The sequence below is a fragment of the Enterobacter sp. BIDMC93 genome (genome assembly GCF_001037805.1).
Classification (GTDB): Bacteria; Pseudomonadota; Gammaproteobacteria; order Enterobacterales; family Enterobacteriaceae; genus Enterobacter; species Enterobacter hormaechei_C.
The window spans coordinates 3,511,658-3,567,187 of the sequence record NZ_KQ089962.1; the positions used below are offsets into that span (position 1 = coordinate 3,511,658).

Genomic DNA, 55,530 nt, shown 5'->3' on the forward strand with positions numbered 1-55,530 from the left:
ACTGAGAGGTGATTTTGCGCGCCAGCTCGATAAAGGTATTGCGCAGGATCGCCACTTCATCCTGGCCGGCAGGCTCAAGCGGCTGGGCCGCCAGCTGCTTAATCGCGCTGATGCTGTCCTGCTCCAGCCCGGCCACGTCCAGCGTGAGCTCTTTAACCGGGCGCGTCACCCAGTACCAGAGCAGCAACCCCGCCAGCAGACCAAACAGCGCCACCAGCAGCATCGACCACAGCGCCGTACTCCAGAGCGCTTTGTGCCAGGCCATCTCCGCCAGCGCGTTGGACTCCTCCCCCTGCAAAATAATGTACAGATACCCCTTCAGCTCACCGTCCTGCCGCAGCGGGGTGGCGCTGAAGACTTTCTTATTCTGGCTTCGGGGATCGTCGCCAAACACCGGCATCACCGTCCCGCTGAGGAAATTCTGTATCGGCACGAGGTCAATTTTTTGCCGCTGAATGTGCCCCGGCGGGGCGGCATCGGCCAGGATATCGCCATCTGGCGAGACAACATACAGCTCGACGCTCGGATTAAAGGTCATCAGCCGGTCGAACAGCGGTTTTAAGGCGCTGCGATCCACCCTGCCCTGCGCATCCAGAATCGCTTCCCGCTGCACAATCTGCTGCGCCAGCCCACCGGAGAGCCGCTGCACCATCGCATTGCCGTACTGCATGCTACTGTAGAGCTGCACCGCACAGGCGACGGTGGCGCAGAGCAGCAGTAACGCCGTAAACAGCAGCGTCAGGCGCTGGCTCAGGCTAAAGCGACGCATCATGATTCTGCTCCGCAAATTTGTAGCCTTTGCCCCAGACGGTGCGAACGATCTCCGGCTCGGCGGCATCTTTCTCTATTTTAATGCGCAGGCGGTTAATGTGGGTATTGACGGTGTGTTCGTAGCCTTCGTGCTGATACCCCCATACCTGCTCCAGCAGTGCCAGCCGCGAAAAGACCTCTCCGGGATGGCGGGCAAAGAAATAGAGCAGTTCAAATTCGCGCGGGGTGAGATCGACGTGTTGACCGTTAAGGCGCACGGTGCGCGCCAGCGGATCGATAGTCAGTCCGTGCGCCTGAATAATGCCGTCCGTCTGCGCCTGGCCCATCGCCTGCTGACGGCGAAACAGCGCCTTAATGCGGGCAATCAGCTCCTGCACCGAGAAAGGTTTTGCCAGATAATCATCCGCCCCTGTTTCCAGGCCAGTAATACGGTCAGTTTCACTGCTGCGGGCGCTAATGATGATAATGGGCAGGTAGCGGGTCATCTGGCGGATACGGCGGCAAATCTCCAGACCATCAACATTTGGCAGCATCAGATCGAGGATCACCGCGTCCCACGGCTGTGTTTCAAGACGCTGTAAGGCGTTGCCCCCGTCGGGCTCGTGGGTAATGGCGTAGCCTTCATCTTCCAGATTAAGACGCAGGAGTGCCGCGATATCGTGGTCGTCTTCTACCAGCAGGATCTGCTTCATGGGTAAGCCTTCAATCATTTGTTATGACGTAAGCTTACCTGATTTCGAGCGGGGGAAGAGTTCACATTTTGTTGAACATTGTGCGGGGTTTATGCCGGGTGGCGGCTTCGCCTTACCCGGCCTGCGCTTTGGTTAACAACGTGAGCTGACAGGCTATTTTGCCGACCAGTTGAAAGCGCCACGCTGGCTTAAAACAGAGACGGGAGTCGCATTACTGGGTTGAGCAAACAAAGCCGGGTGGCGGCTACGCCTTACCCGGCCTACTCCGGATCGTAGGCCCGGTAAGCGCAGCGCCACCGGGCGATGTTGAGGATTAGCGCGTTTTCACCAACAACGTCAGCACTTCATAATGGGCGGTATGCGGGAACATATCGAAAAGCTGCACGCGTTCAATGCGGTAGCCCGGTAGATGAGCGATATCCTTCGCCATGGTCTGCGCGTTACAGCTGGAGTAGACAATGTACTCCGGCGCCATCTGGCTCAGGTAGTCGCAGAGCGCCTGGCCGATACCCCGGCGCGGCGGGTTCACCAGCACCAGCTCCGGCACGTTGCCCTGTCCGGTGGCGAACCGGGTCGAGTCCAGCGCCTGGAAGTGCAGATTCGTCAGCCCCAGCTCTGCGGCGGACTGCTTCGCGCAGGCAATCGCTTCGGCGGAGATCTCAATTCCGGTGAGCTGCATGTCTGGCGTGGCACAGTGCAGGCCAAAGCCGCCGACGCCGCAGAACAGATCCCACATGTGATGAACCTGTAACGCACGCACCCAGTCGCGCGCGGTGGCATACAGCGCGCTGGCGACGGTGGGGTTAGTCTGAAAGAAGCTTTGCGGACGGATCCACAGCGGCACGCCGTTAAAGCTCTCCGCCAGCGCATGCTGTTCGGTGAAGAAAATCTCTTTCTCCCCTTCCATGATCGCCATATGCACCGGCTGAATATTCGCGGTGATAACCTTGAGCTGCGGAAGCTGTTCCTGCAACCCCGGAAGCGCCGCGCGCAGCTGCTCCAGCTTGTTTTCCGAACGCAGCACAAAGCGCAGCATCATCCCGCCGTCGATCTGGCTTTCGGTCAGCAAAAGGTATTTCAGCTCGCCGCGCCTGCGGGCAACGTTATAGGGCGTTAACCCCGCCCGGGCGATAAACGGCTTCAGCGCGCTAAACACCGGCTCAAACGAGGCGGGATATAGCGGGCAGTCGGTTAAATCTTCCGGGGTGCCGTCGCGGTGCAGCATCCCCAGCAGCGGCTTTTCAACGCTGCCGCTGACCACCATTTTGGCTTTATTGCGAAAGCCCTGTTCCGGGCCACTGACGGGTGCGCACCACTCGCCCACCGCATGTGCTGTCAGCAGCTGTTGCAGGTCGGCCATTTTGGCGGTGAGTTGTTGAGATACCGGTTGTTCTATCCACTGACAGGAGCGGCAGCGTCCGGCGTCATAGAGTGCGCACTGCATATGAAAACCTTAAGAAACACGAGGGCTGCGATTATACACATTATTGCAGGCGGAAGAACCGCCGACTGGAAGCCGGGAGATAAAGCAGGCAGAGCACCAGCATATCCGGCAGTTTTTGCATCACCAGTGAATGGAAAATCTCGCGTCGCGACTCACCGGGTATGCTGAACAGCTCCGGATAGCCATAGCCCAGCGAGGCGGCCCACAGGTAGCCTGCGGCGGTGATCTGCGTAAGCAGATACACCCAGCGCGCCCAGTTACGTCCTTTCACCAGCGAGAACGCACAGTAGATCTCAATAAACACCAGCATCAGGCTGCTGAGAAACACCAGCGTCAGATTCCACGTCTGCGCGCTGCGGTGAATAAATTCCCCCATTCCGCGCGGACCCAGCGTGTTCATTATCATCAGCACATCCAGGCAGCGGATCATAATAATGGCGAGCGCCGCCACCTGCACCAGTGCAGGGACGTTCGGACGAGCGTGCGAATGACGTGTTTTTTGTAAGAATCCCAATGTTTTTACTTCCCTGAAAAACAGTGCCGCGTCATACGCGGCACATCACTGGAAATAGTAATTCCTTCAGCCGCGTCTTGCACGCTGGATATCGCGCACACGCTGTTTTTCCGCGCGCGCCATCAAATACCAGGCGATAAATCCGACAATTCCGACCACGCCAAGGATGATGGACGCCAGGGCGTTGATCTCCGGATTCACCCCCATCCGCACGCTGGAGAAGACCAGCATCGGCAGCGTCGTCGCGCCCGGCCCCGACACAAAGCTGGCGATAACCAGATCGTCGAGCGAGAGCGTGAACGCCAGCAGCCAGCCGGAGATCACTGCTGGCATAATCATCGGCAGCGTGATGATGAAAAAGACCTTCAGCGGCGTTGCGCCGAGATCCATCGCCGCCTCTTCAATGGAGCGATCCAGCTCGCGCAGCCGCGAGGAGATCACCACCGCCACATACGCCGTACAGAAGGTGACATGTGCCAGCCAGATGGTGAGCATCCCGCGATCCGCTGGCCAGCCGATGGCGTGCGCCAGCGCGACAAACAGCAGCAGCAGCGACAGGCCGGTGATGACGTCCGGCATAACCAGCGGGGCGGTGATCATAAACGCGAAACCATTCGCCCCGCGGAAACGGCCAAAGCGCACCATCACCAGCGCGGCGATAGTGCCCAGCACGCAGGCCATCGTCGCCGCCAGCGCCGCAATGGTCAGGCTCAGCCCCACCGCGCTCATCATCGCATCATCGTGGAACAGCTCGCTGTACCAGCGCGTCGACCAGCCCGCCCAGACGGTGACCAGCTTAGAGCTGTTGAACGAGTAGATCACCAGCATCAGCATTGGCGCATACAGGAAGGTAAAGCCGATAATCAGGATCGCAATTCGCCACGGGGAGCGTACTACCGGTAAGTTGTTCATCCGTGGTCTCCCATCTGTTTCTGCTGATGTTTGTGGAACCACATGATCGGCACGATCAGCAGCAGTAACATGACGATCGCCACCGCCGAGGCCACCGGCCAGTCGCGGTTATTGAAGAACTCCTGCCACAGCACGCGGCCAATCATGATGCTGTCCGGGCCGCCGAGCAGTTCCGGGATCACAAACTCCCCGACCGCCGGGATAAACACCAGCATCGATCCGGCGATGATCCCGCCTTTGGTGAGCGGCACAATGACGCTGAAAAAAGTCTTCAACGGGCGTGCGCCGAGATCCAGCGAGGCTTCCACCAGCGAGTAATCGATTCGCGTCAGCGCCGTATAGATCGGCAGCACCATAAACGGCAGATAGGCATAGACAATCCCGATATACACCGCAAGGTTGGTGTGCAGGATCGTCAGCGGCTGGTCGATGACCCCAAGCCACAGCAGGAAATTATTCAATATGCCGTTATTCTTCAGGACCCCCATCCACGCGTACACGCGGATCAGGAACGACGTCCACGACGGTAAAATGACCAACAGCAGTAAAATATTTCGCGTCGACGGCTTGCTGTGCGCCACTGCCCACGCCAGCGGGTAGCCCATCAACAAGCAGCAAATCGTAGAAATAGCCGCAACCTGTAACGACTGCAAATAGGCTTCGAAATAGAGCGGATCGTCGGTCAGTTGCAGGAAATTGCCGAGGTTTAAGGTCAGCGTCAGCTGCCCGTCGGCCCACTCCCACAGATCGGTATACGGTGGGATCGCCCGCGCCATCTCCGCCAGGCTGATCTTAAAGACGATCAGGAACGGCAGCAGAAACAGCAGGATCAGCCAGATATAGGGCATGGCGATGACCAGCTTGCGGCCATGCGCCATCTGCATGCGCGCCAGCCAGAGCGCGAAACCGCCCGGTTTTTTGACGCGGGCTGGTGGTTCAAATGTGCTCATGACCGCTCCTTATACCGTCAGGACTACGCAACTGTCCGCATCCCAGCAGAGGCTCACTTCGTCGCCCCAGGTTGGCTGTCCCTTGCGATAACGATGTTCGTTCTGTAACTGGGCGCTGAGCATCTGGCCGCTTTTCAGGCGCACATGGTAAATCGACAGATCGCCGAGATAGGCAATGTGTACCACTTCGCCCACGGCAAAGTTATAGCCATCGGTGGGCGGCTCATCGCAAAGCATGATTTTTTCCGGGCGCAGGGCAACGTAAACCGGCACGTTGTCCACCACGGAGTTATCAGAATCAACCTTCAGCGGGTGCACCAGCCCCGGCGATTCAATCACCAGACCGTCGTCCTGGCGTTCCTTCAGTAGCCCTTCGAAGACGTTCACCGAGCCGATGAACTCCGCGCTGTAGCGGGTTGTCGGGTGTTCGTAGATCTCTTCCGGCTCGCCGATCTGCACGAACTTACCGCGATTCATGATCGCAATGCGCCCGGCCATGGTCATCGCCTCTTCCTGGTCATGAGTCACCATCACGCAGGTCACCCCCACGCGCTCGAGGATATCCACCACTTCCAGCTGCATCCGGTCGCGCAGCTTTTTATCCAGCGCGCCCATCGGCTCGTCGAGCAGTAATAATTTTGGACGCTTCGCCAGACTTCTTGCCAGCGCCACGCGCTGACGCTGGCCGCCGGAAAGCTGATGCGGCTTACGCTTCGCAAACTCCTGCATATGCACCAGGCTCAGCATCTCTGCCACGCGCGCGGTGATTTCGGCTTTCGGCAGTTTGTCCTGCTTCAGGCCGAAGGCGATGTTCTGCTCAACGGTCATGTGCGGGAACAGGGCATAGGACTGGAACATCATGTTTATGGGCCGCTGGTACGGCGGCACGCTGGAGAGGTCTACCCCATCCAGCACGATCTGCCCGGCGGTAGGCTGTTCAAAGCCTGCCAGCATACGCAGCAGTGTTGATTTGCCGCAGCCCGATGCGCCGAGCAAAGCAAAAATTTCACCTTTGTAGATCGTCAGGCTGACATCGTCCACGGCATGCTGGCCGTCGAAGGATTTGGTGAGGTTACGAATTTCAAGAAGCGGGGTCAGCGCTTTACGGACTTTCGCCTGCGGGCGGGGGATCGCGTCATTCACGGGGTGCTCTCCGGCATAGATCAACACTGGTGCAAACGCACCGTCAGGGTGCGCATCGCCGGGCGGCGCTAACGCTTGCCCGGCCTACGGGATCTGTCGGCCCGGTAAGCGACAGCGCCACCGGGCAACGATATCAAACGCCGTTACTTACCGCTTTTCACCTTGGTCCACGCGCGGGTACGCACACGGTCAATTTTCGGTTCCTGCACTTTCAGGGTGAAGAGCTTGGCAAACACATCGGCTGGCGGATAGATCGCCGGATTATTGCGGATTTCTTCGCTCACCAGCGGCACGGAGGCCTTGTTACCGTTGGCGTAGTAGACATGGTCGCTGATGTGGGCAATCACCTCCGGACGCATCAGGTAGTTGAGGAATTGATACGCTTCCTCTTTATTTTTCGCATCAGCCGGCATCGCGAAGACGTCGAAGAACGCCAGCGCCCCCTCCTTCGGAATGAAGTAGGAAACATTCACGCCGTTTTTGGCCTCTTTCGCGCGGTTCGCCGCCTGCCAGACATCGCCCGCCCAGCCGATGGCCACGCAGATATCCCCGTTAGCCAGGTCGTTGATGTACTGAGAGGAGTGGAAGTAGCGAATATTCGGACGCAGCTTCAGGAGCAGGTCGGTCGCCGGACCGGTGTAGTCGTCGGCCTTGCTGCTGTTTGGATCTTTGCCGAGATAGTTAAGCACGGTGGCGAAAATCTCTTCCGGCGCATCGAGGAAAGAGACGCCGCAGCTTTTCAGCTTCTCGAGGTTTTCCGGCTTCAGCACCACGTCCCAGCTGTCCAGCTTGACGTCCGGGCCCAGCGCCGCTTTGACTTTATCCACGTTATAGCCAATACCGGTTGTCGCCCACAGGTAAGGCATCGCGTATTTATTCTCCGGATCGTGCTTCGCCACCAGCTTCAGCACGTCCGGATCGAGGTTCTTCCAGTTCGGTAATTTGCTCTTGTCCAGCGGCTGGAAGACACCGGCGGTCAGCTGACGCTCCAGGAAGCTTGCCGACGGCACCACCAGATCGAAACCGGTGCTGCCCGCCATCAGTTTGCCTTCCAGCACTTCGTTGGAATCGAATACGTCGTAGACAACCTTAATGCCGGTCTCTTTTTCAAAATTCGCGACGGTGTCCGGCGCAATATAGTCAGACCAGTTATAGACGTGCAGCGTTTTTTGTTCCGCAGCGAGCGTGCCGGCAGAGACGGCCATCAGTGCACCCGCAACCAGACCCGATAACCATTTTTTATTCAAGGCGATCATATTGTTATTCCTTCTGAAAGTTCGTTAACAAACGAACCAAAACTGTGCAGCCTGAAGATATGCAATAATCATGCATAGTTTGTCGCTCTGCCCGAAATAAAATACCCCCCTCTTCCCGGCAGGTTCCGCTCGCTTTTTTAAGCACCGCAAGAATAACTGTAGCCCGTGTCTCCGGCTATAGCCCAGACGAAAAAACGCCTTTTATCAATTTTTTATGCAGATTATGTCTACGTGATAAGCCGAAACGGCCGGAGAGGAGGTGAAAAACTCTTTAAAGAAAGGTTAAAAGCAGCAGAAAAAACGGTGTTATGCAGCCGCTCTGGCAGCGACTGCGCAAAAGTCAGACAGGCTTAGTGGAGAAAATTGGGAGATGCAACATTATTCTCGGCATCATCTTCCGCGCTATACAGCAGGTGATGTGCGTTGGCTTCCATCATTACCATGGAAATTTGCTCTTCGCTCAGGCGCATAAACCAGGCGAACTGCTTGAAGGAGAGCCCCGCGCCGGAGAATAAAGACTGGCAAACCACCAGCTTTGGCAGATTATCATCCTGTATGTCGAGAAACGCTTTCACCGTCAAAGAACTGGCGTTGATCGCTGACAGATCAGACGCCAGCGCCAGCAGCGCAGAAGGCTTTACTTCAGCCAGCGCCGAGAACAGGATCACGTCGTTAATCAGATCGATTTTGGCATCGAAAATGCCATCGAAATTTTGCATGTGAGGCAGATGCAGCGCCTGGCAGGAGTCGCATTCGAAGAAAGTAATACCGGCATCATCGAGCCATTGACGTAACGTATCCAGTGTAGGTACGACCTGTAAATCCATCGCTGTGCAGCCTCTTAAATAAAAACGTTGTCCAGATTACGCAAAAAGTGCGCGCCGATCCATTTAACCGCCCGTTTTCAGGCAAAATCCCGGCGTCGCATGGCGTTCAATCCATGCGATCATTTTACCTGCAATATCGACGCCTGTGGTTTTTTCCACCCCTTCCAGCCCCGGCGAGGCGTTGACTTCCATCACCAGCGGCCCGCGCCCGGCACGCAGCAGATCGACCCCCGCCACGTCCAGGCCCAGCGTCTGCGCCGCTTTCACCGCAATCTCGCGCTCGCGCTCGCTGATAAGGGCCACCCGCGCGATACCGCCGCGGTGCAGGTTAGAGCGGAAGTCGCCCTCTTTCGCCTGCCGCTCAATGGCGGCCACCACTTCATCGCCCACTACAAAGCAGCGGATGTCGCACCCGTTGGCCTCTTTAATATACTCCTGCACCAGAATATGGGCATTCAGACCGCGAAACGCGTCAATCACGCTTTCCGCCGCCTGACGCGTCTCCGCCAGTACCACCCCAATACCCTGCGTGCCTTCCACCAGCTTAATGACCAGCGGCGCACCGCCCACCATGTCGATTAAATCGCTGGTATCGTCCGGGGAGTGGGCAATCCCGGTGACGGGCAGATCGATCCCCTGGCGCGCCAGCAGTTGCAGCGAGCGCAGCTTATCGCGGGCGCGGGAGATCGCCACGGACTCGTTGAGCGGATAGCTTCCCAGCATTTCAAACTGGCGCAGCGCAGCCGTACCGTAATAGGTAATCTGGGAGCCAATGCGGGGGATCACCGCATCAAAATGCGGGAGTTTGCGGCCTTTGTAATGAATCGACGATGCCGCAGGGTCGATGTTCATATAGCAGGACATCGGATCGAGGATTTCAATCTGATGTCCGCGTTTCGCCGCCGCTTCTCGCAGGCGTTTACATGAATAGAGCGTTCCATCCCGGGACAATATGGCAATTTTCACCCTGCACCTCTCTAAAGACATGGTAAAAGCCTGCCTATCATACACGAGGCGCAGGAGGAATGGACTACCGCGTTGCCCAGCCCTGTTTGTGCAGGTAATCAAGAATGAACGGGCGGTTCTCCTTGATGATGGTGCGACGAATATGGTCGCTCCAGGTGTCGCGGCGGTTGTTGCTGTCGCGCGTCAGATAGTAGTTCGCCAGCTCTTCATCGTATTGATGCAGAACGTCCTGGTCGACCGGCTGGTAGTGGTTTTCATGCACCAGCATCGCAGCAGGAATGCGCGGCTTCAGATCCGGGTTATCCGCCGGCCAGCCGAGGCACAGACCAAACAGCGGCAGCACGTGTTTCGGCAGCTTCAGCAGTTCCGTCACGCTTTCGATGTTGTTACGCAGCCCGCCAATATAGACGCCGCCAAGCCCCAGCGATTCCGCCGCCGTGAACGCGTTTTGCGCCATCAGCGCCGTATCCACCACGCCCAGCAGCAGCTGTTCCGCCAGCCCCAGCTCGGCCTCGGGGCAGATTTGCAGGTGACGGTTAAAATCGGCGCAGAACACCCAGAACTCAGCCGCCTGGGCAACGTGCTTTTGTCCGCCCGTCAGCGTTACCAGCTGCTCACGCATCGCCGGATCGGTGATGCGGATAATGGAGCTGCACTGCAAAAAGCTGGAGCTGGAGGTGCCTCTTGCGCTGTCGATGATCGCTTCCCGCTGCGCCTGGGTAATCGGCTCATCGGTGAAATGGCGAATGGAACGGTGGGAACGAAGCAGGTCAATGGTTGGCGTCATTTTGTCTCTCTTTGTGTTGCGTAAAACGTATGGCAGCCAGTATAGGCAATGATCCACCTGATGTAATTGGCGAAACATAGCCTGACTGTATCAAAGTGACAGGTGAAACCTTCTTTCCATGACGGCAGGTTATCGTGCACTATAGGCGCCATTCGCCGTCAGGCTTGTTTTTTGAGGAGAGAGAAATGTTTGCAGTAATTTTTGGTCGTCCAGGATGCCCTTACTGTGTACGCGCGAAAGAGCTGGCAGAGAAACTGACTGAAGAACGTGATGATTTCAACTTCCGTTACGTGGATATCCACGCGGAAGGCATCACTAAAGCCGATCTGGAAAAAACCGTGGGTAAACCGGTTGAAACCGTGCCGCAGATCTTCCTCGATCAGAAACACATCGGCGGCTGCACCGATTTTGAGGCCTACGCCAAAGAACACCTGGGCCTGTTTGCGGCTCAGTAATGCGAAGACGCCCTCACCCTGAGGGCGTTTTTATTTACGGTGCTTCCGCTGTTGCAGCAGGCTGCGCGTAAATAAGAAACAGAGCGCGCCCAGCGCACACCAGAAAACGCCACTCAGTAGCCACGCCACTTCCTGCCAGACGCTTCTCGACGAGAGAAACAGCACGCGCATCAGAAGCAGGCAGAGCGGGGCCGCAAGCATTGCCCCAATAAGCGGCATCACCACCTCGCCTTTACGCGAGAGAAAACCGGCGACTACCCCCGGCAGGATGAAGAACAACAGGCCCAGCTCGGGATGACCGGACGCTCTGAAGGCGCCTTTCACGTTAAAAGCGAGCGACATGCAAACGACCGTAAACAGCAAAAAACAGCTGATTACGCCAGCCCAGTTTCGTTTAAAGTTCAAACTATCCTCCTGACTTATCTCTATCAAATACAAAAATCGTCCGGTGGACGCCCAGTCAGATAAAGCAATGCGGCAATCCTTGCCAAAGCACGCACAGAAGTCGTGCGATAATAGGTGGCTGTCGGTAGCTATTACGATTAAACTAACCGACTGCTAGTGTTTAGGGTATTTATCAGGAAGCAGGGAGATGCAAAGTGATTCCCTGACTCTGAAAACAGTAGCCCAAATAGTCCTTTCATTCAACAACTTACTGGTAAACAAGAAGTTAGCCTCCGTGAATATAAACGTCGCAGACTTGTTAAATGGGAATTACATCCTGTTATTATTTGTGGTACTGGCGCTGGGCCTTTGTCTGGGTAAATTACGCCTGGGTTCAGTTCAACTTGGTAATTCCATTGGCGTTTTAGTCGTCTCCCTGTTATTAGGTCAACAACATTTCAGTATTAACACGGACGCGCTTAACTTAGGTTTCATGCTGTTTATTTTTTGCGTAGGCGTGGAAGCCGGTCCGAACTTTTTTTCCATTTTCTTCCGAGACGGCAAAAATTACCTGATGCTGGCGCTGGTGATGGTCGGCAGCGCCCTGCTGATTGCGTTAGGGCTGGGCAAACTGTTTGGCTGGGACATCGGCTTAACGGCCGGTATGCTGGCAGGCTCGATGACCTCCACGCCGGTGCTTGTTGGCGCGGGGGATACGCTTCGTCATTCTGGCATGGCAGGCACGCAGCTTTCCTCCGCGCTAGACAACCTGAGTCTGGGCTATGCCCTGACCTATCTGATTGGTCTGGTGAGCCTGATTGTTGGCGCGCGCTATCTGCCAAAACTTCAGCATCAGGATCTTCAGACCAGCGCCCAGACCATCGCCCGCGAGCGCGGCCTGGACACGGACTCCAAACGTAAAGTTTACCTGCCGGTGATCCGCGCCTACCGCGTTGGGCCGGAGCTGGTTGCCTGGACCGACGGGAAAAACCTGCGCGAGCTGGGGATCTACCGTCAGACCGGCTGCTACATCGAACGTATCCGTCGTAACGGCATTCTGGCAAACCCGGACGGTGACGCGGTGCTCCAGATGGGCGATGACATCGCCCTTGTTGGCTACCCGGACGCCCACGCGCGTCTCGATCCGAGCTTCCGCAACGGGAAAGAGGTGTTTGACCGCGACCTGCTGGACATGCGTATCGTCACCGAAGAGATTGTGGTGAAAAACCACAACGCCGTGGGCCGCCGTCTGGCACAGCTGAAGCTGACCGACCACGGTTGTTTCCTCAACCGCGTGATCCGCAGCCAGATTGAAATGCCTATCGACGATAACGTGGTGCTCAATAAAGGCGATGTGTTGCAGGTCAGCGGCGATGCCCGACGGGTTAAAACCGTTGCCGACCGTATCGGCTTTATCTCGATCCACAGCCAGGTGACGGACCTGTTAGCCTTCTGCGCCTTCTTCATTGTCGGCCTGATGATCGGGATGATCACCTTCCAGTTCAGCAACTTTAGCTTCGGCATTGGTAACGCAGCCGGTCTGCTGTTCGCCGGGATCATGCTGGGCTTCCTGCGAGCGAACCATCCCACCTTCGGCTATATCCCTCAGGGGGCGCTGAACATGGTGAAAGAGTTCGGTCTGATGGTCTTTATGGCGGGTGTCGGATTAAGCGCCGGGAGCGGCATTGGCAACGGCCTGGGCGCGGTCGGCTGGCAAATGTTGGTTTCCGGACTTATCGTCAGCCTGGTACCGGTGGTGATCTGTTTCCTGTTCGGCGCCTACGTGCTGCGCATGAACCGCGCCCTGCTCTTCGGCGCGATGATGGGCGCGCGCACCTGCGCACCGGCGATGGAGATCATCAGCGACACCGCGCGCAGCAATATCCCGGCGCTGGGCTATGCAGGCACGTACGCAATCGCCAACGTGCTGCTGACGCTGGCGGGTACGCTGATCATCATTATCTGGCCAGGACTCGGATAAATCTCAAGTTTGCGTGTGGCTGAAAAAATTTTCGTTACGCGCAGAACTTTTTACGCAGGGTGCAGTCATAACTAGTGCCACTGCTTTTCTTTGATGTCCCCAATTTGTGGAGCCCATCAACCCCGCCGTTTTGGTTCAAGGTTGATGGGTTTTTTGTTGCCTGAAATTTTCCACCCATTAAATCAATTACTTATAACCACCCTTTCCCATGCATGGCGACAAAGTGGCGACAGCGCTTTTGCTATGGCGATAGCAATCAATAAAAAACCCGCCAGCAGCGGGTCAATATCAGTAAGCTAATTGTTCCTGCATTCCTTTCGGATGTGGCGGTGCAGCGCTGATTTTTTGCGGACGGCACACGGACCGCACAAAAGTTTCATGCGTCACGAACGTATGACCGCACTCAATATTGGTGCACTGGTTGTATCGTTCTTTGGTTTCGCTGGAAACCTGAAAGCTACTGCGTGTATGCGCGGCCTGGCCGCACATCGGACAATTCATCATTTCGTTCAGCCCTCACTCTTAACCAGTTCGCAATAATGATACATCATTGTTCTCAATTTGGAACTAATCATTCAATTTCGAACCCATCTATTTTCACTTCGAGATCCAGACTGGTCGTAAACCCGTTATCCGGGCTGACGGTGTGAGTCAGCGTCGTGATGGTCCACTCCGCATTATCAATGGGCTGCTTAAAGCCGCTAACCTTCACTGGCATTTCGGTGTAGAGATCGGCCCGCCCTTCAGCGAGCTGCAGGGAGAATGTTGCAACCCCGCGCTGCAGGCGCTCCCACTGCATCTTTGCAGCTCGCTCTGCGTTGCTGCGGTTTGCATAAGTTCTGTTGAGTACCAGCACGTTTTCATCCGTTCCAACCAGGTAATCGCCCTGTTTTGCTTCCGGCTCCTTTGCCGCGGTGGTTTTCTTTCGACGGCGCTTAACCTTTGCTGTCTCTTTTTTCTTTGGCTCACGGGTATGGAGCCAGCTGGCAATCACCCCCGTATAGGCATCGCGGTCGGCCAGGGTAAAACGATGACCGTCACCGGCCTGGCGGGTTATGGTAATAACCGGCAGCGGCTTGCCGCTTGCCGTTCTGCCCTGCCCCTGGCGGATAAACAACAGATTGCCGTCCTTAACTGAGGCTATCGCTCCATACTGCCGCGCCAGCTTCATCAGGAAACTCGCATCGCTCTCGTTGGTCTGGTCAAGATGATCCACAGGTTTGTCCATCAGGTCCTGGCCCAGCGCCATCTTTAATTTATGCCTGGCGGCGATTTCCTTCACGACCTCACCCACCGTTGTCTGGTGCCAGGACTTTTCACGTCGCGTGTTAAGGGTTTCACGGAAATCTGCGCTACGCGCGCGAATTGTGAGACGGTCAGGCGCGCCGCTGTGCTCAATCTCATCGACAGTAAAGGCCCCTTTCGGAAAAAGCGGCTGACCTTTCCACCCCAGCGCAAACTGAATAATGGCCCCCCGACGCGGCAGAACGATTTGCCCGTCCGAGTCGTCCAGTTCCAGATCAAGCTGGTCCGCTTCAAAGCCCCGGTTATCCGTCAGCGTCAGACTCATCAGGCGCGCATCCAGCACGGTAGTCACATCTTTACCTTCAATGATGATACTGAAACCGGGAGTTTTGCTGTTCAGGTTCAGGAGATCAGAGCTGAAATTCACTGCAGTAACCCCCCAACCGTATTTTTCATATTGCCTATCGCGGAGGTGGCGGAGTCCTGCAAATTACTGAGCTGATCGCTGAGGCTGCCAAACATATCAGACAGCGATTCATCCACCCTTTTCAGGCTCAGCGAAAATTCGATGCGCCGGGGCATACCGCTCTCAAAAAATTCTGTTTTTGTCTGGCTCAGACTCTCGATCACAAACATGCCGTAAATCGTCCCGCTCCCCTCAATCAAGGGCCAGGCTTTTCCCAGCTCCGCCATCTGCTCCAGCGCCAGCAAAGACAACCTGCCGCCGGTAATCTCCGGCAGCAGGACGCCGGACAGAGTAAGCGTATCGTTATCCGGTCCAAGAAACTGCGTTGACGGGCGCCGGTTAACCCGGCTGTTGGCTGCGTGCCGCCAGCTGCGCTGATACTGCAGCTCCTGATAGGGCACGGTGCGCAGCATGAATACGTACAACCCCAGCACCATCATCATTATTCGTACCCCCCTCGATCACTGAAATTACTGCGTGTTTTTGCCCTGGCCCTGCGCTCACGCTCATCAAACTGCCGGGCCACCTCGCGGGCGATATCCTGTGCGCTTTGCCCTGGCTGGGCGACAATATGAATTGGCGCGCTTATCTCGTACTTAATTACCTGCGGCTGTCTCTCTGCCTTTGCCGACGGCGCCGGTTGCGTCCTGACAGGTACACTGTGCGGATGAAGTGGTGCGGCTTCTGCCGGGGCAGCCGCCAGGCCCATTACGCCAGCGACCACGGAAGCGAACACCTTCTGGCGCATAGCCATCGGTTCAGCCCTGTTATCCGTGATTTCCATAATGGCCGGTGCTGGCATGACGGCTGCAGAGATATCAGCCAGCTCCGCAGCACGATCCCGACCAGGACCATTTACCGGGGCGTTAACAATCTCAGGCGGCAGTATCAACCTGCTTTCAGGCCGATGCTCCGGGCTGGCTGTTACATCACGAACGGGGCTTACCGTTGCCGCCAGTTTCACCAGTTCAGTAGTACGATTGATTACCGGAAGATTTGCCGGACCGTTCACATTAGCAGGCGGCAGAACTATCCCGCGTTCAGGATATTGTTTAGCGCTGGCCGGTTCCGTCCGGGAAGGATTGAGCGTTGCCGCCACCCTTGCCAGATCAGCAGTCCGTTTCCTGCCGGTGACATTGGCGGGCCCGTTAACTATCTCAGGGCCATTCTCACCCACGATGCCGAACTGGCCGCGCGGAATGGTACCGCCGCTGTCGTACATGCCAGCAAAACCCATCGGCGGGAATCCGCCAGGCGGCAGCACCACTTTACCGTCTGTGTTTACCGTGGCTGGTTGCTGCCGCGTGACCTGCTCAGGAAGCTTCGCTTTAGCAGCCTCCTTGCTGACAATGCCAAGTTTTTCAAGCAGCCAGGACACGCCCGATTTAAGCGAATCCAGCGGGTGCATGACCATGTTCAGCCCTGCCGCCAGCGCTTCCCCAAACTGTCGCCCCATTGACGCCGCGCTTTGCAGTTCTGCAGAGGTGGATTTAACCGGCGTCAGCAGATCAGTAAACCAGCCCCACAACGCCTGGACCTTGTCACCTATCCACTGGAAAACAGGCTGCAGTGGCTCAAACGCCGAACTTATAGGCGCAGCTGCAGCTTTGAATTCTTCAACCACTCCGCCTAAAAATGCGCTTATCGGTTGCCAGTATTTCCAGACAACCAGCGCCACGCCAGCCAGGGCTGCCACGACCAGCCCTATCGGACTAAGCAGGGCGCCCAGCAACCCAGAAATTCCGTACAGCGCGACGCGAAGGAGGGCCAGCGGGCCGGACGACAGAAAACGCACCACGCCACCGGCTGCGGATAATCCCCCGCGCAACGCGGTCAGCGGATTCATTACCATGCCGATAATGTTGCGAATACCAGACATTCCGCTGCGAAGAACAGCAAGCGGTGCACCGGCCAGCGCTTTCAGCGCATTGCCAGCCAGCCCGGCAGAACGGCGCAGGGAGTTAAGGGGAGACGCCAGCAATCCGGCGCTGCTGCCGGATGCCGCCAGGCCACGGCGCAACAGGGAAAGCGGCGCATTTGCCAACCAGGACAGCGCGCCGCCGGTGCGGGTCACTGCAGACATAACGGAGGGGAGTGTTTTTACACCCAGCACGGACAGGCCAAAACGGATCACCGCCAGCGGCCCCAGCACGGCAGCCACGGCCACCGCCAGCGTGCCGAGCACAACTGTGATCGCAGCTGTGGCTGCAGCCACTTTCATCAGCGTGCCCGCCAGCTGCGGGTTAGCCTCAACCCATCGACGCAGTGCCCCGGTAACGTTTTTGACGTACCCCATGATATCCATCAGCGGCTGGCGCAGGGTTTCACCCAGGCTACTGAAAGCGTTCTGCGCGCCCGTTTTAACAAGCAACCACTGCGCGGAAAGTGAATCCTTATTGATATCGGATTCTTTCTGCATGGAGCCGTTAGCCTCAGTGCCTGAGGTGAGTTTCAGCTGTCGCTGCAGCTCCGGCAGGTTGTTTGCAAGCTTCGCCGCATCATCGCCAAACTCCTTGCCAAATATCATCGTCATGGCGGACAGGCGCTTGTCCTGCGGCAGTTTGTTGACCTTCTCCAGCACGCGCTGAATAGTCCCCATTGCGTCCTTTGTCATATGCTTTTCAATCTCTTCTGGATTGAGTTTCAGCAGATCCATACCTTCCATGAACCGCTTGCTCTGCATGGTTGCAATCGACAGTTCGCGCACCATCGCATTTGATGCGCTGGCGGCAATTTCAGGCGCGGTGCCCAGAGACAGGAAGGTGGAACCCAGCGCGGCCGCCTTACGGAAATCAAGCCTGTCGGCCACGCCGCCCATGCGCTGCAGCACATTGATGATATCGCCGCCCTTAGACATGGCGTTATCGTCCAGGTAGTTCAGGGCATCGCCAAGCTGTTCAATATTGCGGGTCGGCACTTTATACAGCTGCGCGATTTTCCCCAGCCCTTCCGCCAGCTCATCAGCGGGCAACTCGAATGCCGTTGCGGCCTTTGCTGCAGTGGATGCAAAGGCCAGCAGGTCACGCTTCTGGTCTTCGTAAGAATCGTTCTGGTTTGTCACGCCCATGCGTGCGCCACCTTCAACCAGCGCGGCATAATCGATGGCACCATTCTCCATCGGCAGCTGCTCACTGGCGGCCTTGATGGCATCCTGCATGTCGTAAAACTGTTTTGTGCGGTTGCCGTTGTCGTCCCGCAGCCCGTTAACCTGCTTTGCCACGCCTTTCATCGCATCTTCCATGCTGGCATAGCTTTTAACGGCAGCCATCACCGGCGCCCCCATCGCCAGCCCGGCGGCAGTAGTTGTTGCTCCGGCGCCCGCGATACGATCCCGCACCTCAAGTCGCCGCGAATACTGATCGCGGACGGCGTTCATACGGGCCTGCTGCTCGCCCAGGCGTTTAAGGGATTTCTGCTGTCGGTCCAGCGCCTGCCGGGTTTCGTCGGCGTTCTGCCGCAGCTCCCGCTGCGCACTGCTCAGCTTTTTAGTGTCCAGCCCGGCCTCATTGAGCGCAAGACGCTGACGCTGCACCGACTGACGCAGGCCGTTGTATTTGCTCTGCAGCTCGTTAACGCGGTTTTTTGCCTGCTCAAGCAGACGAGCCTGTGCCGCCGTCGGGCGGTTAGTGGCCGAGAACTGCGTGGCAAGTTTCGCCGCTTCTTCGCGTGCGGCTTTCAGACTGTTGCCGGTGACGGCCAGCTGCGCGCTTGCCTTGCGGAAACCATCAATACGGCCCGCCTGGGCGTCCAGTTCTTTTAATCTTGCGCGGCTTTGCTGAATGGCGGTAGCCAGCTCTTTAGAGCTGGCCTGCGCTGATCGGAATGGGCGGGTGAGCTTATCAACCGCATTAAGAATTACCTGCAAACGCAGGTTAGTGTCACTCATCGCTGGCCCCGCTTCTCTGAATCGCTTTATGCCGCCACTCCAGCACTTCGGTCAGCGGCATAACGTCAGTGACGGACGGCGGCCAGTGAAAAATAGTGGCGATATCAGCCACCAGGTCTTCTACCGTCAGGCTGTCGGCAAACCGGCAAGCACCGATTTCTTCAACAAAAAAGTGACCACCTCAACCGACAGCGCGGTGAGATCTGCGGGGTCCATTTCAGCCATTTCCTGAGCGGTCAGCGCGGGCGTGGAGATGCGGGGAATAATCGTCATCATCGCGCCGACGTCCATATCCATGATCGCCTGCAGACGGGTGCCACGCAGCGCGCCGGACTGCGGCTTGCGCAGCACAATTTCGGCAATTTCGGTTTTACCGCGTTTGATTGGGGTGTCCAGCGGTACGGTTTTTTCAGTCTGTTGTTCGCTCATTGTCATCTCCTGTTAATAAGGTACTGGCGCGGCTGCCCGCGCCTTTAAAGTAGATCAGAGACCCAGGGCGTTGCGGTGTTCTTCCATCAGGTCCACGCCATCAACGATTTCAATCATGTTGATCACATCAACCTCATAGAGCACCTCGCCGTTAATGGTCAGCTTCGCGTAGCTGTTGGTGCTGCTGACTTTTGTGTTGTTGCTCTCGCCGGTTTTCCATTCGCCGGAATCGACTTCTTTATGTCGCCCGCGCACAACCAGCTCAACAGCCTGCACTTCGCCGGTATCATCACGCTGAATGGAGCCGGTGAAACGCAGCTGGATGCCGTCAACGGTGGCTTTACCCATCTGCTTGAATAACAGCAGTTCGGTGCCACCGATTGAAAATTCCGTGTCCAGCGCGCCATCATCAAGCCCCAGATCAACATCAGCCGAACCGGGCATACCGCCGCCGCGATACTTTTCAAACTTGCGGCCGAATTTAGGCAGGGTCAGGGACTCAACAATCCCCTGATAGTTATTCCCGTCGTTAAACAGGTTCAGGTGTTTTAACTTGCGTGGTAAAGCCATTTTGTCCCCTTACGCGCTGACCTGGCTGGAGAAATCCAGCAGATACTGATCGGTGATGCGCTGGCGTAGCATCAGGTTTTCCAGAGGCGGTACCGGCGTATAGTCGTAATCGATAGTGAGCTTCCCAGCTTTCAGGGAATCTTTATCGTTTACGGACTCATCCAGCCAGCAGTCTGCGCCGATGATGTAGCCCTGCGTTTTCAGGTTACGCAGTTTGGCGCGAATACCTTCGATGATGTCGCGAGCCAGCGACGGGTTAAGCACGCCATCCACCGCCCACATGTGCGCTTCTGCGATGGTGTCAGCCAGTACCTGCGCGGTGCGGGTGTAGTTTTCAAAGGCAAACAGAGGATCGTCACTGAGGCAGCGGGAACCCCAGAAGCGGAAACCGTCTTTGCGGATCAGCGTGGTGACATCGTTCTGGTTCAGCAGCCCTGCATCAGTTGCAGGGTCCTGCAAATCCCAGAACACATCAGCAGAAATACCGGTGACGCCGTTCACGCCCACGTTGGACAGGGATTTGTGCCAGCCGGTCTGTTCGTCAATTTTGGCACGCAAGCCAAGCGCACGGGCTGAGGCGTAAGCCGTTGCGTCAGCATTCAGCACGGTGTCAAAACTGATGAAATCAGGCCAGATCAGCATCCCCTCGCGATGGCTAAAATTAGCGCGGTAGGCAATAGCTTCCTCTACCGTTTTGCAGCCGTAGGCTGACAGATAGGCGAACCCGCGCAGACTCTGCGCCACGCTCAGCAGCTCAGTAGCTACCGCCTGCGTGTCATGCCCAGGCACGCCCAGAATGCGCGGCTTAACGCCGAGCTGGGACTGTGCAGATAACAGCGCTTTCATGCCCGTTTTTTTACCGTCAGCTGTCACGCCGCCGATAATGTTGGAGGTTGTTTCCGCTTCGGTTTCACCCTGTGCAACGCGCACAACGACGGTCACGGGTTTAGCCTGGTCGGCAATTGCATCCAGCGAGCGGGCCAGCGTGCCGGACTCGCCTGCTTTACCGCTGGCGGTCAGCACGTCGGTGAGCAGGACCGGTTTATTGAGGGGGAACACGGACGCATCTGCATCATCGCCGGTACAGACCATACCGACAATTGCCGTGCTTACTGTTGAAATGGGGCGGGTGCCATCGTTGACCTCAACGACGCGCACACCATGGTGATAATCCTGAGCCATAAGGCACTCACTCCGCTTTAGGGTTGAATGCATATGCTGCATGTAGAATTCTAAGCATGCATTTGGTATGTATTGTTGTATCGCTAATACAATGGCTTGAGAATCAAATGAAAGCTGAAGATAACGTTGTTGATAATTGGATAAAACAATCTGTCAGGAGGGAGATCCTTTACCGACTAGTTGTATGGTGTTTGATAACTGTAATAGCTTTATTTATAAGCTCAAACGCCCCAACCTTCGCACTCGACAAATATGTCACCCCCGTTATTCATAAATTAATTGAACAATTAGATTTCATTTGGGCTTTTTTATATTTCTTTATAACCATCTCATTTTTCTTTAAAGATATGGCATACATGAGAAAAGAAAGTTGGGGCAATCACAACATCCGACACAATTTCGGCATGCTATTAAGAAAATTCACGTGTGAAGCGTTGTTATGGTCTGCTGGAATCTCATCCTCTCTTGTGACAATCATAACAATAAGCTTCCCCATAATTTTATTAAAAGACGATAACTCAACCACTCAAAATTATTTTCTAAGTATATTTATAATATTTTCCACATTCACATTTAGCGCTATGATTCTTTCCCTTTACTATTTCTTGAGAGCAGATCGCCCTGCTATATACCAAATAACAAATTCGCGCCTACTGACTCAAATGATTTATCTATTTCTATTTTTAGGATGCGGAGTCATGTATTTTTGGATTGAAGTAAAATGAAAACCTTGCATTAATTGTTATAACCCCCCTCCAAATATGAGGGGGGTGAGGAATTAAATCGGTTGTTCCGGCCAGTCAATATTTGGCACCAAGAGGGGATCGACCCGATTTAATAAAACTCGATACTTCCTCCACGCATCATATAGATTGCTTTCTTCATTATCAGCAATACCCAGCTCAACTGCATCCTGCAAAGGACTGATTATTGCCCCTGCCATAATAAGTAACTCTGCCTTTTTTAACTCTGCATTCTTAACATCGGCAGCAATTTTAGCAGCTTCATTCGTCACCCATTGCACACCATCCCATGCATCGTATGGTGTTTCAGGTGCGACTGTTGTCGTCCCCGCTGGATAACCACCCGGCAGGGTTATTTCAACAGGTTCGCCAGTTTCCGTATTCCATACAGTTTCGCCACGATGATCCGCTAAATATTCCCAGCTATCGTCCGTAATCGTTCGGCATACAACAAAACCATCTTTTCCCTCAGGAGGGGCATCAGTACACGCATTTGCGGGGAGTCCCACACCAACAGGAATATACTCTGTTGTTGAAGACAGGATTTCCCGCGTCTCACTATCGTAATTGAACACCACAACATTACCTCCCGTTGTGGCAAAACCGTATTCCATTATAGCGTTTTGCATTATGCGGCCCTCACAATATAGTTAAATGCAACGTTACGCGGCCTCGTTTCACTGCCAAACATTGCAGAGCCAAGCGCGGCTTTTGCGGTATATGTCTGCAATAATGTGCCCGTGGACGGGTTCGGGTTATATTCGTTGGTTCCATCCGGGTAATAAGCCATTGCTGAATTTCCATCAATAAAGACCGCTGTCATCGCGCCATCCCCACCCGTCCCGTTTGTAGTGGGCAACCAGTGTCTATGATCGAATGACATTCCCCCCTGTGCTAATAGCAATCCGCGACCAGTATCCACACCACGACCATCGTCCCAGCCACGAATAAACTCGCCACGCAGATCAGGTAATTTCAGAGCAGGATACGCCTGAGCCAGTTTTGGATATTGCGCCGCAGTAAAAGCTGCACCGTTGCATTTGAGCCACCCCGCCGGAGCTGTAGCAAGAGGCCATGGCACTGGCACTCCAACCGGCAGGGCCGAACCAGCCCCCAGGCCGAGGTTATTCAAAAAGGCGGCAACGTCAGCAACATCCGCACCGTTTTTACTGATCTCCATCTTCCCTGCTAGTGCATTTGTCATCGTGGCGGCAAAGTTAGGATCGTTGCCCAGTGCTGCAGCCAGTTCATTCAGCGTATCCAGTGCCGCCGGTGTTGACCCTACCAGTGCTGCAATAGCCGATTTAACAAAAGCTGTATTGGCAATCTGCGTGTTGTTAGCCGTTTGCGCTGCAGTAGGTGCCGTCGGCGTTCCCGTCAGCGCCGGATTTGCCAGCGGTGCTTTCAGTCCGAGCGCGTTATTGAGTAACGACACCACGGCCTGCACAAATGCCGTGCTGGCAATCTGGGTGGTGTTCGTCCCCGCCGGTGCTGTTGGCGTTTTGGGCGTGCCCATCAGGGTCGGACTCTCTTTCGGGGCGTACTGAGAATGCGGATCGGCTGCAGCCAGGTGTTTTGCCATCAGGTCATCGACATATACCTTCAGCTCCAGCACCTTGTCATCGACATACTTGCGGGTCGCCAGCACCACAGCGGGGTCAATTTTCAGGGTGATAGTGTCGGTGCTGCTGGTAATCAGCACCATGCGCACGGTCTGGGTGCGCCCGCTCCCCTCCGCCAGCTGCGGCTTGTAGCTTTCAGGACAGTTGCCGACGGCAATCAGCGCACCGGTATCATCAAACAGACCAACCTCGCGAATCCACCACCCGCCCTCAGTTTCGGGGATCACCTGCTCCGCAATAATCTGGCTGCTGTTCTGCGGGTCGATATACAGCATATTGAGATCGGCACGGCGCTTTTCAGCAATCAGCCTGGTCTGCTGTGCGCTGGGCGTGGGGAGCAAACCGCCACCGTCGCCCACCGCCATCTGGGTAATTTTAAGCGGCACGCCGAGCGCGGCGGCGCTGGCCAGTTTCGCTGCGCCGATCTCCGTCAGCAGGGTGTAAAATTTTGCGCTCATGGATTCACTCTCACTGTGTCAATAACGTGGACCGCCCCGCCCTCGTAGGCGGTGCCGCCGGAAATAATGGTGTCGTTGATATACGGGTAAATCGTAATTTCTTCGCCGTTGTAGGTGGCCGCGCCGACGAAATACGGCCCGCTGGTCTGCAGGTTAATGGACATGCCGATCAGATGACGGCTGCAGGGTTTGGCGTCGCTGATGAGGCGCTCAAGCTCCAGATAGGTTTCTTCTGTGATGCCCTGGTCCTGCACGCCGATATCCAGGCGGAACGTACCCGGCTGTTCACCGGTCTGCCACCATTCGATAATGCGGATCAGGAAGCCGAACGGCTCCACCACCCGACGCACGGCGCTGGTCGTGCCTTTGTGCTGATGGATATAGAACGCGTCCTGCACCACCCGGCGCTTCACGCTTTCTGTCCAGCTCTCGTCCCAGCGGTCCACGGAAAACGCCCACGCCAGATACGGCAGGAAACTGACCGGACAGGTTGCCGGGTTCCAAAGATCCCGCAACGGCACTTCCAGCCCGGAAATTCCGCTGCAGCTTTGCGCCAGTCGGCGTTCAAGCGGCGATGAACCCGGCGGCAGCAGGCTATTCATCCGTGCCCCCGTTGGTCACATTCCACTGCGTGCAGGAGGCGGCCTGCGTTTTGTCCAGCACCACATCAGCCAGTGGAGAAGCCAGCTCCACGCGCTGGACACCTTCAACATGCAGCGCGGCATAAATAGCGCTACGGCGAATATCACGTCCGAGCCGCGTCTGGCTGGCGATGTAATTCTGCAGGCTGGCTTTTGCTGCCGCCATTACCGGCTCAGCCTCCGGTCCAGGATAGAGAAAGATGGTTGCATCCACGCTGTAAGAGATAATTTCGGCGCTGCGCACAGTAAGGCGGTCCGCTACCGGGCGCACGCTCTCGCTGTTCAGCGCCTTTTCAACCACGGCCAGCAGGTCACTGTCTGCCGTACCGTCACCCTCCCGACTCAGTAAAGTCAGCACCACCTCCGCCGGTAACGGACTGGTTGCGCTGGCATCCGCCACGCGCCCGTCAGCACTTCTGGCGTGAAATTCGTAGGCCGCTGTTGGTCCCGCAACGGACAGTCCTTCGAATGCTGCGGGCACACGCAGACGCAGCGCCTCGTCGCTTTCCATCACAGCTGCCACCGGCGGCACGGCGTCGTTGTCGGCAGGCGTCACTGTCAGGCGCTTCACGTTATAATTGGCGGCAAGTTGTTCCAGATCGCCGCCGAGGGCATACGCCACCATGACCGCCTGCGCGGCCTCATTGATACGCTGGCGCAGCAGAACTTCTCGGTAGGTGCTTTCCTGCAACTGTTTGGTGATGGGTTCAGATTCGAGCGCCAGCGTGCGCGCGACGGCTACCTGCTCGTCCACCGGATAGAGCGCCACAAAGGCGGCCTTGCGCTCCGCCAGCAGCGTCTCAAAATCAGGCACGTCCACGATCTGAGGCGCGGGGAGCTGGGAAAGGTCAATGACCGCCATTGTCTGCTCCTGTTGATACGGAAAGGGAAACAGGCGCGCCGTTGTTCCGCTGCCCGGTAAGGTCAACGACCATGGAGCCGTCAAAGTTGGAATTGATGGTGATAGAGTCCAGAGTCAGCCGTGGCTCCCAGCGGCTCAGGGCCATATACACCGCCGACATGATCTGCAGGCGTAGCGCCGGGTTCTGTGGCTGGTCAATCAGGACGGATAACAGGGAACCGTATTCCCGTCGGGCAATGCGGCTACCCTGCGGTGTCAGCAGAATGTCACGCACCGACTGGCGCAGATGGTCCGTGTCGGTGATGGCTTTCCCGGTGTTCTGACTCATACCGAGATAAAGCGTCATATCGGGCCTCCCGACGTGTCGCCGCCTGATTTAACTTTGTCGTGCGCATGGTCATCGACCACGATCCCGTTGGAACTCATCGGGCCGCCGCCCTGGGTGACAGCGCCGTTGATCACCACCTCGCTGTTGATGCGCGTGGTGTCAGCCTCCACCACAAACTCAGCGGTTTTGAGGGTGATATTGTCGGCCGCCTCGATCACCATGGATTTGATACCTTTAACGTGCCAGCGCCCGGTGGCGGGTTCGTACTCAAACCAGCCTCCGTCCGGGTACTGCGTCACGCAGCCGTCCACGGAATCCGACGGCGGCGCAAATTCACTGGAGTAGATGGCAGGCAGCGCAAAAGCGGTTTCGAGATTACCGCCCATACTCAGGACCACCACCTGCTCATCCGGCGACGGACACCACCATGTACGGGCACCAGCGGCGCGCAGCGTCAGCCAGTTAATCCAGTTGGTTTCGAGTTCGCCCACCTTTACCCGGCATAGCCAGTTCTCCCGGTCCACTTCGGTCACGGTGCCGGTACGGATCAGGTTGGTGATAAGGCGCATGATTTCTGTGAGTTGTGTGTTCATTTTTTTATAATGGCAGCGACAAATACTTGTAGTAAGATTCCCAAAATGTATGATTGGTGGCACAACGAATATTTAATTAGGCAAAATGAACAGCTTCCATAGGAAATCATATGTCCTTAAATGAAATTTTACGTACCTATATAAACAGTTCGCATTTCCTCACTTACAAAAGATCAGAGGAAATTTCCAAAGAAGCAGATGAACCAAGTTTTATAAGTTCATTTATTGAAAACCATCGAGTACTTCAAGATATGCTGAATGACGCACAACTTGATCGTCATTTTATTATCGATGCAATCTATACTCACCAGTCACCTAAAGTAAAACCATCGGATTGTGAAAAATCCGTTGAGATTGCCGATCTTCTCATAATCAATGTTCACCACAACACCCCCAACATTCCACCAATGGGTAATGCGATGCTATTCCAGGCAAAACGGAACTTGCATGCACGTACTGGCTCATTAGCACACGATACCGAAGCCATACAATTTTATTTATATAACAAATGGCCTACCTTTAAATTTTCAACCAGAAAGAACGAATTCGAAGCGTCTGTAACACAATGGGATTTCTCTAAAACTGATAGCAGAGAACATTCAAAATACATCCTGATCTATAAAGGCCAGGCCTTCAATAACAAAGAACTTTCGCTAACTTCAGAATTTTCCAAGTCAGGCTTCTATAATTCTTGCGCATGGAACACAGCAAAATGTGAAGATGAAGAAAGCTCTGCAACGGATGGGTTATTCTGTAATGAAGATTTTTCAATCACACTATCATCAATAATAAACACTAGTGCAGGGCGATTTTTCAACACAGGTAACAATTCACCTAATGACCATTGGTCTTTATTCATTCATGCTATGCTGAGCTTAGCTGTAAACAAGTCATATTGCTATAATTTATCGAGACAAAACAGAGTAAATTGCCCTAGAGGCGTTAAGGTTTATAACTCTTTCAGCCGAAACATTCTATCATTAGCATTTCAACATGAAGTAATGAATTGCATATCTGGAATGCACAATGAATTTAGAATAACAAATTCCTTACTACACTCTCTTAGTGGGGACACTCCACCTCCGCATAGTGATGGCGAATATGAATTCGAACTTCCACCATCGCATCCATCCATTATGATTATAAATAGTTTTAACAAAGAGAACTATTTACTAAATCATTACTAAGAAAAGCATGTCTTCATAAATTAATGATATCAGTGCGCTAGCCAGCGCATCAGAATATCAAGAGCCAGAGTGTTTACTTCGCTGTTGACGCCGAGTAACCGTCGCTCAGCATAACGTACCTCTCCCCCTTTACGGCTTACACGATCTCGTAAGCCGTAATGATGTACTCGCGCAATACGCTGCACCTTCCCTGCAAACTGCACACTGGCCGACTCCGCGCTGGCTGCAGTTTTCAGGTATTTCGCCGTGCGTAGCTTCGCAAACATCTGTCGCTTGATGCGCCCCTTTTTAGTTCTGGCCGTAACCTTTCGCGGCTCGTATCCGCTGCCGTCCGGGTTGCGCTGCAGCCGGATGTTCTGCTGCTGATTCCGGCGCAACTCCTGCGCCAGCTCCCGCATCATGCGCTGACGTGCGGCAGGTTCAAGATTCGCCAGCAGCGCGGCCAGCCAGGCGTCCACTTTATGCAGATTATCCACGTTTCACCGTCCACATTTCTTCGGGCTCGTCAGGTTCTGGCTCTGCATCAACCGTTGAGATAGCGCCGTCGGTGCTGACCAGCACGCGCTCCGTCAGCTGCAGGTTCAGGCTGATATCGCATACGTCGTTGCGCAGAATATCCACCTCAAAGGTGAACAGTTTTTCACGCAGGTCGGGGTTATTAATGGCATCTGTCTGATTCGCTTTCAGCCATAGTAGCACCGGAGCCATCAGCAGATTCTGGTCACCGCTGAAATCCTCGATCACCACGTTCAGGGTGTAGCGGTATTCCCATGACATGGACCGCGCGCCGGTTGCCACCAAAGAACCGTTGTCAACGAACAGATGCAGCTTGTCCGGGTTATCGCGCACGTAGGGCACCGCCTTATTCAGGGCGCGGCGTAAGGACTGCGGCTTGTTCACTGTTTCGCTCCTGGCACGCTACTATCGTGTCCACTTTGTCAGCACAGACCGCCCAGGCGGCCTCGGTTTCATCCAGCATCGCGTTCAGATCGCCGTTAGTGCGCGGCGCTGACGGGTTCAGGCTGCACGGCGTCACTCTCGGACAGCCATTCACGGTAAGCAGCACCTCCGGCGAGGGCCGGACGTTCCCGCAGCCGGATAATGTCAGCAGGCAAAGGAGTGTCAGCCCAGCGGCGTAAATCTTCGTTCTCACGTTTCAGTTCCTCGATCCGGTGCTGGCGGTTGCGCAGCAGCGCGGTGGTCTGTTCCGCCGCCGCATAAAGCCGCATCTGCTCCCGGCTGTTGGTTTCGGTCAGAATGGACAGACCGATCAGCTGGCTGTTTTTCTGCGCCAGTGCCTGCGCTTTAGTCGCCAGCTGTTCGCCTTGCGTTTCGATGGCGTGCCGGGCGTTGTTCAGCCGCCACGACTGCCAGGCCAGCGCTGCCAGTAGCAGCAAAAAAACCGCCAGCGTGCGCGTCATACTCCAGCCCCTTTCAGGCACCAGGCCATTTCACGCGCGCGGCGATTATCCAGCCCCTGATTAAACACGCCTTTGACGTACACCCAGCGCGGCAGTTGGCGGCAGGCATCCGCCCAGCGCTTTTGATTCAGCAGTTTCACCAGCGTGGAGCTGCAGGCGTTGCCGGTGCCAACATTAAAGGCAAACGACACCATGGCGTCATAGACCTTTTGCGGCACCGATGGCACCACGCATTTTTCCAGTGCCCGTTCGACAATCAGCACATTTCTGATTAGCCCCTGCGCCGCCTGCCGTTCGGTGATAGTTTTGCCGGGCGTCACGCCGGACGTGTTGCCGATGCCGTCGGTCCAGACGCCCGCGCTGCACTGATACGGCTGCAGGCGGCAGCCTTCGTAATCGGCAATCAATTTCAGCCCTTCGACGGAAGTATGCAGCGACTGAAAACCGGGCAGCGTGGCGGCGATAGCCAGTACTACCCCGACCAGGCAACGCTTAACGATTGAAGGATTCATACTCCCCCCGGGAGATTTTGCCGCCGCGCAGCAGTTTGAAAGACTGGTGTTTGTAGTACCAGTTGATCGCCAGCATCAGCACACCAATCAGCACGCCGCCGACCGTGGAGGCGTCCTTGAGCGACAGGTCGCCCAGCCAGGCCAGCAGCACGGCGATGCAGTAAGTGATAAAGGCGCTGACTCTCTCAAGCGTCATGATTCAGTCCCATAGCTGGACGGTCTGCACGGTGGTCGATGCCGGGAGATCCGGCAGTTCCACCTGCAGCCCGTGCGGTAAAAAGGGGCCGTGTTCAGCCAGCCCCGGATTGACCTGTAATACCTGCTCCGTGACACCCTGCGTGCGCCCGTAGTGACGCCAGCACAGCGCGTCCACCGTGTCATACTGGTGCGCACGCACTTTCATCAGATAAGCTCCACCGTGCAGTGTGGCGCATCCTGCACCCGGCTGATGGCCCAGCGCGCATCCCGCCACAGGTCCCCGCTGGCCTCCGCCAGCTCTTCCCCTCGCTTCACACCGGACGCCGTGGCGTCATAGTCCTGATAGCGCTCATTGAGCACGGCCCGCGCCCAGCAATAGACGGCGTTGTGATAGTGCTGGATACGCTCACTTTTGCCGTCGAGCACGTCCGACGGCACCTCCGCCAGCGCCTGCCAGCCGAGCATCCGCTGGCGGTTGCGGAAATCGAACAGCTCCGCGTTCACTTCTGAAATAGCGGTCAGCAGCACCTGCTTCAGACGCGGCTGCGTCACCGTGCCGTCGGTGCGCATCACGCTGCGAAACTCCGACAGGCTCACATCCGGCCAGAACGGCGTGTTTTTGATGACCTCCGCCTGTTCCGGTGCCGGTTCGGGCGCAACAAACTTCATGCGGTCTTCTCCTGAATAAGTGGGCGGTGAACGGGATTTTGATGAGGCCATGCCTGTCGCCATCCCGTGCCGCCCGTGCGCGGGGCACGTTCCGTCAGCGGTCGTTGCGCAGTCTGCGCTCCAGCCGCTCTTTGTCTTTCTTCACACCGCAGCGGGAGTCCAGCTGGAGCGCATGAGTGAGGTGATTCAGGGCCGATGCCGGGTTGCTTTCGCTTAGCACCGCGCCGATGGCTTTGTGCAGACGCGCCCGTGACTGGTCCGGCATATCCTGCCCGGTGGTCAGGTCCAGCGCCTGCAGTAGCAGGTCGGCGTCGAAAGGGGCAGCTGCGAGCATGGCACTTTGCGCCGCGTCGGCCATCTCCTCAGCCAGCACGGTCTGCACGTTGCGGTTACCGAGCGGCATCACCCAGCCATAGCGCAGGGCATGACGCCCGATCTCCAGCGCACCGGCATAATCCCCGGCATCGATACGCCACAGCATCACGTACATCAGAACGTCATCCTGCTGAGCGCCTCCGGCGGCCAGCACACCGTCCGCCCAGGCGGAATATTTCGGCAGCAGCTCCACCTTAATCGCCGCCTTTTTTACCGTGGACTGGATGCCCTTGAGACGGCGGCGATCTTCGGCCAGCTGGAGCAGCATCAGGTCATAACCCGACGCATGGCGAACACAGCCGCCCTCGCGGGCGGCCTGTTCAGCCTGAATGCGCAGGCGGTGCTGCCGTGCGGGACTCAGGCTCATGCGTTACTCCCCAGCGTCCGGTGCAGCTGGCGCGCTGAAATCACCGATTTCGATGTTTTCCACCAGGGCCGCGCAGCGGTAGTCTTCGACCACATAGGCCTCGTTCACCGATTCGAAGTTTTCGATGCGGTCACGTTTCGGGTTGTCGATAACCGAGCGGCGGCGGGTCTCTTCCTGCCAGTAGATGGACAGGTTATCCAGACGGGTGATCAGCACAGCATTCGCCGGGAAGTACGGCGCGCGCACAGCCTGCAGACCGCCCATGCGTTTCTGGCTGATGATCAGATCGGCGGCGATTTTTTCGCTGTTCTCCTGCTCCTTGTTGACCAGCGGGAAATACTTGTCGGACAGCAGCTCACGGCCACAGACCACAACCAGCTCGTCATCGTCCTGGAAAATCGGATCGATAAGCTCGTTGACTGCGTCCATCACCAGCGCGTCGAGGTTGGCGTACAGACCGCCCTTCCCGACTTTCACCGGCTCGATGGTCACGGTGCCGTCGTCTGCCGTTTTTGTGCCCAGCACGTTGTCCGGCGCATCTTCGCGGATTTTCTGCAGCCAGCCCTTGTTCACGTCCTGCAGCATGACGTTCTCGCCACGGTTAGAGGTTTTGGCGCGCTTCACGCCGTTGAAGCCGATCATGATGCGGTCCAGCGCCTGGCGTTTGACGATGGCGTTACGGATACGCACCTGGAAGTCCTGGAACTTGGCCCACAGATCCAGCTTCGCGTAGGTCAGCACCGTGTCGAAGTTGGTCTGCTCGCACTTATACTCCACGTCCGCCATCAGCGTCGGATCGGTCGGTTCGCGCTCTTTGGTGGTGGTGTCCGTCGTTCCGGCAATGGTGCTGCCGACGCCCAGGCCCAGCAGCTGGCCGGATTGTTCAGCCACGCCCATCACGTTGATCAGCGTCAGAAACGCGGCGGACTGCTGAATTTCATCTTCCAGCGTCTGGGACACCGACGGCTCCACGGTGAACTTGCTGGCAAGCTCGGTCACGGCCACACCGTTCAGGCGCGCCAGCTGCTGCAGGTAGGCGTTAAAGGCAAAGCGGGTTTTCTGTTTCATGTGTTGGTTTGCTCCTCAGCAATTGGTCACGGTGCCTGCCGGAGCGTCACCGCCCGGCGCACGCTGGCGGTAGTCCCTGCGGCTGTCTTCGCGGTTCAGCTTCTGCTCCAGCTCGGCAAAGGCGGCCTGCTGCTCCTGCAGGGAAGTTTCCAGCGCGGACAGGCGTTCGCCGTTTTCGGTCAGGGTTTTGGCGGTGCGTTCGCTCAGGTTCTGCTGCTCGGTAGCGACCAGCTCAACGGCCTGATGCACGTCAGAGAATCGCGCGTCGTCGGTCTGCTCTTTTTTGTTAAACAGCGCGGTGACGCGGGCAAACAGGGAGGGTTTGTCGTCCTGGACATCTTCCAGTTCGATAAGGGTTTCTTCAGCGGCAGAAAACAGGTTGTCCGGTTTCTGCTTACGGTTCGCCAGCGGGTTGCGGGCAGCACTGGCACTGAACGCCAGCATTTCCGTGCCGAGGCTCGCCGGATCGTCGGTTGCGGCCAGCCCAACAAGATAGGCTTTACCGGTGTCGGCAAATTTCGGGCTGACTTCCATGGAGGTGAACAGCTTCTGGCCTTTTTTGACCAGTTCCACCAGGGAGGTGGTTGGCTCCACATCGGCGTACAGCGCCATCTTGCCTGCCAGCGGACCGTCCTTGATTTCTTCGGCAACCAGCGCCGTCACCTTGCCGTAGCGGTTAAAGGCACTGTCAGGGGAGTAAGACTTGATGTGTTCAAGGTTAATCAGCGCGGTGTAAACCGTCGGGTTGTAGCTCGCCGCCATCTGTTCCAGCCATTCGCGCTGGATTTCGCGTCCGTCGGTGGTGGCACCTTCAACCCCGATGCGGAAACGCTTTGCTTTCACTGTCATGAGCCGTGCTCCGTAGAAAACTGTCTGGAGCCTTATGGTTGCGGGGATGGGGGGAGTGAGACAACGCGCGGCGCTTGTGCCTTTCGCCATACAAAACGAAGCCGAAGAAAGAGGACATTCAAGGCCGTAGGCTTGTGCCATGGATATGACACTGACCCCCGCAGACCTCGATCCCCGTAGGCAGGCTATGCTGCTGTACTTTCAGGGATACCGCGTAGCCCGCATTGCTGAAATGCTGGGCGAGAAAGTTGCAACCGTTCACAGCTGGAAGAAGCGCGACAAATGGGGCGAGTACGGACCGCTGGATCAGATGCAGCTCACCACCGCCGCGCGCTACTGCCAGCTCATTATGAAGGAGCAGAAAGAAGGGAAAGACTTCAAGGAGATTGACCTGCTGGCGCGCCAGTCCGAGCGCCACGCCCGGATCGGCAAATTCAACGACGGCGGCAACGAGGCCGACCTGAACCCCAACGTCGCCAACCGCAACAAAGGCCCCCGCAAACCGCCGGATAAGAACCTCTTTACCGACGAGCAGATCGAGAAACTGCAGGAGGTATTCCACGACTCAATGTTTGCCTACCAGCGCCACTGGTGGGAGGCAGGCAACCGGCACCGCATCCGCAACCTGCTCAAGTCGCGCCAGATTGGGGCGACCTTCTTCTTTGCCCGTGAGGCACTGATTGACGCCATCACCACCGGGCGCAACCAGATTTTTCTCTCCGCCAGCAAGGCGCAGGCGCACGTCTTCAAACAGTACATCATCGACTTTGCCAAAGAGGTCGACGTGGAGCTGAAAGGCGACCCGATGACGCTCAGCAACAGCGCGTGCCTGTACTTCCTCGGCACCAACGCCCGCACAGCGCAGAGCTACCACGGCAACCTGTACCTGGACGAATATTTCTGGATACCGAAATTCCAGGAACTGCGCAAGGTCGCCTCCGGGATGGCCATCCACAAAAAATGGCGCCAGACCTATTTCTCCACGCCGTCCAGCCTGACCCACAGTGCATATCCGTTCTGGTCCGGCGCGCTGTTCAACCGGGGCCGCACCAAAACGGACAAGGTGGATATTGACCTGACCCACGGCAGTCTGGCCCCCGGCCTGCTCTGCCCGGACGGACAGTACCGCCAGATTGTCACCGTGGAGGACGCGGTGCGCGGCGGCTGTAACCTGTTCGATATCGACCAGTTGCGCATGGAGTACAGCCCCGACGAGTACCAGAACCTGCTGATGTGCGAGTTTATCGACGATCTGGCGTCCGTGTTTCCGCTCAGCGAGCTGCAGGCGTGCATGGTGGACAGCTGGGAAGTCTGGTCAGATTTTCACGCGCTGGCGCTGCGCCCGTTTGGCTGGCGCGAAGTGTGGATTGGCTACGACCCGGCGAAAGGCACGCAGAACGGCGACAGCGCGGGCTGCGTGGTCATGGCACCGCCAGTTGTGCCGGGCGGCAAGTTCCGCATTCTGGAGCGTCACCAGTGGCGCGGGATGGACTTCCGCGCCCAGGCGGATGCCATCAAAAAGCTGACGCAGCAGTACAATGTGACCTATATCGGCATCGACTCCACCGGCGTCGGCCACGGCGTGTATGAGAACGTGAAGGCATTCTTTCCTGCCGTCCGTGAGTTTGTTTACAACCCCAACGTCAAAAACGCCCTGGTGCTCAAGGCGTACGACATTATCAGCCACCGCCGTCTGGAGTTTGACGCCGGACACACCGACATCGCGCAGTCCTTTATGGCCATCCGCCGCGCCACCACCGCCAGCGGCAACCGCCCGACCTACGAAGCCAGCCGCAGCGAAGAAGCCAGCCATGCCGATCTGGCCTGGGCGACGATGCACGCACTGTTTAACGAACCACTGCAGGGCGAATCCGCCAATACCAGCAACATTGTGGAGATTTTTTGATGGGCAAGAGGAATAAAAACCGCGCTACAGCCGCGCATAGCGTTCAGCACAGCGGCGCGACAACGGCAGAGGCATTCAGCTTTGGCGACCCTATCCCGGTACTGGACCGCCGCGAGCTACTGGATTATGTGGAGTGCGTGCAGATGGACCGCTGGTATGAGCCGCCGGTGAGTTTTGACGGCCTGGCCCGAACCTATCGCGCCGCCGTACATCACAGCTCACCGATTGCCGTGAAGCGCAACATTCTGACCAGCACGTTTATCCCGCATCCGCTGCTGAGCCAGCAGGCGTTCAGCCGGTTTGTGCAGGACTATCTGGTCTTCGGTAACGCCTATCTGGAGAAGCGCACCAACCGGCTCGGCGGTATTCTCTCGCTGGAACCTTCCCTGGCAAAATACACCCGGCGCGGCGTGGATCTGGATACCTACTGGTTTGTGCAGTACGGCATGACCACGCAGCCGTATGAGTTCACCAGGGGCAGCATTTTTCACCTGATGGAGCCGGACCTGAACCAGGAAATTTACGGCCTGCCGGAATACCTCTCCGCCATCCCTTCCGCCCTGCTGAACGAATCCGCCACGCTGTTCCGCCGCAAATATTATATCAACGGCAGTCATGCAGGCTTCATCATGTACATGACCGACGCCGCGCAGAACCAGGAGGACGTGAACAATATCCGCCAGGCGATGAAAAGCGCCAAAGGGCCGGGCAACTTCCGCAACCTGTTTATGTACTCGCCGAATGGCAAAAAGGACGGGATTCAGATCATCCCGCTGTCAGAGGTGGCGGCGAAAGATGAGTTTTTGAATATCAAGAATGTGAGCCGGGACGACATGATGGCAGCGCACCGCGTTCCGCCGCAGATGATGGGGATCATGCCGAGTAATGTTGGCGGGTTTGGGGATGTGGAGAAGGCCAGCCTTGTATTTGTTAGAAACGAATTAACACCTTTACAAAAGAAAATGATGGAGCTAAATCATTGGTTAGACGATCTAATAATTGACTTTACTCCATATAAATTCGAATGAATAGAGGATACGCCGTTAGGCGTATCCCGCTCAAAAATCTAACGATTCCCTAAGATTATTGTGTATCCTATTCAATCTGACATCGGTTATAACATGCCAGCGCCAAAAAACAGAAAATGGATAGGATGGCTTACAAATAACCTTCATTCTTTCTAAAGCCTGAGCAATTTCATTATCAGTTGACCTGAGATTAGCTAAGACCATACGTAGTTCAGTATAATAAGCAAAATCGTCTTGAATCTTTTCCATTAGATTTTCTTTTGTTATACCTCTGAACGCTGTGTTTTCTGAATTATAACATTTTTGTAATAATCTAACAGTATTTAGAGTTTCCTGAGTAGGTGCGTTAGAACTAGGTCTGACATCGATAAACCCGTTTACTGAATTGCCTGCAAGATGTATTATTTCCTCAAACACATCGACATCAGAAGACGTACAATCCAACAAATCACGGTGAGTGTGACTTTTAATACTATTGCAGCGACTACAGGAATAAAAAAGATTATCCCATCCATACAGGAGTTCATCACTCCCACCATGAGGTTTAAAATGCTCTACCTCTGGGTCTGATAAATCACCTTGTTCGCATAAATAACATTTATCATGGAAAATTTGTCTGAGTCGTCCCACAATTTCCGGACTATTATAAATTTTTCGACTTAAGTCCAGTGGCTCAGGATAATTCCTTATAACATTAAACATTATCCCTTCACTCCTCAGAGTCAAGACGTTTGCTTTTCGCAAGCGCCAATGATGCTCTTGAACGCGAATCAAGGTGCTCCACATTCTTGTCTAATAAATTTACAAGAGAATCAAATCTTATAGTGAAATTATTGTCATCTACTAATTTTAGTAATTCATCTACTAGCCGCTTCAATCTATCTGATTCCTCACTTTCTCCAAGCAAACCCTTGACAATTGAAGTATAAGAATACAGCGATAAATCTTCCATTTGTTCATAACTGCTCAAGTTAAAAATTACAGAATTTGAAACCGATTGCAAAACGAATGGTGAGTGAGTAGATATTATAAATTGTACGTTAGGGAATGAAGTTGAGAAAAATGAAAAAACTTTCTTTTGCAAAGTAACATGTAAATGAGCATCTATCTCATCAATAATTACAATACCAAGCATGTCTTTTTTTCCAACCTTATCCAATTCAGCTCGCATTATTAAATGCGCATACACACTGAGGATCGATGAAAACCCAGATGATAATTGATTCATACCAAATGGTTCTTTATTATCTTGCACAATAAATATCTTTAATTCTTCTAGGTTAAAATCCAATCTTAGGGACGAGTCTTCAAAAAGCTCACGCAAATCGTTTTGGATACTGGTAATAGTACCAAACACGCGTTCATAATCACTCACATCTCCATTGGCTTTTTTCAAAAGAGAATAATTCCAAAGCGTCACTACATATCTTTCTAGCAACTGTCCCGCATCGAAATTAGCATCTTGGATATTATTATTATATTCAGAGAGTAACGTCTCTCTACTAGTAATCCTTCCATCATTATAGATGTTTGCTGAACGCATAGCTGGGAAAAAATAAACAAAAGCATCTCGTTTTTTTATTTGAGTTTTAAATCCATAGGCATCGTTAAACTCTATATTAAAATGATTAAATTCATCTATCCGTTTTTCCATTTCAGTAATGGTAAATTTAAACTGATCATATACCCCTGCGCCAGGAGGGGTATTTAACATTGCTTCGTGATTATCTTTCAATGTTTTTTTAAAATTTTCAAGGGTGGGCATATCATATGATTGAATCAGGTTGTCAATTTTTTCCTTTATTTTTCCTAGAAACCTAGTTTTCCCTGCCCCATTATTACCAGTGATAATTAAATTCTTTCCACCAACATCAATTTTAAAACTTTTGCTATTAAAAGCATCTATCCCATTAATAGTATCGATTGTAAATTTCAATTTAGCCTCGGAAGCAAATATGAATATAAGTACATTATTAACAATATAAAAGGATTCATCAAGCATAAAGCTTCACACTTAGCGCGCGCTCGTATCCCCGCCACGCCTGCCCGCTTTGTGTAGTGGTTTTCATGCAGGTGCATGACAGGCCGGAAAGCGCGCCAGTTCTGGCGGCTCCGACCCGTTGCGATCCTATTTGGATCATGCGAATCCATGCACCATAGACATGCACAGCACCGTCGTGCCGCTGAATGCCGTACGGGAGGGAGTTTCCCACGGTGCAAAATCACTAATGCGTGCTTTCATCCTGCCTCACTCCGTATTCATTTAGCCTGGTAACTAGGTCGCTCGTCAGCTCCGACAGCCACGAAATCGCAACCTCCTTGTCGTCATCGCTACAATCTGAGCTGGCGACCAGTCGGGCCATAAGTTCTATCCGCTGCAATGCAAGTGACTCCATGAACAAATCGTTCACAACTCCCTCCCCTTATTACTGTTTATATATACAGTACAACATATGTATTTAAAGCTGAAATGGTTTTTTACTCAGCTAACCCTTTGATTAATAGATAACCTCAATCCTGACTTTTCCAGTACCACTGACGCCATTTGTCATCCTCTTGTAGGCGCTGGTTACGATAAAACAGGCGCAACCCCGCTCCAGATGGCAGGCTGCCGCCACGCAGAAGCAGATCCACTTCCGTTTCGCTGGCATCAAACCCTTTGGATCTCAGCTCAGCATCAAGCTGCAGCCGTTGGTGTTCTGAAATTTCCTGTTTGTACCCTTTCCGCCGCTTCGGTTTGACCAACCTCAGCCTCGCCGTGAGTTCTCGCAGTTCCTTTTTGCTCATGTTCTCGAAATCCGGCAGCGCTGCAGGTTCTTCGCTGCCCGGTAGTTCGCCCCCTGTCTGGTACATTTTTTCAACAGGGGGACAGTTATTGCCACGAGTCCAAGGGGCGCGAGCGCCCTGGTCGGCTGTCGCCTCCTGAACGTCAACGGCTTTACGAACCATTTTCCACTTCATCGCGTGCGTGCAGATCCGGCCCTCAACAATCGGGGACCAGATGCCATAGATTCGGATGCCGTGATCGCCATAGGTGCCCGGCTCGTCGTTAAGCTCGTATGCGGTTCGGATAAGGTGATGTTTGCGGGGAACCAGTACGCCGCCCTGCTTCATGATATAGGTGGCAAAGCAGCCCGCGTCGGCTGCAGCAAGCACGGCATCCAGACGCGCATTTTCCAGCACCGGCGCACATGCTTTTTTATCGCCGTGTGCCCTCACCGCCTGCCCGGCCAGAAGGCGCAGCTCGCGGTATGCCTGACGCCCTGGAATGCCGAAGAAACGGAATTGTTGAACCCGGTGCAGGGATGCCCAGGCACTGACGTGCTCGGCGCTGTCGCGAAGTGATTTGCCGGTTTCTTTGCTGATCTCTTTTGCCAGTCCACGCCCGTCGATGTTCTTGCTGATGTATTTGGCGATGTAGCTGGTCGGCGTGCCTTTACGCGGGTTGATGAGTTCAGACTTGAAGCGCGGGCCCGTATTGTTGCCCAGCTCGGCGCGGTCTTCACGAATAGCAAATTTACGCAGCAGAGCAGTGAGCGTGCGGCGGTCTTTTTTGCGCATGAAGCACAGCAGATGCCAGTGCACGGTGCCATCGTGATGCGGCTCAGCAACGCGCACGCCATACCAGCGCAGCCCGGCTTTGTGCATGGCTTTGCGGAATGCGGCGAACGTATCGACCAGATAATCACTACTCTGTCGAACCGTTTCGCTGGTCCACTTAGGATTCGGTCTGCCATTGTTGAGGGTGGCGTGGAAGCGCGACGGGCAGGTGATGGTATAGAACACGGCGCAGTCGCCGCGCATTTCTGCGATCAGCTCCAGGCCTTTCACGCACGCCATCATTTCATTACGACGGTGCGCCGGGTTGCTGCTGCTGGCGTTCACCACGTCTTCCATATCCAGCGTGTCACCGTCGGCATTGACCAGCTCGTGCGACTGGAAAAACTCCAGCGATTTGCGGCGCTGCTCACGTTTGTTAATCACGGCTTCATAGCTGACATAAGGAGACGCTTTCTTGTTGACCAGGCAAACGGCACGCAGCTGTTCCTCCCGCCACTCGCAGCGCAGCTGCCACAGTTTGCGATACCACCAGTCTGCACAAAGCATACGCGCCAGCGAACCCGGAATAAGGTCATAGGGCACAGGCTTGCGACGGCGTTTCTTGCGGCGCAGCTGTTCAAAGGCAGGTGGGATCACATCAAGGCGCATTGCTTCAGCGGCTACCTTTTCCCATGACTGGCGGATTTGTTCCGGCTTCACATTATCAGTCACAAACAGATCGCTGCAGGCGGCATCGAGACACATGCTCATATATGCCGCAACCAGTGTAGACAGGCGCTTGACCTGCTCCTGATTCATTTCGGGCAGAATCAGCAACCCCTCCAGTCCTTCATGGCTCGCCATAAACCGGAAAGAGGCAGACACCTGACTTTCACGCACGCGTTCCAGTCGATCAAGGCACGGCCTGATTGTTTCACGCAGATAGCGGGAATAAGCCTTCGCCCTTCCCAGCCCCTGGAAGAATTTAATTCTTTCCAGCAGTGGTTTGCTGACGTGGGCGGGTTCGGCGCTAACGTTAGCCAGAATGACCAGATCGGGATTAAAGCGCTGCTGCTCACGGGCCATTTTGGCACGGCTGATGAGTTGGTCCTGTTCAAGTTCACGTTGAACAGGATCGCGGGACTCATTGAAGAAATAGCGTTCCCAGACCTCATCACTCAGGGCCTCGTGGCGCAGTTGTTCCTCCTCGCTATCCGCAGCGTAAAGAGTGATCAGGTTTGAAAGCGCAGACACCGGCGCAACATCCGCCGGGTCCAGATAGGGGTTTACAGCTTTTTTCGGGGCATTCCATGGAAAAGCCCCGGCGGCCTCAGTCGGGCCGCCTTTGTCGTTTGTTAATTCAGGCATCACTGACAGACTCCGAAGTTCACAGCGCGCCTCGGGTGTAGTGCTTGCCTTTCAGTTCTGCGATTTCCTGACATGTAACGCAGCACTGCACGCCCGGAATAGCTTGTCTGCGAGCTGTTGGTATTGGCGCGTCACAGTCGATGCAAAGAACGCGAGCAATGCCCGGCTTTCTGGTGCGGGCGTTCTGGATATGGCGCTGCAGGTTTTCTTCGACGCGCTGCTGTACGAGATCCATGGAATCAGCCATTAGTGCCAGTCCCCGCGTGATTCAGCTTCATAACGAGCAACTTCACGGCGCAGCAGTTCTGCCGCCTCAATTCCGGTCATTTCCTTTTGCAGGATGTGGAGCGCCAGTGCCTCCATGCGGAGGGAAACGGCAAAGGCACAGCATTTACGCTCATCCAGGCGAGTCTCGTTAAACAGCTGGAATAAACCGGCATCATCTGGTCCGATTTTGGTGGTAAGCGTTTCACTATTTCGCATCATCAATTCTCCTGTGTTTGGGCAAAAGAATGCCCGGCGTGTTTACGCCATTAATTTCTGTTTTGGGTTAATTCGGCATGGTTAGCCGTTTCGGAAATAAGCTCACCACTGCACGAAAATGATTCATTGCTTTAATCAGCTCCCGCGTTTCGTCAGTAGTCAGCTCACTAATATTGACGCTGTGACGTTCTGCCGGAATTTTTGCCATAAAGAATATGGCGGCCAGTGCCCTCTCGTTCTGTTTGTGATTAATGTCGCGTGGGTCGCGCATCTCATGAATAAACCGTTCCAGCTCGTGCTCAATATTCAGACCAAACACTTTTGCTCTCAGCTCCGCTATGTGGTTCAGCCCATTCAGGCGCTGACCGGGACTAAGCGGAACTGTCGCCGTGTCACCTTCTATAGCCATTAATCAACCTCACTAGTGACCTGAACTTAAATGGTTAAAAATCCACATAACCCACTGAACCAAAGAATGTTTAAAGTGATGCCGGGGATTTTTATGCACGCCCGGCACGTGCCTTAGTGGTAGACTATTTGCGCCAACAATCATCTACCCATCGAAGGAGAAACCTGATGTCAGACTCTGACAACTTTCACGTATTGCCTCGCCCTGCCCCTGCACCTCAACCAGCGCCGGGACAGGATAAAAAATAGGATTCCGGCATGACTAAACAAAGCTCCGAATACTTCCAGCTGCATTACAGTTATTACCTTGAGGTTATGACGGCAACGCTTCACGGTAGAGCTGACAAATTGATGACAGCCATTCAGCTTATTAGCGGTACAGCTGTGTTTGCGGACACCGGTCTGGAATGGTTGTTCGCTTTGCCTGTTGTCGTTATCGCGACTATTCAACTTGTGTGGCAACCAGCCATTATTTCCGAACGTGCTAGCGTACAAAGCCGCCAGTACGGGGAATTGCTTTATGCAGGGAATGAACTGACCCGGAACTGATTGCACAAAATTTGAAAATGCTGCATCACTCTGATTCCGCACCTTTCGGTTCTTTGTTAAATCCAGCCTACAAAAGAGCTGCTATTGCATGTGGTCGACCTGATGACACTAAGCTCAGCTTCCAGGAAAAGCTTTTCGCCTGGTTTGCAGGTTGCCTGCCACGTTAATACTCAGACGTTGTATCAATCTCTTTTTGCCTATTCCCCGGATAGCCTGCTGCCGGGGAGACAGTTCAATACACGGATGCCACTTTTTTCCGCCAGGTAAGTGAATCCAGCCATGACCGTAATGCATTGCCGGGCTTTCCCTGTATAGCAGTGATGCAAATGAAGGTTCGTTATTCAGCATAAACACCTCAGCTCAGCCCAAAAGATGAGCCAAGACCCGTCACGGAATCGACGACACTTGCCATCGCAGGGTTGGCCTGTAAACGCGCCTGCAGTGAAATGGCAGTAAGAGCCATTAGACGGGTAACAGAATTGACACTTTCAACAACTTGACGGCGGGTGGTCGCATTTAGCTGAACTCCAGAAATCGCACTGGCAGCGACACGGCCAATCTCGGCGGTGGCTTTCAGAACGTACTGGGGCATTTTCTCCCGCGCGACTTCATTGGTCGGTACGCATGGCAAGCAATGAATCTGCGCCAGAAACCCATCAACCAGTGTTGAGTCCTCGGTGAGATCGGTCAGCAGCCATATGTCTGGAGCGGTGAGCTGATGCGGTTGCTCCGGGTTGAGCTTATTACGCAAGGTCTGAACGTTCATACCGGCACGTTCTGCCAGCTTCGCCATGTTGTGACGTAGAGCGAAAGCTCGGCAGGCTTCATTGAAATGGGGATGTTTTGATATGCGATAGTCAAACATAGTCAGTTGCTCCGTGAAGTCTCAAAATGGAACTAGTTGATAGTCACGTTGCAATCTGAGAGTGCATCAACGGTTAAGGCAACGATGTTAATCATTACCTTTTCTCGCTTCTTATCTTTGCGCAGGCGGTGACGAGGCAACCGACCATCTGCAAGCATGTCATTTATGGTGTCAACAGGTAGCCCAGTAAGCTCGCTATAGCGTTCAATTGTGACGTGCGGTGTGTTCAGAGTGATTGAAATATTAGGGGTCATGGTGCAACATCTCCTATTGGCTTGTGGTGAGCCGTTTGTAATCGTGACAAGTCCCCAAATGGGAACAGGACTGATACTAGGATCGCATAAGAGATATGTCAACATCAAAGTACCCAAATGAGATCAAGATAAATCCCAATCAGGGTGGCAAAGCTGCGATTGAGCGATTGGTCGAGGCATATGGGTTTAAAACGCGACAGGCCCTTGCAGACCACTTAGAAGTGTCAAAAAGCACATTAGCTAACAGATACATGCGAGATACTTTCCCCTCAGACTGGATAATCCAGTGTGCATTAGAAACCGGTGTGTCGCTCCGTTGGTTGGCTACTGCTGATGGCCCAATGTTTCTAGATGCGAGATCACAAGTAATCAGTCTCCCTAAGGCGAAAATTAAAGATGGAAGACTTAGTGAGGATGGTTTTCTAATTTTTGATTTATCTCTGCTTCCTAAGGATTTGAATAAGCTCTCGGCAATCGAGTCTGATAAAATAGTATATTTAATTAGACGCGAAATGAATGACATCAATGATGGATTATGGGTAATTGCTATTGATGATATATTTTCCGTACGTGAATTGGTGAGATTACCGAACAATAAAGTTATGCTTGAAACAAACTCAAAAAAGATAGAGTGTCATATTGATGATATTACTATCATCGCTAAAGTAATAATGACCTGTAAATAATCAACTTTTAAGGGATGTAAAAATGATTGTTGGCGTTATCTTACGAAACTTTAAAAACTTTAAAAATCAACAGTACATCCCGCTCACTTTAAACAATCGTTCATCTTGGCTCATAGGTGAAAATGGCGTTGGAAAAAGCTCTATATTGCAAGCACTGGATATAGTACTTAATCGGACTGACATTAATCGACTCGATATAAATAACGAAGCTCGTAGCCAAGGTTATGATACACGCGAGCCATTTATCGTTCCAATCTATTTAATAAGAAAAAATAGACTAAAAAACAACACTGTTTTATATAAAGCATTAGAAATAATCAGTGATATTACGTGGCAAATAGAAAGCGAAGACTTCAATACTTTGCAACGAGCATTAGCCGAAAAATTCGTAGCACACAGAACTATATTAGAATCACAGTATTCACCGGATGAATATTTACTTATACCCTTAGGAATAATAAAAGAAAATGCAAATGACATACCACGCCCCTATATGTCAATATTTGAGTCTATCGAAGACTATCGCTCACAAATTGATGAGTTAATACCTGAAAATAGTTCAGCAACTGTTAGAAAATATTTTTACATAATCACACTCCCTAAATTATTGAATATTATAAAAGAAGCTTATAATTTCATTTACTTGCCAGCTGAAATAACCACTTCTGAATATTCACGTATTGAAAGTGACTTATTACAGTCTTTACTCGGCGAAAACCTTCAGCAAAAAATCAGTAAAATCATCAAGAAGAAAGATATTACCGAAATCAATACTTACTTAAATAAGTTTATCGATCAGTTAACTATAAAGCTTGAAGGTCGTTACCAGTTCAAAAAGCCGACACAGCGTCAGAACAGTTTCACACAACGCCATATGATATCTAAGATTATAGAATCATATTTTAGCGATAAGATATTGCATCATATCGATAATGTTAATAAGGACACCCCTATACAGAACTTAAGTTCGGGTGAAAAAAGAAAAGCTCTTTTGGACTTAGCTACAAATTTTTTGAAGCACAACCCCCAAAAAGCTCATCACTCAACGATTCTAGCCATTGACGAGCCTGAATTATCATTGCACGCTACTTCATGTTTTTATCAATTTGATAAAATCAAAAAAATTAGTGAGATTGGTATACAAACCATTTGTACAACTCATTGGTACGGTTTTTTACCTGTAGCGGGAGCTGGTACAGCAGTATATATATCGCCTTCTCAAACACACATTAAAGCTTTAAATCTCGAAAATTATAAAGACGAACTAAAAGAGCTCACAAAAGAGTCAAAAGGTTCTTATCTTGATCTTCTTGAAATGAAAAGCAATCACGACTTAGCTCAATCAATTGTTTACTCAATAACATCTGGCAATAAATACAAATGGATATTGTGTGAAGGAAAGACTGATAAGAAGTACATTATATCCCACCTGGATACAGAAGATGTTGATAAGCTGATAGTTTTATCAGTAGGTGGTTCACCTACAGTAAAAAAAATATATACATTACTTATAATGGCGTTAGAAGATCGCAAAGAAACAATCTCAGGAAAAGCATTGTTCTTATTAGACACTGACCAGAAATATAGCGCATTTCATGCGTCCGATTCTATTCCAGACATTAAAATAAGAAGGCTTTTACTCAACAATGAGATGACCAAAATAAACCTAGTAAAAGTCACTGATGATTGTGTTTATCCTCCCACAGAAATAGAGCATGCTTTGAATTCAGAGTTTTACATAGAGACCTTGAAGACTCTTTATAGCAAAGGGGAGTCGACTTTAGCATTTATGAAAAACCCGCAATTATTGCAATCTTCTGTATCTGGTGGTGCTTTAAATCTCAATGTTACAGAAAGGCAGTCCCTTTGCAGTTACTTTGAACTGCCAGGTAAAAAAAATGAATTTTGCAATACCTACATTGAGATATTACAAGATTCAGAAGAAATTAAAACACCCGCTTGGTTGATGGATGTAGCAGACTTCCTCAATGGTGAAGATAATGTTTTATAAACATAAAACCAAACATTGACCACTGTTCAAACATACAGTTAAATTTAGCCCTCAGACATGAGGGCTTTTTTATGGCAGTACGAAAACTCGACACAGGAAAATGGATTTGCGAATGCTACCCCACCGGACGTAGTGGACGTCGTGTGCGTAAGCAATTCGCCACCAAAGGCGAAGCATTAGCTTTTGAACGTCACACGATGGAAGAGACGGAGGCTAAGCCCTGGCTGGGTGAATCGGTAGACCGTCGGACTTTGAAAGACGTTGTTGAACTCTGGTTCAAACTGCACGGCAAATCTCTGACCGCTGGTGAACATGTTTACGACAAGCTGGTCCTGATGGTCGATGCACTCGGAAATCCTCTTGCTACTAATCTTAGCTCGAAATTGTTCGCGCATTACCGTGACAAACGCCTGACGGGTGAAATCTATTTCAGTGAGAAGTGGAAGAAAGGTGCCAGCCCGGTAACAATCAACCTCGAACAAAGCTATCTGAGTGGCGTTTTTAGCGAGCTGGCCCGACTCGGAGAATGGACAGCACCGAACCCGCTGGAGAACATGCGTAAGTTCACTATTGCCGAAAAAGAAATGGCCTGGCTAACGCATGAGCAAATAACTGAACTACTCTATGACTGCAATCGCCAAAGCTCCCTTCTCGCTTTGGTTGTCAAAATTTGCCTGAGCACTGGTGCACGCTGGCGCGAAGCTGTGAACCTGACCCGCTCTCAGGTCACCAAACACCGGATCACATTCGTCAGGACCAAAGGCAAGAAGAACCGCAGTATTCCGATCAGCAAAGAGCTGTATGAGGAAATCATTGCCCTGGACGGCTTCAAGTTCTTTACGGATTGCTACTTCCAGTTTTTGTCTGTGATGGACAAAACCTCCATCGTGCTTCCTCGCGGCCAGCTTACCCACGTTCTGCGCCATACGTTCGCAGCACACTTCATGATGTCTGGCGGCAACATCCTTGCCCTGCAGAAAATCCTCGGTCATCACGACATAAAAATGACCATGCGCTATGCTCACCTGGCCCCTGATCACCTTGAAACAGCCCTGCGCTTCAACCCGTTGGCCACCCTGCCAAGTGGCGACAAAGTGGCGGCAGCGGTTGGCATTGCCCCCTAATCGCCACTCCTTACCACTAACCTAACTCATTGATTAATTTGCAAGTCATTGTTTTCACTAACCCGCTTACATAAATGGGTTTTTTGTTGCCTGAAACTTGCTCATTTTGCCATTTTCGCTTTCTCCTCGCTCTGCAAACATATATGATTTAACACATATGAATGTACGCAGGATCATCCGATGCTTCACCCCGTTCAGCTCTTCAAAACCCTCTCCGACGAAACGCGCCTCTCCATCGTCATGCTTCTGCGTGAAGCGGGCGAGCTGTGCGTCTGCGATCTCTGCTCCGCTACCAACGAGCCGCAGCCGAAAGTCTCCCGCCACATGGCCTTACTGCGCGAGGCCGGGCTGGCCATCGACCGTCGCGAGGGTAAGTGGATCTACTACCGTCTCTCTCCCAACATGCCTGCATGGGCGGCAACCGTTATCGACACCAGCTGGAACTGCCTGCGGGAAGAGACGCGTATGAAGCTGAAAAACCGACTTCCGGGCTCGTGCTGACCAAAACATATTCACAATAACAGATATAATGGAGTAAAAGATGTTTCTGGCAGGAGGGATTTTTTTATTCACACTGGTGCTGGTCATCTGGCAACCCAGAGGGCTCAGCATCGGCTGGAGCGCTACCATTGGCGCCGCGCTGGCGCTGATGAGCGGCGTTATCCACATTAACGATATCCCTGTGGTGTGGAATATCGTCTGGAATGCGACGGCAACGTTTATCGCGGTTATCGTTATCAGCCTGCTGCTGGATGAGTCCGGCTTTTTCGAGTGGGCCGCGCTGCACGTTGCCCGCTGGGGAAACGGTCGCGGGCGATTGCTGTTTACCTGGATCGTGCTGCTGGGCGCAGCCGTGGCGGCGCTGTTTGCCAATGACGGCGCGGCGCTGATCCTCACCCCTATCGTCATCGCTATGCTGCTGGCGCTGGGGTTCAGCAAGCAGGCTACGCTGGCGTTCGTGATGGCGGCGGGATTTATCGCCGATACCGCCAGCCTGCCGCTGATTGTCTCCAACCTGGTCAACATTGTGTCGGCGGACTTCTTTAAGCTGGGCTTCAGCGAATACGCCTCGGTGATGATCCCGGTTGATATCGCTGCGATTGCCGCAACGCTGGTGATGCTGCATCTGTTCTTCCGAAAAGAAATTCCCCCCGAATATGACCAGGCAAAACTCCGCGAGCCCGTACGGGCCATTCACGACCTGCCAACGTTCAGAACGGGCTGGATCGTGCTGCTGCTACTGCTTGTCGGTTTCTTTGTGCTTGAACCTCTGGGTATCCCGGTCAGCGCTATCGCAACAACTGGCGCGCTGATTTTGTTTGCCGTTGCTAAACGCGGGCACGCCATTAACACTGGAAAAGTGCTGCGCGGCGCGCCGTGGCAAATTGTTATCTTCTCGCTGGGGATGTATCTGGTGGTGTATGGCCTGCGCAACGCCGGGCTGACGGAGTCTCTTTCAGGCGTTCTTGATCACTTAGCCGGATACGGACTCTGGGTCACCACGCTGGGAACCGGATTTATCACCGCCTTCCTGTCATCCATAATGAACAATATGCCAACGGTGCTGATTGGCGCGCTCTCCATTGAGGGTAGTGCTGCAACAGGGTTGGTTAAAGAGGCGATGATTTACGCTAACGTGATTGGCTGCGATTTGGGGCCGAAAATTACCCCCATAGGAAGTCTGGCTACCCTGCTCTGGCTCCATGTGCTGGCACAGAAAAACATGACTGTTACCTGGGGCTACTACTTCAGGACGGGCATCATAATGACCCTGCCGGTTCTCTTTGTGACGCTCGCCGCACTCGCGCTACGTCTCTCCTTCACACCATAATGAGTCACTGATATGAGCTACATCACCATTTATCACAACCCCGCCTGCGGCACGTCGCGCAATACGCTGGAGATGATCCGCAACAGCGGTACGGAACCAGAGATTGTCCTCTATCTGGAAAACCCGCCGTCACGCGATCAACTGACCAGGCTGATTGCAGACATGGGGATTTCCGTGTGCGATCTGCTGCGCAAAAACGTCGAGCCTTATGAGCAACTGGGCCTTGCCGGGGGAAATTTCACCGATGACCAGCTTATCGATTTCATGCTGCAATACCCCATCCTGATTAACCGTCCGATTGTGGTGACACCGCTGGGCACCCGTCTGTGCCGTCCTTCTGAAGTCGTTCTCGACATCCTTCCGGACGCGCAAAAAGGGGCATTTACAAAGGAAGATGGCGAAGTCGTCGTTGACGCCAGCGGGAAAAAAATCTCCCGACAGTAAGCGTAGCCGGGGCGAGTGCTATCAGACGGTATCCTCGCCTGCAATCCGCCCCACCATCACCCGGATCTCCTCCCGGGTTAACGGCGACCGATCGGTCACAAAATGCAGCGTCATCCCCTCGATAAACGCATCCAGCGCGCGGGCGGTGGCCGGATCAAACCACTGCTCCAGCGTAGCCTGGCTCATCTTCATCCAGTCCTGCATCACCGTTTTCAGCGCGGCGCTGCGGTGCATAAACGCGTACAGCTGATACATCAGCGCCATATTGTGTGGCGTGGTCACGGCTGAACTGTGGATCAGCGTGGTAATGGCCTCGCACGCCCTCTCGCGCCCCGTAACCCCCGCGAAGAAATCCCGGTACTGCTGAGACATCTGCTGCGTAAACCACGTGAATGCCTCCTCCAGAAGCGACTCCATCCCGTCGAAATAGTAGGTCATCGACCCCAGCGGCACGCCTGCGCAGGTGGCAATTTTGCGGTGCGTGACGGCATGAATACCGTGCTCAGCAATGGTGTCCAGCGTCGCCTGGAGTATCTTCTCGCGGCGGTTAGGGTCGTTCGGTGGTCTGCTCATAAAATCCTCATCCGGTTTATGTACAAATGTACACAAAGTTGCTAGTGTTGTCGCTATTGTTGTACTTCTGGTGCTGATCCCAATGACGCTAACTTCTCCTCGCAAAGCCCTGCATCTGCGCATGTGGGCGCTGTTTATGTTCTTCTTCATCCCCGGGCTGCTGATGGCTTCCTGGGCAACGCGCACCCCGGCAATCCGCGATACGCTATCCGTTTCGACGGCGGAGATGGGGATCGTGCTGTTTGGCCTGTCGATTGGCTCGATGAGCGGCATCCTCTGCTCGGCCTGGCTGGTGAAGCGCTTTGGCACGCGCGCGGTGATCCGCACCACCATGTGCTGCGCACTGGTAGGTATGCTCGGTCTGAGCGTGGCGCTGTGGTTCGCCTCGCCGCTGATGTTTGCCCTTGGCCTGATGGTATTTGGCGGCAGCTTTGGTGCGGCGGAAGTGGCCATTAACGTCGAGGGGGCCGCCGTTGAACAGGCGATGAACAAAACGGTGCTGCCGATGATGCATGGCTTTTACAGCCTCGGCACGCTGGCGGGCGCGGGCATAGGGATGGCGCTGACGGCGCTGGGCATTGCGGCCAATGTGCACATTTTACTCGCGGCGCTGGTCTGCATTATCCCGATCCTCACCGGCATCAGGGCTATTCCCGCAGGCACAGGACAAAATGCCTCGGACGAACAGAAGTCTGCGGCAAAAGGGTTGCCCTTCTATCGCGATTTCCAGCTGATGCTGATTGGCGTGGTGGTACTGGCGATGGCGTTTGCTGAAGGCTCCGCCAACGACTGGCTACCGTTGCTGATGGTGGACGGGCACGGATTTAGCCCCACCTCCGGCTCGCTGATTTACGCCGGGTTTACGCTCGGCATGACCGTCGGACGCTTTACCGGGGGCTGGTTTATCGACCGTTACAGCCGCGTGGCTGTCGTCCGTGCCAGCGCCCTGCTGGGTGGGCTGGGCATCGCGATGATTATCTTTGTGGATGTGGACTGGATTGCCGGCGTGTCGGTGATCCTGTGGGGACTGGGCGCCTCCCTTGGCTTCCCGCTGACCATTTCCGCTGCCAGCGATACCGGCCCCGACGCGCCGACGCGCGTGAGCGTCGTGGCGACCACGGGCTACCTCGCTTTCCTGGTGGGCCCGCCGCTGCTTGGATTCCTCGGTGAGCACTACGGGTTACGCAGCGCGATGCTGGTGGTATTAGGGTTAGTCATTATTGCCGCCCTGGTGGCGCGAGCGGTGGCAAAACCGGAAGCAGAAACAACGTCAATGGAGAAGGGATATGAGCGTTAAACTGATTGCAGTCGACATGGATGGCTCCTTCCTGAGCGATGCGAAAACCTATAACCGCGCGCGTTTTCTGGCGCAGTACGCGCGCATGAAAGCGCAAGGCATCCGTTTTGTGGTCGCCAGCGGAAACCAGTACTACCAGCTGATCTCATTTTTCCCGGAGATCGCCCATGAAATTGCCTTCGTCGCCGAAAACGGCGGCTGGGTGGTGGATGCGGGCGAAGACGTGTTTAACGGCGAACTGTCGAAAGAGCATTTTCTGACCGTCGCCACCCTGTTAAACGACGTGCCCGGCATTGAGATAATTGCCTGCGGAAAAAACAGCGCCTACACGCTGAAAACGTATAACGACCTCTTCAAAGAGATTGCTGCGAAATACTATCACCGCCTTGAAAGCGTCAGCAGCTTTGACAACCTCAACGATATTTTCTTCAAATTCGGGCTAAACGTCTCTGACGACGAAATTCCGCGCATTCAGGCGCTGCTGCATGAGAAGCTTGGCGACATCATGGTGCCGGTGACCACGGGACACGGCAGTATCGACCTGATTATCCCCGGCGTACACAAAGCTAACGGCCTGCGGATCCTGCAAGCGCGCTGGGGCATTGAGGACAGTGAAGTGGTGGCCTTTGGCGACAGCGGTAACGACGTGGAGATGTTGCGCCAGGCAGGGTATGGCTTCGCGATGGCCAATGCCAGACCGCACATTAAGGCGGTGGCCCGCTATGAAGCGCCGAACAATAATGACGAAGGGGTGCTGGACGTAATTGATAGGGTGCTGGATGGGAGGGCGCCGTTTAATTGATTCCGTGCGCTCTGGTGCCCTCCCCCTGACCCTCTCCCACAGGGAGAGGGGACTGTCCCGAGCTCGCCCACGGGGGAGAGGGAATAAGAATTACGGTTGCAGGGCGTTTCCGACGCGTTTGTCTTTCAGGAATACCACCATCAGGGCAATCCACAGCACGCCGTTGGCGAGGTTAAACAGGCTGAACAGTCCGTTACCGCCGAAAGCATAGGCATGCTTGCTCACCTCAATACCGACGGTGAAAATCAGCATTTGCAGCATACCCATCGCGGCAGACACCGTGCCTTTACTCATTTCACTGGCGAACAGCGTCAGGCGTACCAGGCCAGCATTCGCCACGCCAATACCAAACGCGTAAATGCTCAGCCCCGCCGTCATCCACAGGTACGCATGGGACGAGGCTACGGTCGCCACCGCCGCGATAATCAGCCCTGCCGCAATGGGCCAGCCGCCCATAATAATCAGCGAACGCACGGTACGGCGGGACGTCAGACGTGCCAGCACCAGGTTACCGATAATCAGCGCGCCAAAAATCGGCACCTGTAACAGGCCATACTCATAGCTGCTAAGCTGTTCGCCGCTGATGATAATGACCGGCGACTGGGCAATCCACGCCAGCAGCGGTAGGCTGACAAAGCCCGTCGCCAGCGCGCCCGCGACAAAACGACCGTTTTTCAGCACCGCCTTATAGTCACGCCCCAGCTCTTTAAGCGAGAGCTTTTCGCCCAGGCGGGTGGCGGTCTCCGGCATCGCACGGTGCAGCCCAAAGAAAGAGATGGCCGCAAGCGCGGCAAAGAGGACGAACATCCCTTCCCACGGCGCAACGTGGACCCATGCGGCTCCCACCAGCGGCCCCAGAAGCGGCGCAATCAGCGCCACGTTCGCCATCAGCGCGGTTATTTTGATACATACCGCCTCCTCAAACGACTCCTGAATAGCGGCGTAGCCCACGGCGCCAATAAAGCACAGGCTCACGCCCTGAAGGAAACGCAGCAGCGTGAATTGCTCAATGTTCTGCGCCAGCAGCGTGGCGAGACAGGTGACGATAAACCACACCACGCCCGTCAGCATCACCGGGCGGCGGCCAATACGATCCGACAGCGGCCCTAAAAGCCACTGTAAAAACATGCCGCCCGCCAGATAGGCGGTCATGGATGTAGGTACCCACTCAATACCTGCGTTGTACTGCTCAACCACAGCCAGCATGCCTGGCTGGATCATGTCGTTGCCGATGTAGGTAGAGAATTCGTAAAGCACCAGACACAGAGGAAAAAGTAACGCCTGACGACCCAGACGATTACCGGAAGAAGAACGGTTTATCATGCAATCTCTTTAGTATGAAAAAATCGCGATGAGTGTAATGAATTGCCGCTGTCTGAGATAGCATAATCACGTGAAAACACAGAAATAAGGCACTTATCGTTGTTGTTTAAGGTTTCCTTAAGTTGCCCTCCCTATGATAGTGCTATTTCACGTTATTGACCGAAACTATGACACACGCCGTCAGCCCTTCAGAATTATCTAAGTTACCGACAAATAAGACAAAAAGCCTTTACCGTTTTTCTGCCCGCTTTTATGGTTATCAGCTTTTCGGGCTGATCGTCCTTGCGCTGCTTTTTACCTGGCTTTCGCGCGATGAATCGCTTGACCGATGGATAACCGGCTTCTGGTATGACGCGGCGACGCACCATTTCCCGCTACAGCAAAACCCGCTGCTGGATCTGCTGAACCATCGGCTGGCGAAATATGTGACCATTGCGCTGGCTGCCGCATCGCTGATTTACGGCGCTTACAAACGCAATGCCCGGCTGGTGACGGCCGCGCTTCTGATGGGGCTGGGGGCGCTGGTAGTTGGGGTGCTGAAAAGCATAAGCCACCACAGCTGTCCGTGGGATCTGGTGGAGTATGGCGGCAAAGCCGTCTCGTATCCCCTGTTCAGCGCCGTTCCGGCAGACAGCGGACCGGGACGCTGCTTTCCCGGCGGCCACGCCTCAAGCGGGTTTATGGTGATGGGGTTGTTTTTTGCCTTCTGGCGTGAACGTCCGCGCCTGGCATGGTCCTTTGTCGCGTTAGGCGTTGTTATGGGGCTGCTGATGGGATTCGGGCAGGTCATGCGCGGCGCGCATTTTTTCTCTCACAACCTGTGGGCCGGGTGGTGGGTCTGGTTTTCCCAGGTGCTGGTTTACGGGCTGGTTTCCACCTGGTTTGCTAAAGAGTAACGAGATTATGTTAGAAAATCTGAACTACGAACTGTTTTACCTGCTCAACGCCACGCCAGCATCACCGGAATGGATGATCGATCTCGCCACCTTCATTGCGAAAGATGTGATCAGCATTGTACCGGCGCTGGCGGTGATCCTCTGGTTATGGGGACCTCGTACACAGGTCACCGCCCAGCGCCATCTGGTGATCAAAATGGCGATGGCGATCGGCGTGAGCGTGCTGGCAAGCTACGTGCTGGGCCACGCCTTTCCGCACGATCGTCCGTTTGTCGATCGCGTCGGCTACAACTTCCTGCACCATGCGCCGGATGACTCGTTCCCGAGCGATCACGGCACGGTGATCTTCACCTTTGCGCTGGCCTTCCTGTTCTGGCATCGCCTGTGGTCTGGCATGGTGCTGATGGGGGTGGCGGTCGCCATCGCCTGGTCCCGCGTCTACCTGGGCGTGCACTGGCCGCTGGATATGGTCGGCGGTTTCCTGGTGGGGCTGATGGGCTGCGTCAGCGCAGCCATCCTGTGGAGCCTCTTTGGTCCGGCGCTTTATCGTGGATTATCACAGGCCTATCGCGTTCTGTTTGCCCTTCCGATCCGCAAAGGCTGGATACGTGACTAACCCCGGTCCGTCAGGTTACACTTGAGCCCCCGCCCTGCGGGGGCTCACTTTTTTAGCCCGAGGATCTATGGAAACACGTCGCGATGACCGCATTGCTCAGCTGCTTCAGGCGCTGAAGCGCAGCGATAAGCTGCATCTTAAGGAAGCCGCTACCCTGCTTGGCGTGTCTGAAATGACCATTCGTCGCGATCTGAACAGCGACAGCGCCCCCGTTGTGCTGCTTGGCGGGTATATTGTTCTGGAGCCGCGTAGCGCCAGCCATTATCTGTTAAGCGATCAAAAAACACGCCTGGTGGAAGAGAAGCGCAAAGCCGCGCGGCTCGCCGCCTCGCTGGTGCAGCCGCATCAAACGCTGTTTTTTGACTGCGGTACGACAACCCCGTGGATCATCGAGGCCATCGACAGCACCGTTCCCTTTACCGCCGTCTGTTATTCGCTAAACACCTTCCTGGCCTTGCAGGAGAAACCGGCGTGCCGGGTGATTTTGTGCGGCGGCGAGTTTCATGCCAGCAACGCCATCTTCAAACCGCTGAATATTCAGGACACGCTGAGCAATGTATGCCCGGATATCGCCTTTTACTCTGCGGCGGGTGTGAATGTGAAACAGGGGGCAACCTGTTTTAATCTTGAAGAGTTACCGGTGAAACAGTGGGCGCTCAACGCCGCACAGCAGCATGTGCTGGTGGTTGATCACAGTAAATTTGGCAAGGTCCGTCCGGCAAGGATGGGGGAACTGTCGCGCTTTGACGCCATCGTCAGTGATTGCCGCCCGG

The 55,530-nt window shown here is 54.2% G+C and carries 64 protein-coding genes and 1 pseudogene (2 of these 65 only partly in view); 17 read left to right on the forward strand and 48 right to left on the reverse strand.

Annotation, left to right across the window (positions count from 1 at the left end):
- The 11 genes from SK58_RS16430 to nfsA all read right to left on the reverse strand — a co-directional run.
- On the reverse strand, positions 1-772 hold the 5' portion of the coding sequence (locus tag SK58_RS16430) for a sensor histidine kinase (protein WP_048220209.1). Its footprint begins 698 nt before the window's first position; only the first 772 of its 1,470 coding nucleotides appear in the window; its start codon is at positions 770-772; its stop codon lies beyond the left edge, outside the window.
- Positions 756-1,463, reverse strand: coding sequence for a response regulator transcription factor (locus tag SK58_RS16435; protein WP_022650690.1), 708 nt, complete (start codon positions 1,461-1,463; stop codon positions 756-758). Before SK58_RS16435 ends, SK58_RS16430 begins: the two co-directional genes overlap by 17 nt.
- 313 nt (positions 1,464-1,776) lie before the next feature.
- Positions 1,777-2,907, reverse strand: coding sequence for a 23S rRNA (uracil(747)-C(5))-methyltransferase RlmC (gene rlmC / locus SK58_RS16445; protein ID WP_017693730.1), 1,131 nt, complete (start codon positions 2,905-2,907; stop codon positions 1,777-1,779).
- 40 nt (positions 2,908-2,947) lie between these two features.
- Positions 2,948-3,445, reverse strand: coding sequence for a YbjO family protein (locus tag SK58_RS16450; RefSeq protein ID WP_085929694.1), 498 nt, complete (start codon positions 3,443-3,445; stop codon positions 2,948-2,950).
- 42 nt (positions 3,446-3,487) lie between these two features.
- On the reverse strand, positions 3,488-4,333 hold the full coding sequence (gene potI / locus SK58_RS16455; RefSeq protein WP_003858378.1) for a putrescine ABC transporter permease PotI: 846 nt from the start codon (positions 4,331-4,333) through the stop codon (positions 3,488-3,490).
- Positions 4,330-5,283: a putrescine ABC transporter permease PotH gene (potH, locus tag SK58_RS16460; protein ID WP_048220210.1), complete on the reverse strand. Its 954-nt coding sequence runs from the start codon at positions 5,281-5,283 to the stop codon at positions 4,330-4,332. The genes potI and potH overlap by 4 nt, the downstream gene beginning before the upstream one ends.
- 9 nt (positions 5,284-5,292) lie before the next feature.
- The gene (gene potG / locus SK58_RS16465; protein WP_047735313.1) at positions 5,293-6,426 is read right to left on the reverse strand and encodes a putrescine ABC transporter ATP-binding subunit PotG; all 1,134 of its coding nucleotides are present in this window, start codon (positions 6,424-6,426) and stop codon (positions 5,293-5,295) included.
- A gap of 143 nt (positions 6,427-6,569) precedes the next feature.
- Entirely contained in the window at positions 6,570-7,682 is a 1,113-nt protein-coding gene (gene potF, locus SK58_RS16470) for a spermidine/putrescine ABC transporter substrate-binding protein PotF (RefSeq protein WP_015571013.1), read from the reverse strand.
- A gap of 350 nt (positions 7,683-8,032) precedes the next feature.
- Positions 8,033-8,509, reverse strand: coding sequence for a YbjN domain-containing protein (locus tag SK58_RS16475; RefSeq protein ID WP_047735312.1), 477 nt, complete (start codon positions 8,507-8,509; stop codon positions 8,033-8,035).
- 63 nt (positions 8,510-8,572) lie between these two features.
- The gene (rimK, locus tag SK58_RS16480) at positions 8,573-9,475 is read right to left on the reverse strand and encodes a 30S ribosomal protein S6--L-glutamate ligase (RefSeq protein ID WP_017693733.1); all 903 of its coding nucleotides are present in this window, start codon (positions 9,473-9,475) and stop codon (positions 8,573-8,575) included.
- 64 nt (positions 9,476-9,539) lie between these two features.
- The gene (nfsA, locus tag SK58_RS16485; protein ID WP_015571015.1) at positions 9,540-10,262 is read right to left on the reverse strand and encodes a nitroreductase NfsA; all 723 of its coding nucleotides are present in this window, start codon (positions 10,260-10,262) and stop codon (positions 9,540-9,542) included.
- 185 nt (positions 10,263-10,447) lie between these two features.
- Here nfsA and SK58_RS16490 point away from each other — a divergent pair, with 185 nt between their 5' ends.
- Complete coding sequence (locus tag SK58_RS16490) at positions 10,448-10,717, forward strand: GrxA family glutaredoxin (protein ID WP_006809455.1); 270 nt, start codon at positions 10,448-10,450, stop codon at positions 10,715-10,717.
- 30 nt (positions 10,718-10,747) lie between these two features.
- Here the strand turns inward: SK58_RS16490 and SK58_RS16495 are convergent, their stop codons facing one another.
- Positions 10,748-11,122 (reverse strand): inner membrane protein YbjM, encoded by a 375-nt coding sequence (locus SK58_RS16495; RefSeq protein ID WP_017384878.1) that lies wholly within the window; start codon positions 11,120-11,122, stop codon positions 10,748-10,750.
- Positions 11,123-11,396: 274 nt separating this feature from the next.
- On the opposite strand from SK58_RS16495, the gene SK58_RS16500 reads away from it, so the two are divergent.
- The gene (locus SK58_RS16500) at positions 11,397-13,082 is read left to right on the forward strand and encodes an aspartate:alanine antiporter (RefSeq protein ID WP_026080732.1); all 1,686 of its coding nucleotides are present in this window, start codon (positions 11,397-11,399) and stop codon (positions 13,080-13,082) included.
- Between the two features lie 288 nt (positions 13,083-13,370).
- On the opposite strand, the gene SK58_RS16505 is transcribed toward SK58_RS16500, so the two are convergent.
- The 14 genes from SK58_RS16505 to SK58_RS16575 all read right to left on the reverse strand — a co-directional run bounded on the left by SK58_RS16505 (position 13,371) and on the right by SK58_RS16575 (position 26,107).
- A complete protein-coding gene (locus SK58_RS16505; RefSeq protein WP_012016760.1) occupies positions 13,371-13,586 on the reverse strand; it encodes an ogr/Delta-like zinc finger family protein in 216 nt (71 codons plus the stop codon).
- A gap of 67 nt (positions 13,587-13,653) precedes the next feature.
- Positions 13,654-14,754: a phage late control D family protein gene (locus tag SK58_RS16510; RefSeq protein ID WP_048220211.1), complete on the reverse strand. Its 1,101-nt coding sequence runs from the start codon at positions 14,752-14,754 to the stop codon at positions 13,654-13,656.
- The gene (locus tag SK58_RS16515) at positions 14,751-15,236 is read right to left on the reverse strand and encodes a phage tail protein (RefSeq protein WP_023206366.1); all 486 of its coding nucleotides are present in this window, start codon (positions 15,234-15,236) and stop codon (positions 14,751-14,753) included. Before SK58_RS16515 ends, SK58_RS16510 begins: the two co-directional genes overlap by 4 nt.
- On the reverse strand, positions 15,236-18,679 hold the full coding sequence (locus SK58_RS16520) for a phage tail tape measure protein (RefSeq protein WP_048220212.1): 3,444 nt from the start codon (positions 18,677-18,679) through the stop codon (positions 15,236-15,238). The genes SK58_RS16515 and SK58_RS16520 overlap by 1 nt, the downstream gene beginning before the upstream one ends.
- The gene (locus tag SK58_RS16525; RefSeq protein ID WP_007848878.1) at positions 18,672-18,791 is read right to left on the reverse strand and encodes a GpE family phage tail protein; all 120 of its coding nucleotides are present in this window, start codon (positions 18,789-18,791) and stop codon (positions 18,672-18,674) included. The genes SK58_RS16520 and SK58_RS16525 overlap by 8 nt, the downstream gene beginning before the upstream one ends.
- A gap of 14 nt (positions 18,792-18,805) precedes the next feature.
- Positions 18,806-19,108, reverse strand: coding sequence for a phage tail assembly protein (locus tag SK58_RS16530; protein ID WP_048220213.1), 303 nt, complete (start codon positions 19,106-19,108; stop codon positions 18,806-18,808).
- 54 nt (positions 19,109-19,162) lie between these two features.
- On the reverse strand, positions 19,163-19,678 hold the full coding sequence (locus tag SK58_RS16535; protein ID WP_048220214.1) for a phage major tail tube protein: 516 nt from the start codon (positions 19,676-19,678) through the stop codon (positions 19,163-19,165).
- Between the two features lie 9 nt (positions 19,679-19,687).
- Entirely contained in the window at positions 19,688-20,860 is a 1,173-nt protein-coding gene (locus SK58_RS16540) for a phage tail sheath protein (protein ID WP_048220215.1), read from the reverse strand.
- A gap of 778 nt (positions 20,861-21,638) precedes the next feature.
- The gene (locus SK58_RS16550) at positions 21,639-22,232 is read right to left on the reverse strand and encodes a tail fiber assembly protein (RefSeq protein WP_053070232.1); all 594 of its coding nucleotides are present in this window, start codon (positions 22,230-22,232) and stop codon (positions 21,639-21,641) included.
- A complete protein-coding gene (locus tag SK58_RS16555) occupies positions 22,232-23,683 on the reverse strand; it encodes a phage tail protein (RefSeq protein WP_048220217.1) in 1,452 nt (483 codons plus the stop codon). The genes SK58_RS16550 and SK58_RS16555 overlap by 1 nt, the downstream gene beginning before the upstream one ends.
- On the reverse strand, positions 23,680-24,285 hold the full coding sequence (locus SK58_RS16560; protein WP_048220218.1) for a phage tail protein I: 606 nt from the start codon (positions 24,283-24,285) through the stop codon (positions 23,680-23,682). Before SK58_RS16560 ends, SK58_RS16555 begins: the two co-directional genes overlap by 4 nt.
- Positions 24,278-25,186, reverse strand: coding sequence for a baseplate assembly protein (locus SK58_RS16565; RefSeq protein ID WP_048220219.1), 909 nt, complete (start codon positions 25,184-25,186; stop codon positions 24,278-24,280). Before SK58_RS16565 ends, SK58_RS16560 begins: the two co-directional genes overlap by 8 nt.
- Positions 25,173-25,532: a GPW/gp25 family protein gene (locus tag SK58_RS16570; protein WP_048220220.1), complete on the reverse strand. Its 360-nt coding sequence runs from the start codon at positions 25,530-25,532 to the stop codon at positions 25,173-25,175. The genes SK58_RS16565 and SK58_RS16570 overlap by 14 nt, the downstream gene beginning before the upstream one ends.
- On the reverse strand, positions 25,529-26,107 hold the full coding sequence (locus SK58_RS16575) for a phage baseplate assembly protein V (RefSeq protein WP_048220221.1): 579 nt from the start codon (positions 26,105-26,107) through the stop codon (positions 25,529-25,531). Before SK58_RS16575 ends, SK58_RS16570 begins: the two co-directional genes overlap by 4 nt.
- A gap of 110 nt (positions 26,108-26,217) precedes the next feature.
- Between SK58_RS16575 and SK58_RS22950 the strand changes: the two genes are divergently transcribed.
- On the forward strand, positions 26,218-27,294 hold the full coding sequence (locus SK58_RS22950) for a hypothetical protein (RefSeq protein WP_156174999.1): 1,077 nt from the start codon (positions 26,218-26,220) through the stop codon (positions 27,292-27,294).
- Positions 27,295-27,323: 29 nt separating this feature from the next.
- On the opposite strand, the gene SK58_RS16580 is transcribed toward SK58_RS22950, so the two are convergent.
- The 11 genes from SK58_RS16580 to SK58_RS16630 form a co-directional block, all read right to left on the reverse strand.
- Complete coding sequence (locus SK58_RS16580) at positions 27,324-27,770, reverse strand: phage virion morphogenesis protein (protein ID WP_048220222.1); 447 nt, start codon at positions 27,768-27,770, stop codon at positions 27,324-27,326.
- Positions 27,763-28,194, reverse strand: coding sequence for a phage tail protein (locus SK58_RS16585; RefSeq protein WP_046618524.1), 432 nt, complete (start codon positions 28,192-28,194; stop codon positions 27,763-27,765). The genes SK58_RS16580 and SK58_RS16585 overlap by 8 nt, the downstream gene beginning before the upstream one ends.
- Positions 28,157-28,405 (reverse strand): Rz1-like lysis system protein LysC, encoded by a 249-nt coding sequence (gene lysC / locus SK58_RS23135; RefSeq protein ID WP_248223354.1) that lies wholly within the window; start codon positions 28,403-28,405, stop codon positions 28,157-28,159. Before lysC ends, SK58_RS16585 begins: the two co-directional genes overlap by 38 nt.
- The gene (gene lysB, locus SK58_RS23225; RefSeq protein ID WP_048220224.1) at positions 28,290-28,715 is read right to left on the reverse strand and encodes an Rz-like lysis system protein LysB; all 426 of its coding nucleotides are present in this window, start codon (positions 28,713-28,715) and stop codon (positions 28,290-28,292) included. Before lysB ends, lysC begins: the two co-directional genes overlap by 116 nt.
- Positions 28,712-29,227, reverse strand: a complete 516-nt coding sequence (locus SK58_RS16600; protein ID WP_048220225.1) for a lysozyme — start codon at positions 29,225-29,227, stop codon at positions 28,712-28,714. The genes lysB and SK58_RS16600 overlap by 4 nt, the downstream gene beginning before the upstream one ends.
- The gene (locus tag SK58_RS16605) at positions 29,208-29,423 is read right to left on the reverse strand and encodes an HP1 family phage holin (protein ID WP_048220226.1); all 216 of its coding nucleotides are present in this window, start codon (positions 29,421-29,423) and stop codon (positions 29,208-29,210) included. The genes SK58_RS16600 and SK58_RS16605 overlap by 20 nt, the downstream gene beginning before the upstream one ends.
- A 3-nt stretch (positions 29,424-29,426) precedes the next feature.
- Entirely contained in the window at positions 29,427-29,630 is a 204-nt protein-coding gene (locus SK58_RS16610) for a tail protein X (protein WP_048220227.1), read from the reverse strand.
- Positions 29,630-30,094: a head completion/stabilization protein gene (locus SK58_RS16615; protein ID WP_048220228.1), complete on the reverse strand. Its 465-nt coding sequence runs from the start codon at positions 30,092-30,094 to the stop codon at positions 29,630-29,632. Before SK58_RS16615 ends, SK58_RS16610 begins: the two co-directional genes overlap by 1 nt.
- A gap of 94 nt (positions 30,095-30,188) precedes the next feature.
- Entirely contained in the window at positions 30,189-30,836 is a 648-nt protein-coding gene (locus SK58_RS16620) for a phage terminase small subunit (RefSeq protein ID WP_048220229.1), read from the reverse strand.
- A 3-nt stretch (positions 30,837-30,839) separates the two neighbouring features.
- Positions 30,840-31,904: a phage major capsid protein, P2 family gene (locus tag SK58_RS16625; protein WP_048220230.1), complete on the reverse strand. Its 1,065-nt coding sequence runs from the start codon at positions 31,902-31,904 to the stop codon at positions 30,840-30,842.
- A 15-nt stretch (positions 31,905-31,919) separates the two neighbouring features.
- Positions 31,920-32,753, reverse strand: a complete 834-nt coding sequence (locus tag SK58_RS16630) for a GPO family capsid scaffolding protein (RefSeq protein WP_048220231.1) — start codon at positions 32,751-32,753, stop codon at positions 31,920-31,922.
- A 139-nt stretch (positions 32,754-32,892) separates the two neighbouring features.
- On the opposite strand from SK58_RS16630, the gene SK58_RS16635 reads away from it, so the two are divergent.
- Both SK58_RS16635 and SK58_RS16640 read left to right on the forward strand, forming a co-directional pair.
- On the forward strand, positions 32,893-34,659 hold the full coding sequence (locus SK58_RS16635; protein WP_048220232.1) for a terminase ATPase subunit family protein: 1,767 nt from the start codon (positions 32,893-32,895) through the stop codon (positions 34,657-34,659).
- Positions 34,659-35,687: a phage portal protein gene (locus tag SK58_RS16640; protein WP_048220233.1), complete on the forward strand. Its 1,029-nt coding sequence runs from the start codon at positions 34,659-34,661 to the stop codon at positions 35,685-35,687. Before SK58_RS16635 ends, SK58_RS16640 begins: the two co-directional genes overlap by 1 nt.
- A 30-nt stretch (positions 35,688-35,717) precedes the next feature.
- Here SK58_RS16640 and SK58_RS22955 read toward each other — a convergent pair whose 3' ends face one another.
- From SK58_RS22955 to SK58_RS16675, 6 genes are all read right to left on the reverse strand, one after another.
- Complete coding sequence (locus SK58_RS22955) at positions 35,718-36,389, reverse strand: HNH endonuclease family protein (RefSeq protein ID WP_075262155.1); 672 nt, start codon at positions 36,387-36,389, stop codon at positions 35,718-35,720.
- Between the two features lie 7 nt (positions 36,390-36,396).
- Positions 36,397-37,689 carry an AAA family ATPase gene (locus SK58_RS16645; RefSeq protein WP_156175001.1) on the reverse strand — a complete coding sequence of 431 codons (1,293 nt, stop codon included), beginning with the start codon at positions 37,687-37,689 and terminating at the stop codon, positions 36,397-36,399.
- A gap of 509 nt (positions 37,690-38,198) precedes the next feature.
- Complete coding sequence (locus tag SK58_RS16660) at positions 38,199-40,595, reverse strand: replication endonuclease (protein WP_048220235.1); 2,397 nt, start codon at positions 40,593-40,595, stop codon at positions 38,199-38,201.
- A 19-nt stretch (positions 40,596-40,614) separates the two neighbouring features.
- Entirely contained in the window at positions 40,615-40,842 is a 228-nt protein-coding gene (locus SK58_RS16665; RefSeq protein WP_048220236.1) for a TraR/DksA family transcriptional regulator, read from the reverse strand.
- On the reverse strand, positions 40,842-41,078 hold the full coding sequence (locus tag SK58_RS16670) for a DUF2732 family protein (protein WP_048220437.1): 237 nt from the start codon (positions 41,076-41,078) through the stop codon (positions 40,842-40,844). Before SK58_RS16670 ends, SK58_RS16665 begins: the two co-directional genes overlap by 1 nt.
- Positions 41,079-41,145: 67 nt before the next feature.
- Positions 41,146-41,487 (reverse strand): DUF5347 domain-containing protein, encoded by a 342-nt coding sequence (locus tag SK58_RS16675; RefSeq protein ID WP_048220237.1) that lies wholly within the window; start codon positions 41,485-41,487, stop codon positions 41,146-41,148.
- Between the two features lie 257 nt (positions 41,488-41,744).
- Between SK58_RS16675 and SK58_RS16680 the strand changes: the two are divergent.
- Positions 41,745-42,202, forward strand: a pseudogene (locus tag SK58_RS16680) (hypothetical protein).
- Here SK58_RS16680 and SK58_RS22520 read toward each other — a convergent pair.
- Genes SK58_RS22520 through SK58_RS16695 form a run of 3 tightly spaced genes read right to left on the reverse strand, consistent with a single transcriptional unit; the run spans position 42,150 to position 43,154 of the window.
- Positions 42,150-42,383: a phage filamentation protein Fil family protein gene (locus tag SK58_RS22520; protein ID WP_048220238.1), complete on the reverse strand. Its 234-nt coding sequence runs from the start codon at positions 42,381-42,383 to the stop codon at positions 42,150-42,152. The pseudogene SK58_RS16680 and the gene SK58_RS22520 overlap by 53 nt on opposite strands.
- Positions 42,384-42,390: 7 nt before the next feature.
- A complete protein-coding gene (locus tag SK58_RS16690) occupies positions 42,391-42,900 on the reverse strand; it encodes a phage regulatory CII family protein (RefSeq protein WP_048220239.1) in 510 nt (169 codons plus the stop codon).
- A gap of 32 nt (positions 42,901-42,932) precedes the next feature.
- The gene (locus tag SK58_RS16695) at positions 42,933-43,154 is read right to left on the reverse strand and encodes a MerR family transcriptional regulator (RefSeq protein WP_012016743.1); all 222 of its coding nucleotides are present in this window, start codon (positions 43,152-43,154) and stop codon (positions 42,933-42,935) included.
- A gap of 95 nt (positions 43,155-43,249) precedes the next feature.
- On the opposite strand from SK58_RS16695, the gene SK58_RS16700 reads away from it, so the two are divergent.
- From SK58_RS16700 to arsC, 6 genes are all read left to right on the forward strand, one after another.
- Positions 43,250-43,840, forward strand: a complete 591-nt coding sequence (locus tag SK58_RS16700) for a phage repressor protein CI (protein WP_048220240.1) — start codon at positions 43,250-43,252, stop codon at positions 43,838-43,840.
- 22 nt (positions 43,841-43,862) lie between these two features.
- A complete protein-coding gene (locus tag SK58_RS16705; RefSeq protein WP_048220241.1) occupies positions 43,863-45,851 on the forward strand; it encodes an ATP-dependent nuclease in 1,989 nt (662 codons plus the stop codon).
- 71 nt (positions 45,852-45,922) lie between these two features.
- The gene (locus SK58_RS16710) at positions 45,923-46,975 is read left to right on the forward strand and encodes a phage integrase (RefSeq protein WP_048220242.1); all 1,053 of its coding nucleotides are present in this window, start codon (positions 45,923-45,925) and stop codon (positions 46,973-46,975) included.
- A 180-nt stretch (positions 46,976-47,155) separates the two neighbouring features.
- Positions 47,156-47,476, forward strand: a complete 321-nt coding sequence (locus tag SK58_RS16715) for a metalloregulator ArsR/SmtB family transcription factor (RefSeq protein WP_015571018.1) — start codon at positions 47,156-47,158, stop codon at positions 47,474-47,476.
- A 40-nt stretch (positions 47,477-47,516) separates the two neighbouring features.
- Complete coding sequence (locus tag SK58_RS16720; RefSeq protein WP_039271233.1) at positions 47,517-48,806, forward strand: arsenic transporter; 1,290 nt, start codon at positions 47,517-47,519, stop codon at positions 48,804-48,806.
- Positions 48,807-48,818: 12 nt separating this feature from the next.
- Positions 48,819-49,250: a glutaredoxin-dependent arsenate reductase gene (gene arsC / locus SK58_RS16725; RefSeq protein WP_015571020.1), complete on the forward strand. Its 432-nt coding sequence runs from the start codon at positions 48,819-48,821 to the stop codon at positions 49,248-49,250.
- Between the two features lie 21 nt (positions 49,251-49,271).
- Here arsC and SK58_RS16730 read toward each other — a convergent pair whose 3' ends face one another.
- Positions 49,272-49,823: a TetR/AcrR family transcriptional regulator gene (locus SK58_RS16730; protein WP_015571021.1), complete on the reverse strand. Its 552-nt coding sequence runs from the start codon at positions 49,821-49,823 to the stop codon at positions 49,272-49,274.
- An 82-nt stretch (positions 49,824-49,905) separates the two neighbouring features.
- On the opposite strand from SK58_RS16730, the gene SK58_RS16735 reads away from it, so the two are divergent.
- Both SK58_RS16735 and SK58_RS16740 read left to right on the forward strand, forming a co-directional pair.
- A complete protein-coding gene (locus tag SK58_RS16735) occupies positions 49,906-51,120 on the forward strand; it encodes an MFS transporter (RefSeq protein ID WP_047063417.1) in 1,215 nt (404 codons plus the stop codon).
- A complete protein-coding gene (locus SK58_RS16740) occupies positions 51,110-51,922 on the forward strand; it encodes a Cof-type HAD-IIB family hydrolase (protein WP_045327996.1) in 813 nt (270 codons plus the stop codon). Before SK58_RS16735 ends, SK58_RS16740 begins: the two co-directional genes overlap by 11 nt.
- Before the next feature lie 90 nt (positions 51,923-52,012).
- On the opposite strand, the gene SK58_RS16745 is transcribed toward SK58_RS16740, so the two are convergent.
- The gene (locus SK58_RS16745) at positions 52,013-53,245 is read right to left on the reverse strand and encodes an MFS transporter (protein WP_032608925.1); all 1,233 of its coding nucleotides are present in this window, start codon (positions 53,243-53,245) and stop codon (positions 52,013-52,015) included.
- A gap of 167 nt (positions 53,246-53,412) precedes the next feature.
- On the opposite strand from SK58_RS16745, the gene SK58_RS16750 reads away from it, so the two are divergent.
- The 3 genes from SK58_RS16750 to deoR all read left to right on the forward strand — a co-directional run.
- Positions 53,413-54,141 carry a phosphatase PAP2 family protein gene (locus tag SK58_RS16750; protein ID WP_032653080.1) on the forward strand — a complete coding sequence of 243 codons (729 nt, stop codon included), beginning with the start codon at positions 53,413-53,415 and terminating at the stop codon, positions 54,139-54,141.
- Positions 54,142-54,148: 7 nt separating this feature from the next.
- Positions 54,149-54,757: an undecaprenyl-diphosphate phosphatase gene (gene ybjG, locus SK58_RS16755; protein ID WP_015571025.1), complete on the forward strand. Its 609-nt coding sequence runs from the start codon at positions 54,149-54,151 to the stop codon at positions 54,755-54,757.
- A 67-nt stretch (positions 54,758-54,824) separates the two neighbouring features.
- Positions 54,825-55,530 carry the 5' portion of a DNA-binding transcriptional repressor DeoR gene (deoR, locus tag SK58_RS16760; RefSeq protein ID WP_017384886.1) on the forward strand. 53 nt of this gene lie beyond the right edge of the window, so only the first 706 of its 759 coding nucleotides appear in the window; the start codon lies at positions 54,825-54,827; its stop codon lies off the right edge, out of view.

Bases quoted from the DNA above. Each gene is read 5' to 3' on its own strand.
- SK58_RS16675 (WP_048220237.1), bottom strand. From the start codon at position 41,487: ATGGCTATAGAAGGTGACACGGCGACAGTTCCGCTTAGTCCCGGTCAG.
- SK58_RS16605 (WP_048220226.1), bottom strand. From the start codon at position 29,423: ATGACGCTTGAGAGAGTCAGCGCCTTTATCACTTACTGCATCGCCGTG.
- SK58_RS16740 (WP_045327996.1), top strand. From the start codon at position 51,110: ATGAGCGTTAAACTGATTGCAGTCGACATGGATGGCTCCTTCCTGAGC.
- SK58_RS16750 (WP_032653080.1), top strand. From the start codon at position 53,413: ATGACACACGCCGTCAGCCCTTCAGAATTATCTAAGTTACCGACAAAT.
- SK58_RS16735 (WP_047063417.1), top strand. From the start codon at position 49,906: ATGACGCTAACTTCTCCTCGCAAAGCCCTGCATCTGCGCATGTGGGCG.
- SK58_RS16530 (WP_048220213.1), bottom strand. From the start codon at position 19,108: ATGAGCGAACAACAGACTGAAAAAACCGTACCGCTGGACACCCCAATC.
- SK58_RS16700 (WP_048220240.1), top strand. From the start codon at position 43,250: ATGTCAACATCAAAGTACCCAAATGAGATCAAGATAAATCCCAATCAG.
- potI (WP_003858378.1), bottom strand. From the start codon at position 4,333: ATGAACAACTTACCGGTAGTACGCTCCCCGTGGCGAATTGCGATCCTG.
- SK58_RS16575 (WP_048220221.1), bottom strand. From the start codon at position 26,107: ATGAACACACAACTCACAGAAATCATGCGCCTTATCACCAACCTGATC.
- SK58_RS16515 (WP_023206366.1), bottom strand. From the start codon at position 15,236: ATGATGATGGTGCTGGGGTTGTACGTATTCATGCTGCGCACCGTGCCC.
- SK58_RS22950 (WP_156174999.1), top strand. From the start codon at position 26,218: ATGTCCTTAAATGAAATTTTACGTACCTATATAAACAGTTCGCATTTC.
- SK58_RS16550 (WP_053070232.1), bottom strand. From the start codon at position 22,232: ATGCAAAACGCTATAATGGAATACGGTTTTGCCACAACGGGAGGTAAT.
- SK58_RS16610 (WP_048220227.1), bottom strand. From the start codon at position 29,630: ATGAAAGTGCGTGCGCACCAGTATGACACGGTGGACGCGCTGTGCTGG.
- SK58_RS16690 (WP_048220239.1), bottom strand. From the start codon at position 42,900: ATGTTTGACTATCGCATATCAAAACATCCCCATTTCAATGAAGCCTGC.
- ybjG (WP_015571025.1), top strand. From the start codon at position 54,149: ATGTTAGAAAATCTGAACTACGAACTGTTTTACCTGCTCAACGCCACG.
- SK58_RS16615 (WP_048220228.1), bottom strand. From the start codon at position 30,094: ATGAAGTTTGTTGCGCCCGAACCGGCACCGGAACAGGCGGAGGTCATC.
- SK58_RS22955 (WP_075262155.1), bottom strand. From the start codon at position 36,389: ATGTTTAATGTTATAAGGAATTATCCTGAGCCACTGGACTTAAGTCGA.
- SK58_RS16540 (WP_048220215.1), bottom strand. From the start codon at position 20,860: ATGGCTCAGGATTATCACCATGGTGTGCGCGTCGTTGAGGTCAACGAT.
- SK58_RS16710 (WP_048220242.1), top strand. From the start codon at position 45,923: ATGGCAGTACGAAAACTCGACACAGGAAAATGGATTTGCGAATGCTAC.
- SK58_RS16560 (WP_048220218.1), bottom strand. From the start codon at position 24,285: ATGAATAGCCTGCTGCCGCCGGGTTCATCGCCGCTTGAACGCCGACTG.
- SK58_RS16600 (WP_048220225.1), bottom strand. From the start codon at position 29,227: ATGAATCCTTCAATCGTTAAGCGTTGCCTGGTCGGGGTAGTACTGGCT.
- SK58_RS16625 (WP_048220230.1), bottom strand. From the start codon at position 31,904: ATGAAACAGAAAACCCGCTTTGCCTTTAACGCCTACCTGCAGCAGCTG.
- SK58_RS16715 (WP_015571018.1), top strand. From the start codon at position 47,156: ATGCTTCACCCCGTTCAGCTCTTCAAAACCCTCTCCGACGAAACGCGC.
- rlmC (WP_017693730.1), bottom strand. From the start codon at position 2,907: ATGCAGTGCGCACTCTATGACGCCGGACGCTGCCGCTCCTGTCAGTGG.
- SK58_RS16705 (WP_048220241.1), top strand. From the start codon at position 43,863: ATGATTGTTGGCGTTATCTTACGAAACTTTAAAAACTTTAAAAATCAA.
- arsC (WP_015571020.1), top strand. From the start codon at position 48,819: ATGAGCTACATCACCATTTATCACAACCCCGCCTGCGGCACGTCGCGC.
- SK58_RS16475 (WP_047735312.1), bottom strand. From the start codon at position 8,509: ATGGATTTACAGGTCGTACCTACACTGGATACGTTACGTCAATGGCTC.
- SK58_RS16435 (WP_022650690.1), bottom strand. From the start codon at position 1,463: ATGAAGCAGATCCTGCTGGTAGAAGACGACCACGATATCGCGGCACTC.
- SK58_RS16505 (WP_012016760.1), bottom strand. From the start codon at position 13,586: ATGATGAATTGTCCGATGTGCGGCCAGGCCGCGCATACACGCAGTAGC.
- lysB (WP_048220224.1), bottom strand. From the start codon at position 28,715: ATGACGCGCACGCTGGCGGTTTTTTTGCTGCTACTGGCAGCGCTGGCC.
- SK58_RS16620 (WP_048220229.1), bottom strand. From the start codon at position 30,836: ATGAGCCTGAGTCCCGCACGGCAGCACCGCCTGCGCATTCAGGCTGAA.
- potF (WP_015571013.1), bottom strand. From the start codon at position 7,682: ATGATCGCCTTGAATAAAAAATGGTTATCGGGTCTGGTTGCGGGTGCA.
- SK58_RS16730 (WP_015571021.1), bottom strand. From the start codon at position 49,823: ATGAGCAGACCACCGAACGACCCTAACCGCCGCGAGAAGATACTCCAG.
- SK58_RS16490 (WP_006809455.1), top strand. From the start codon at position 10,448: ATGTTTGCAGTAATTTTTGGTCGTCCAGGATGCCCTTACTGTGTACGC.
- SK58_RS16535 (WP_048220214.1), bottom strand. From the start codon at position 19,678: ATGGCTTTACCACGCAAGTTAAAACACCTGAACCTGTTTAACGACGGG.
- SK58_RS22520 (WP_048220238.1), bottom strand. From the start codon at position 42,383: ATGCTGAATAACGAACCTTCATTTGCATCACTGCTATACAGGGAAAGC.
- SK58_RS16695 (WP_012016743.1), bottom strand. From the start codon at position 43,154: ATGACCCCTAATATTTCAATCACTCTGAACACACCGCACGTCACAATT.
- SK58_RS16565 (WP_048220219.1), bottom strand. From the start codon at position 25,186: ATGGCGGTCATTGACCTTTCCCAGCTCCCCGCGCCTCAGATCGTGGAC.
- potH (WP_048220210.1), bottom strand. From the start codon at position 5,283: ATGAGCACATTTGAACCACCAGCCCGCGTCAAAAAACCGGGCGGTTTC.
- SK58_RS16635 (WP_048220232.1), top strand. From the start codon at position 32,893: ATGGATATGACACTGACCCCCGCAGACCTCGATCCCCGTAGGCAGGCT.
- SK58_RS16645 (WP_156175001.1), bottom strand. From the start codon at position 37,689: ATGCTTGATGAATCCTTTTATATTGTTAATAATGTACTTATATTCATA.
- SK58_RS16520 (WP_048220212.1), bottom strand. From the start codon at position 18,679: ATGAGTGACACTAACCTGCGTTTGCAGGTAATTCTTAATGCGGTTGAT.
- SK58_RS16745 (WP_032608925.1), bottom strand. From the start codon at position 53,245: ATGATAAACCGTTCTTCTTCCGGTAATCGTCTGGGTCGTCAGGCGTTA.
- SK58_RS16555 (WP_048220217.1), bottom strand. From the start codon at position 23,683: ATGAGCGCAAAATTTTACACCCTGCTGACGGAGATCGGCGCAGCGAAA.
- nfsA (WP_015571015.1), bottom strand. From the start codon at position 10,262: ATGACGCCAACCATTGACCTGCTTCGTTCCCACCGTTCCATTCGCCAT.
- SK58_RS16570 (WP_048220220.1), bottom strand. From the start codon at position 25,532: ATGACGCTTTATCTCGGTATGAGTCAGAACACCGGGAAAGCCATCACC.
- SK58_RS16670 (WP_048220437.1), bottom strand. From the start codon at position 41,078: ATGCGAAATAGTGAAACGCTTACCACCAAAATCGGACCAGATGATGCC.
- SK58_RS16640 (WP_048220233.1), top strand. From the start codon at position 34,659: ATGGGCAAGAGGAATAAAAACCGCGCTACAGCCGCGCATAGCGTTCAG.
- SK58_RS16630 (WP_048220231.1), bottom strand. From the start codon at position 32,753: ATGACAGTGAAAGCAAAGCGTTTCCGCATCGGGGTTGAAGGTGCCACC.
- SK58_RS16665 (WP_048220236.1), bottom strand. From the start codon at position 40,842: ATGGCTGATTCCATGGATCTCGTACAGCAGCGCGTCGAAGAAAACCTG.
- SK58_RS16660 (WP_048220235.1), bottom strand. From the start codon at position 40,595: ATGCCTGAATTAACAAACGACAAAGGCGGCCCGACTGAGGCCGCCGGG.
- SK58_RS16720 (WP_039271233.1), top strand. From the start codon at position 47,517: ATGTTTCTGGCAGGAGGGATTTTTTTATTCACACTGGTGCTGGTCATC.